Annotated in this window: 57 protein-coding genes and 1 pseudogene (2 of these 58 cut by a window edge); 20 read left to right on the top strand and 38 right to left on the bottom strand. The window is 69.3% G+C overall.

What is annotated here, in order from left to right:
• The 6 genes from AB0P11_RS02195 to AB0P11_RS02170 form a co-directional block, all read right to left on the bottom strand.
• On the bottom strand, positions 1-532 hold the 5' portion of the coding sequence (locus AB0P11_RS02195; RefSeq protein ID WP_056276496.1) for an amino acid ABC transporter ATP-binding protein. The gene continues 197 nt to the left of window position 1, outside the view; 532 of the gene's 729 nt are visible here — the first part of the coding sequence; its start codon is at positions 530-532; the stop codon falls past the left edge of the window.
• Positions 529-2,007 (bottom strand): amino acid ABC transporter substrate-binding protein/permease, encoded by a 1,479-nt coding sequence (locus AB0P11_RS02190; protein ID WP_072590633.1) that lies wholly within the window; start codon positions 2,005-2,007, stop codon positions 529-531. Before AB0P11_RS02190 ends, AB0P11_RS02195 begins: the two co-directional genes overlap by 4 nt.
• A gap of 119 nt (positions 2,008-2,126) precedes the next feature.
• The gene (locus AB0P11_RS02185) at positions 2,127-2,657 is read right to left on the bottom strand and encodes a GNAT family N-acetyltransferase (RefSeq protein ID WP_072590632.1); all 531 of its coding nucleotides are present in this window, start codon (positions 2,655-2,657) and stop codon (positions 2,127-2,129) included.
• A gap of 96 nt (positions 2,658-2,753) precedes the next feature.
• Positions 2,754-4,331 (bottom strand): DHA2 family efflux MFS transporter permease subunit, encoded by a 1,578-nt coding sequence (locus AB0P11_RS02180; protein ID WP_056276494.1) that lies wholly within the window; start codon positions 4,329-4,331, stop codon positions 2,754-2,756.
• Complete coding sequence (locus AB0P11_RS02175; protein ID WP_053098603.1) at positions 4,328-4,939, bottom strand: PadR family transcriptional regulator; 612 nt, start codon at positions 4,937-4,939, stop codon at positions 4,328-4,330. Before AB0P11_RS02175 ends, AB0P11_RS02180 begins: the two co-directional genes overlap by 4 nt.
• Positions 4,940-5,027: 88 nt before the next feature.
• Complete coding sequence (locus AB0P11_RS02170; RefSeq protein WP_072590630.1) at positions 5,028-5,243, bottom strand: DUF2945 domain-containing protein; 216 nt, start codon at positions 5,241-5,243, stop codon at positions 5,028-5,030.
• Between the two features lie 99 nt (positions 5,244-5,342).
• On the opposite strand from AB0P11_RS02170, the gene AB0P11_RS02165 reads away from it, so the two are divergent.
• Both AB0P11_RS02165 and AB0P11_RS02160 read left to right on the top strand, forming a co-directional pair.
• The gene (locus AB0P11_RS02165; protein ID WP_056276492.1) at positions 5,343-6,221 is read left to right on the top strand and encodes a phosphoribosylaminoimidazolesuccinocarboxamide synthase; all 879 of its coding nucleotides are present in this window, start codon (positions 5,343-5,345) and stop codon (positions 6,219-6,221) included.
• A 222-nt stretch (positions 6,222-6,443) separates the two neighbouring features.
• The gene (locus tag AB0P11_RS02160; protein ID WP_056276489.1) at positions 6,444-7,799 is read left to right on the top strand and encodes a solute carrier family 23 protein; all 1,356 of its coding nucleotides are present in this window, start codon (positions 6,444-6,446) and stop codon (positions 7,797-7,799) included.
• A gap of 81 nt (positions 7,800-7,880) precedes the next feature.
• On the opposite strand, the gene AB0P11_RS02155 is transcribed toward AB0P11_RS02160, so the two are convergent.
• Genes AB0P11_RS02155 through AB0P11_RS02135 form a run of 5 tightly spaced genes read right to left on the bottom strand, consistent with a single transcriptional unit; the run spans position 7,881 to position 14,027 of the window.
• Entirely contained in the window at positions 7,881-9,593 is a 1,713-nt protein-coding gene (locus tag AB0P11_RS02155) for a biotin carboxylase N-terminal domain-containing protein (RefSeq protein WP_363519358.1), read from the bottom strand.
• Positions 9,590-11,179: an urea amidolyase family protein gene (locus tag AB0P11_RS02150; RefSeq protein WP_363519355.1), complete on the bottom strand. Its 1,590-nt coding sequence runs from the start codon at positions 11,177-11,179 to the stop codon at positions 9,590-9,592. Before AB0P11_RS02150 ends, AB0P11_RS02155 begins: the two co-directional genes overlap by 4 nt.
• Positions 11,179-11,979, bottom strand: coding sequence for a putative hydro-lyase (locus tag AB0P11_RS02145; protein WP_363519352.1), 801 nt, complete (start codon positions 11,977-11,979; stop codon positions 11,179-11,181). The genes AB0P11_RS02150 and AB0P11_RS02145 overlap by 1 nt, the downstream gene beginning before the upstream one ends.
• 1 nt (position 11,980) lies before the next feature.
• The gene (locus AB0P11_RS02140; protein ID WP_053098596.1) at positions 11,981-12,745 is read right to left on the bottom strand and encodes a 5-oxoprolinase subunit PxpA; all 765 of its coding nucleotides are present in this window, start codon (positions 12,743-12,745) and stop codon (positions 11,981-11,983) included.
• A gap of 4 nt (positions 12,746-12,749) precedes the next feature.
• Positions 12,750-14,027 (bottom strand): NRAMP family divalent metal transporter, encoded by a 1,278-nt coding sequence (locus tag AB0P11_RS02135; RefSeq protein WP_053098595.1) that lies wholly within the window; start codon positions 14,025-14,027, stop codon positions 12,750-12,752.
• A 174-nt stretch (positions 14,028-14,201) separates the two neighbouring features.
• Between AB0P11_RS02135 and AB0P11_RS02130 the strand changes: the two genes are divergently transcribed.
• Complete coding sequence (locus AB0P11_RS02130; RefSeq protein ID WP_053098594.1) at positions 14,202-14,858, top strand: GntR family transcriptional regulator; 657 nt, start codon at positions 14,202-14,204, stop codon at positions 14,856-14,858.
• Positions 14,859-14,892: 34 nt separating this feature from the next.
• Here the strand turns inward: AB0P11_RS02130 and AB0P11_RS02125 are convergent, their stop codons facing one another.
• The gene (locus AB0P11_RS02125) at positions 14,893-15,558 is read right to left on the bottom strand and encodes a TetR/AcrR family transcriptional regulator (protein ID WP_363519347.1); all 666 of its coding nucleotides are present in this window, start codon (positions 15,556-15,558) and stop codon (positions 14,893-14,895) included.
• A gap of 116 nt (positions 15,559-15,674) precedes the next feature.
• Here AB0P11_RS02125 and AB0P11_RS02120 point away from each other — a divergent pair, with 116 nt between their 5' ends.
• Positions 15,675-16,478 (top strand): DUF1266 domain-containing protein, encoded by an 804-nt coding sequence (locus AB0P11_RS02120; protein WP_363519344.1) that lies wholly within the window; start codon positions 15,675-15,677, stop codon positions 16,476-16,478.
• A gap of 97 nt (positions 16,479-16,575) precedes the next feature.
• On the opposite strand, the gene AB0P11_RS02115 is transcribed toward AB0P11_RS02120, so the two are convergent.
• The 5 genes from AB0P11_RS02115 to AB0P11_RS02095 all read right to left on the bottom strand — a co-directional run bounded on the left by AB0P11_RS02115 (position 16,576) and on the right by AB0P11_RS02095 (position 22,483).
• A complete protein-coding gene (locus AB0P11_RS02115) occupies positions 16,576-17,571 on the bottom strand; it encodes a LacI family DNA-binding transcriptional regulator (RefSeq protein ID WP_056276469.1) in 996 nt (331 codons plus the stop codon).
• A 56-nt stretch (positions 17,572-17,627) separates the two neighbouring features.
• Positions 17,628-19,064 carry a GH1 family beta-glucosidase gene (locus tag AB0P11_RS02110; RefSeq protein ID WP_320489654.1) on the bottom strand — a complete coding sequence of 479 codons (1,437 nt, stop codon included), beginning with the start codon at positions 19,062-19,064 and terminating at the stop codon, positions 17,628-17,630.
• 5 nt (positions 19,065-19,069) lie between these two features.
• Positions 19,070-19,960, bottom strand: a complete 891-nt coding sequence (locus AB0P11_RS02105; protein ID WP_363519339.1) for a carbohydrate ABC transporter permease — start codon at positions 19,958-19,960, stop codon at positions 19,070-19,072.
• A complete protein-coding gene (locus tag AB0P11_RS02100) occupies positions 19,957-21,063 on the bottom strand; it encodes a sugar ABC transporter permease (RefSeq protein WP_053098589.1) in 1,107 nt (368 codons plus the stop codon). Before AB0P11_RS02100 ends, AB0P11_RS02105 begins: the two co-directional genes overlap by 4 nt.
• 112 nt (positions 21,064-21,175) lie before the next feature.
• A complete protein-coding gene (locus tag AB0P11_RS02095; protein WP_072590620.1) occupies positions 21,176-22,483 on the bottom strand; it encodes an ABC transporter substrate-binding protein in 1,308 nt (435 codons plus the stop codon).
• Between the two features lie 181 nt (positions 22,484-22,664).
• Between AB0P11_RS02095 and AB0P11_RS02090 the strand changes: the two genes are divergently transcribed.
• From AB0P11_RS02090 to purQ, 3 genes are all read left to right on the top strand, one after another.
• Positions 22,665-23,195 carry an adenine phosphoribosyltransferase gene (locus tag AB0P11_RS02090; protein WP_056276456.1) on the top strand — a complete coding sequence of 177 codons (531 nt, stop codon included), beginning with the start codon at positions 22,665-22,667 and terminating at the stop codon, positions 23,193-23,195.
• A gap of 80 nt (positions 23,196-23,275) precedes the next feature.
• Positions 23,276-23,524, top strand: a complete 249-nt coding sequence (gene purS / locus AB0P11_RS02085; RefSeq protein WP_053098586.1) for a phosphoribosylformylglycinamidine synthase subunit PurS — start codon at positions 23,276-23,278, stop codon at positions 23,522-23,524.
• Complete coding sequence (purQ, locus tag AB0P11_RS02080; RefSeq protein ID WP_053098585.1) at positions 23,521-24,228, top strand: phosphoribosylformylglycinamidine synthase subunit PurQ; 708 nt, start codon at positions 23,521-23,523, stop codon at positions 24,226-24,228. Before purS ends, purQ begins: the two co-directional genes overlap by 4 nt.
• A 522-nt stretch (positions 24,229-24,750) precedes the next feature.
• Here purQ and AB0P11_RS02075 read toward each other — a convergent pair.
• A complete protein-coding gene (locus AB0P11_RS02075) occupies positions 24,751-26,007 on the bottom strand; it encodes a hypothetical protein (RefSeq protein WP_363519334.1) in 1,257 nt (418 codons plus the stop codon).
• A gap of 155 nt (positions 26,008-26,162) precedes the next feature.
• Between AB0P11_RS02075 and AB0P11_RS02070 the strand changes: the two genes are divergently transcribed.
• Complete coding sequence (locus AB0P11_RS02070; RefSeq protein ID WP_056277679.1) at positions 26,163-26,612, top strand: VOC family protein; 450 nt, start codon at positions 26,163-26,165, stop codon at positions 26,610-26,612.
• Here AB0P11_RS02070 and AB0P11_RS02065 read toward each other — a convergent pair.
• Positions 26,609-27,037 (bottom strand): DUF1761 domain-containing protein, encoded by a 429-nt coding sequence (locus tag AB0P11_RS02065; RefSeq protein WP_053098583.1) that lies wholly within the window; start codon positions 27,035-27,037, stop codon positions 26,609-26,611. The two genes, AB0P11_RS02070 and AB0P11_RS02065, sit on opposite strands and share 4 nt — an antisense overlap.
• Positions 27,038-27,176: 139 nt before the next feature.
• Here AB0P11_RS02065 and AB0P11_RS02060 point away from each other — a divergent pair, with 139 nt between their 5' ends.
• From AB0P11_RS02060 to AB0P11_RS02050, 3 genes and pseudogenes are all read left to right on the top strand, one after another.
• Positions 27,177-28,838 (top strand): glycoside hydrolase family 13 protein, encoded by a 1,662-nt coding sequence (locus tag AB0P11_RS02060; protein ID WP_072590618.1) that lies wholly within the window; start codon positions 27,177-27,179, stop codon positions 28,836-28,838.
• A 91-nt stretch (positions 28,839-28,929) separates the two neighbouring features.
• Positions 28,930-29,940 carry a LacI family DNA-binding transcriptional regulator gene (locus tag AB0P11_RS02055; RefSeq protein WP_056276449.1) on the top strand — a complete coding sequence of 337 codons (1,011 nt, stop codon included), beginning with the start codon at positions 28,930-28,932 and terminating at the stop codon, positions 29,938-29,940.
• A gap of 75 nt (positions 29,941-30,015) precedes the next feature.
• A pseudogene (locus AB0P11_RS02050) lies at positions 30,016-30,294 on the top strand (SUMF1/EgtB/PvdO family nonheme iron enzyme); the annotation flags it as partial.
• A gap of 246 nt (positions 30,295-30,540) precedes the next feature.
• Here the strand turns inward: AB0P11_RS02050 and nhaA are convergent.
• The 3 genes from nhaA to AB0P11_RS02035 form a co-directional block, all read right to left on the bottom strand.
• Positions 30,541-31,821 carry a Na+/H+ antiporter NhaA gene (nhaA, locus tag AB0P11_RS02045; RefSeq protein ID WP_363519328.1) on the bottom strand — a complete coding sequence of 427 codons (1,281 nt, stop codon included), beginning with the start codon at positions 31,819-31,821 and terminating at the stop codon, positions 30,541-30,543.
• Between the two features lie 64 nt (positions 31,822-31,885).
• Entirely contained in the window at positions 31,886-32,059 is a 174-nt protein-coding gene (locus tag AB0P11_RS02040; protein WP_171821976.1) for a hypothetical protein, read from the bottom strand.
• A gap of 51 nt (positions 32,060-32,110) precedes the next feature.
• Positions 32,111-32,452: a metalloregulator ArsR/SmtB family transcription factor gene (locus AB0P11_RS02035; RefSeq protein WP_053098578.1), complete on the bottom strand. Its 342-nt coding sequence runs from the start codon at positions 32,450-32,452 to the stop codon at positions 32,111-32,113.
• 83 nt (positions 32,453-32,535) lie between these two features.
• On the opposite strand from AB0P11_RS02035, the gene AB0P11_RS02030 reads away from it, so the two are divergent.
• Positions 32,536-33,870 (top strand): NAD(P)-binding domain-containing protein, encoded by a 1,335-nt coding sequence (locus AB0P11_RS02030; protein WP_363519323.1) that lies wholly within the window; start codon positions 32,536-32,538, stop codon positions 33,868-33,870.
• Positions 33,867-34,271, top strand: a complete 405-nt coding sequence (locus AB0P11_RS02025) for an arsenate reductase ArsC (RefSeq protein ID WP_053098576.1) — start codon at positions 33,867-33,869, stop codon at positions 34,269-34,271. The genes AB0P11_RS02030 and AB0P11_RS02025 overlap by 4 nt, the downstream gene beginning before the upstream one ends.
• A 171-nt stretch (positions 34,272-34,442) precedes the next feature.
• Here the strand turns inward: AB0P11_RS02025 and AB0P11_RS02020 are convergent, their stop codons facing one another.
• Genes AB0P11_RS02020 through fdxA form a run of 3 tightly spaced genes read right to left on the bottom strand, consistent with a single transcriptional unit; the run spans position 34,443 to position 35,930 of the window.
• The gene (locus AB0P11_RS02020) at positions 34,443-35,072 is read right to left on the bottom strand and encodes a superoxide dismutase (protein ID WP_053098575.1); all 630 of its coding nucleotides are present in this window, start codon (positions 35,070-35,072) and stop codon (positions 34,443-34,445) included.
• A gap of 10 nt (positions 35,073-35,082) precedes the next feature.
• Positions 35,083-35,607, bottom strand: a complete 525-nt coding sequence (locus tag AB0P11_RS02015) for a flavin reductase family protein (RefSeq protein WP_053098574.1) — start codon at positions 35,605-35,607, stop codon at positions 35,083-35,085.
• The gene (gene fdxA / locus AB0P11_RS02010; RefSeq protein ID WP_053098573.1) at positions 35,604-35,930 is read right to left on the bottom strand and encodes a ferredoxin; all 327 of its coding nucleotides are present in this window, start codon (positions 35,928-35,930) and stop codon (positions 35,604-35,606) included. The genes AB0P11_RS02015 and fdxA overlap by 4 nt, the downstream gene beginning before the upstream one ends.
• Before the next feature lie 79 nt (positions 35,931-36,009).
• Here fdxA and soxR point away from each other — a divergent pair, with 79 nt between their 5' ends.
• Complete coding sequence (gene soxR, locus AB0P11_RS02005) at positions 36,010-36,486, top strand: redox-sensitive transcriptional activator SoxR (RefSeq protein ID WP_053098572.1); 477 nt, start codon at positions 36,010-36,012, stop codon at positions 36,484-36,486.
• A 17-nt stretch (positions 36,487-36,503) separates the two neighbouring features.
• Here the strand turns inward: soxR and AB0P11_RS02000 are convergent, their stop codons facing one another.
• The 6 genes from AB0P11_RS02000 to AB0P11_RS01975 all read right to left on the bottom strand — a co-directional run bounded on the left by AB0P11_RS02000 (position 36,504) and on the right by AB0P11_RS01975 (position 44,327).
• Positions 36,504-38,750 (bottom strand): glycoside hydrolase family 3 N-terminal domain-containing protein, encoded by a 2,247-nt coding sequence (locus AB0P11_RS02000; protein ID WP_363519320.1) that lies wholly within the window; start codon positions 38,748-38,750, stop codon positions 36,504-36,506.
• On the bottom strand, positions 38,750-39,874 hold the full coding sequence (locus AB0P11_RS01995) for an ABC transporter permease (RefSeq protein WP_285363795.1): 1,125 nt from the start codon (positions 39,872-39,874) through the stop codon (positions 38,750-38,752). Before AB0P11_RS01995 ends, AB0P11_RS02000 begins: the two co-directional genes overlap by 1 nt.
• Position 39,875: 1 nt before the next feature.
• Entirely contained in the window at positions 39,876-40,964 is a 1,089-nt protein-coding gene (locus tag AB0P11_RS01990) for an ABC transporter permease (RefSeq protein WP_053098570.1), read from the bottom strand.
• A complete protein-coding gene (locus tag AB0P11_RS01985) occupies positions 40,961-41,767 on the bottom strand; it encodes an ATP-binding cassette domain-containing protein (RefSeq protein ID WP_056276431.1) in 807 nt (268 codons plus the stop codon). The genes AB0P11_RS01990 and AB0P11_RS01985 overlap by 4 nt, the downstream gene beginning before the upstream one ends.
• On the bottom strand, positions 41,764-42,588 hold the full coding sequence (locus AB0P11_RS01980; protein ID WP_053098568.1) for an ABC transporter ATP-binding protein: 825 nt from the start codon (positions 42,586-42,588) through the stop codon (positions 41,764-41,766). The genes AB0P11_RS01985 and AB0P11_RS01980 overlap by 4 nt, the downstream gene beginning before the upstream one ends.
• A 71-nt stretch (positions 42,589-42,659) precedes the next feature.
• Entirely contained in the window at positions 42,660-44,327 is a 1,668-nt protein-coding gene (locus AB0P11_RS01975) for an ABC transporter substrate-binding protein (RefSeq protein WP_363519315.1), read from the bottom strand.
• 166 nt (positions 44,328-44,493) lie between these two features.
• Between AB0P11_RS01975 and AB0P11_RS01970 the strand changes: the two genes are divergently transcribed.
• Both AB0P11_RS01970 and AB0P11_RS01965 read left to right on the top strand, forming a co-directional pair.
• A complete protein-coding gene (locus tag AB0P11_RS01970) occupies positions 44,494-45,141 on the top strand; it encodes a TetR/AcrR family transcriptional regulator (RefSeq protein ID WP_053098566.1) in 648 nt (215 codons plus the stop codon).
• Positions 45,142-45,150: 9 nt separating this feature from the next.
• Positions 45,151-46,365, top strand: a complete 1,215-nt coding sequence (locus AB0P11_RS01965) for an amidohydrolase (protein ID WP_053098565.1) — start codon at positions 45,151-45,153, stop codon at positions 46,363-46,365.
• A 116-nt stretch (positions 46,366-46,481) separates the two neighbouring features.
• Here the strand turns inward: AB0P11_RS01965 and moaA are convergent, their stop codons facing one another.
• The 5 genes from moaA to AB0P11_RS01940 form a co-directional block, all read right to left on the bottom strand.
• Positions 46,482-47,567: a GTP 3',8-cyclase MoaA gene (gene moaA, locus AB0P11_RS01960; protein ID WP_363519311.1), complete on the bottom strand. Its 1,086-nt coding sequence runs from the start codon at positions 47,565-47,567 to the stop codon at positions 46,482-46,484.
• Between the two features lie 168 nt (positions 47,568-47,735).
• Complete coding sequence (locus AB0P11_RS01955; protein WP_363519308.1) at positions 47,736-48,815, bottom strand: ABC transporter ATP-binding protein; 1,080 nt, start codon at positions 48,813-48,815, stop codon at positions 47,736-47,738.
• Positions 48,812-49,600: a molybdate ABC transporter permease subunit gene (gene modB, locus AB0P11_RS01950; protein WP_053098563.1), complete on the bottom strand. Its 789-nt coding sequence runs from the start codon at positions 49,598-49,600 to the stop codon at positions 48,812-48,814. The genes AB0P11_RS01955 and modB overlap by 4 nt, the downstream gene beginning before the upstream one ends.
• On the bottom strand, positions 49,597-50,376 hold the full coding sequence (modA, locus tag AB0P11_RS01945; protein ID WP_363519305.1) for a molybdate ABC transporter substrate-binding protein: 780 nt from the start codon (positions 50,374-50,376) through the stop codon (positions 49,597-49,599). Before modA ends, modB begins: the two co-directional genes overlap by 4 nt.
• A 1-nt stretch (position 50,377) precedes the next feature.
• Complete coding sequence (locus AB0P11_RS01940; RefSeq protein ID WP_056276411.1) at positions 50,378-50,770, bottom strand: TOBE domain-containing protein; 393 nt, start codon at positions 50,768-50,770, stop codon at positions 50,378-50,380.
• Positions 50,771-50,920: 150 nt separating this feature from the next.
• On the opposite strand from AB0P11_RS01940, the gene AB0P11_RS01935 reads away from it, so the two are divergent.
• The 4 genes from AB0P11_RS01935 to AB0P11_RS01920 are packed head-to-tail and all read left to right on the top strand — an operon-like array spanning position 50,921 to position 53,644.
• Positions 50,921-51,691 carry a HesA/MoeB/ThiF family protein gene (locus tag AB0P11_RS01935; protein WP_363519302.1) on the top strand — a complete coding sequence of 257 codons (771 nt, stop codon included), beginning with the start codon at positions 50,921-50,923 and terminating at the stop codon, positions 51,689-51,691.
• Complete coding sequence (gene glp / locus AB0P11_RS01930; protein ID WP_363519299.1) at positions 51,688-52,935, top strand: gephyrin-like molybdotransferase Glp; 1,248 nt, start codon at positions 51,688-51,690, stop codon at positions 52,933-52,935. Before AB0P11_RS01935 ends, glp begins: the two co-directional genes overlap by 4 nt.
• Positions 52,932-53,411, top strand: a complete 480-nt coding sequence (gene moaC, locus AB0P11_RS01925) for a cyclic pyranopterin monophosphate synthase MoaC (RefSeq protein WP_363519296.1) — start codon at positions 52,932-52,934, stop codon at positions 53,409-53,411. Before glp ends, moaC begins: the two co-directional genes overlap by 4 nt.
• Complete coding sequence (locus tag AB0P11_RS01920; protein WP_056276399.1) at positions 53,408-53,644, top strand: MoaD/ThiS family protein; 237 nt, start codon at positions 53,408-53,410, stop codon at positions 53,642-53,644. The genes moaC and AB0P11_RS01920 overlap by 4 nt, the downstream gene beginning before the upstream one ends.
• A gap of 125 nt (positions 53,645-53,769) precedes the next feature.
• Here the strand turns inward: AB0P11_RS01920 and AB0P11_RS01915 are convergent, their stop codons facing one another.
• Together AB0P11_RS01915 and AB0P11_RS01910 are read right to left on the bottom strand one after the other, a co-directional pair.
• Complete coding sequence (locus AB0P11_RS01915) at positions 53,770-54,210, bottom strand: molybdenum cofactor biosynthesis protein MoaE (protein WP_072590597.1); 441 nt, start codon at positions 54,208-54,210, stop codon at positions 53,770-53,772.
• A protein-coding gene (locus tag AB0P11_RS01910; protein ID WP_363519291.1) for a MogA/MoaB family molybdenum cofactor biosynthesis protein crosses the window boundary here: on the bottom strand, positions 54,207-54,324 show its final stretch. The gene runs 371 nt beyond the window's last position; only the last 118 of its 489 coding nucleotides appear in the window; its start codon lies off the right edge, out of view; the stop codon is at positions 54,207-54,209. The genes AB0P11_RS01915 and AB0P11_RS01910 overlap by 4 nt, the downstream gene beginning before the upstream one ends.

The following is a 54,324-nucleotide window of genomic DNA, read 5'->3' as shown; positions in this document are numbered from 1 at the left end:
GCACCTCGCCCACCATCTCGGGGTCGAGGGCGCTGGTCGCCTCGTCGAACAGCATGATCTCGGGGTCCATCGCGAGCGCGCGGGCGATCGCCACGCGCTGCTTCTGACCGCCCGACAGGGATGCCGGCTTGGCGTCGGCCTTCTCGGCAAGGCCCACGCGGTCGAGCAGAGCCAGAGCGCGCTCCTTCGCCTGGGCCTTCGAGAGCTTGCCGAGCTCGACGGGAGCGAGGGTGATGTTCTCGAGCACCGTCATGTGCGGGAACAGGTTGAAGTGCTGGAACACCATGCCGATGCGCTGGCGCACCTCGTCGAGCTTGACGCTCTTGTCGGTCAGGTCGACGCCGTCGACGATGACATGGCCCGACGTGGGCTCCTCGAGCTTGTTGAGGCAGCGCAGCAGGGTCGACTTCCCCGACCCCGACGGGCCGATGACCGCGACGACTTCGCCGTCCTCGACCGTGAGGTCGATGCCCTTGAGCACGTGGTTGTCGCCGAAGGACTTGTGCAGGTCTCTGACCTCGATCTTGCTCATGCGGTGAACTTCCTCTCCAGGCGGTTCGCGAGCAGCGTCAGAAGCGTGATCACGACGAAGTAGATGATGGCGACGATCGTCAGCACCTGCGCCGACAAGTACGTCGAGGCGATGATCTGACGCGACACGAAGGTCAGCTCTGCGAGGCCGATGACGCTGATGAGCGACGTGTCCTTGAGGGTGATGATGCCCTGGTTGACGAACGAGGGGACCATGATGCGGAACGCCTGAGGCAGCACGACCTTCTGCATCGTCTTCCAGTGTCCGAGACCGAGCGAACGCGACGCTTCGGCCTGGCCCGGATCGACGGCCTGGATGCCACCGCGGATGATCTCCGTCATGTACGCGCCCGTGTTGAGCGAGAGCGTGATGGCTCCGGCGACGAAGGGGTTGAACGTGAGCCCGGGGAAGAGCTGCGGGATGGCGAAGAACACGAAGAACGCCTGCACGAGGATCGGTGTGCCGCGGAAGACGTAGACGTAGGCCGTGGCCACCCAGCGGAACGGCGCGAAGGCCGAGACGCGGCCGAAGCCGAAGATGAGGCCGAGGATGAACGCGGCCACGATCGCGACGAGCGTCGCGAGGATCGTGAGCCAGAGGCCCTCCATGAGAGCGGGCCAGTACTTCACGGCGACGGAGAAGATGTCGGTCGCCTGCGTGGTCTCCTCGCCGCCGGCGAGGTAGCTGTCGACGATCTCGTCGTACTCTCCGGAGGCCTGGAGATTCGCGAGACCCTCGTTGAACATCTCGATCAGCTCGGGGTTCTGCCCCTTGTTGACGGCGAACCCGTACTCGCCGCCGAGCTCCGGCTCACCGATCAGGCGGAAGCCCGACCCCTGCTGGATCCCGTAGGCGAGCACCGGGAAGTCCTCGAAGTAGCCGACGGCCTGGCCTGCCTTGACAGCGTCGACCATGTCGGTCGTGTCCTGGTAGGGCGTGATGCGGAAGCCGTACTCGTCCTGGTTCTCCTCCGCGAAGGTCTGGCCCTGCGTGCCGGTCTTGACCGCCACGGCCTCGCCGTCGAGGTCGTCGAGCGACTGGATGTCGCTCGACTCGAGCACTCCGAGCTGGATGCCGCTGGTGAAGTACGGCTCGCTGAAGTCGAACGTCTCCTGGCGCTCCTCGGTGATCGACATCCCGGCCATGACCGCGTCGACCTGGTTCGCCTGCAAGGCCTGCACGGCGGCGTCGAATCCGAGCTGACGGATCTCGACCTCGAAGCCCTGGTCCTTCGCGATCGCACGCAGCAGGTCCATGTCGATGCCGACGAGCTCACCGTCGGGAGAGGTGAACTCGAACGGCGCGAACGTGGTGTCCGTGCCGATGACGTAGGTCTCGGAGTCATCGGCCGCAGTCGCGGCGGAGGCTCCGCCGAGCAGGGCTCCGACGGCGACGAACGCCGTGAGCGCCATCGCCCCGGCGGTGCGTCCGAGCGCGCGCAGGCGCGCGGAAGCAGAGGTGGGATTTCGTATCACGACGGATGCTCCTCAGAGGGGACGGGCGGCAGGATGCTGCCACCGGGATGGTCGTCGACCATCAACCCTAACCGGCGACGACCGGCACCCCTGTCCCGGAGGCGCTTCGCGGATCGGCGTCAGAGCGTGATCCAGTAGCGCCGGAGCATGGCGTGTCCACGCTCCGACTGGTCGCTGACGTCCTGCAGCACGCCACCGGCGCCCTCGATCGTTCGGTAGGAGCCGACGTTGTCGTCGTCGCACGTGACCAGCACGCGCTCGAGTCCGATCTCGCGGGCACGCTCGAGTCCGAGCCGCAGCGCGGCCGATGCGTAGCCCTGGCGACGACGGGAGGCGCGCACCGAGTAGCCGATGTGACCACCCGCCTCACGCAGCCATTCGTTGAGCTCGTGCCGGAAGGACAGGAACCCGACGACCTCGCCGTCATCCACGATCCAGTACAGATCGTTGTGCACGGCATCCTCGGGCAGCTGCGCGGAGGTGTCGGAGAGAACCGCCGACTTCTCGATCAGCGCGTCCAGCGTCGCCCGATCCGGGGTGACCGGCGCCTGCAGACCCGACCCGTCGACGTGCCCGTCACCGAACTCGGCGACCGCAGCCGCCCAGGAGTCGAACAGGTCGGTGGTGGGCCTCGTGAGCTCGATCGTCATCGCCCGATGAGATCACATCCGCGGTCACGGCCGCAAACCGGGAGAGCCGGGCCCGCTGCACGATCGCGCAGTCGACCCGGCTCGCCGACGGACCGGTCACGCTGCGGGGGCGGGCGCCTCCGCGGGGGCGGATGCCGCGGCATCCGCCTTGTCGTAGCGACCGAGGAAGAGCGACGCCACGAGAGCGATGACCATCACGCACGCCGGCAGCAGGATCGCCTGCGACATGCCGGCGGCGAATCCCTCGGCGACCTGCGGAGGAAGCGATCCTCCGCCTTCGATCCCCGCGGGTGCGTCGGCGAGACCCGGCAGGTTCGCTTCGAGACGCGACTGCATGAACGCGGCGATGGATGCCGAGCCGATGACCGATCCGATGGTGCGGGTCGTGTTGTAGATGCCCGCGCCGGCACCGGCCTGGCGGGGAGGCAGCTTGCGCGTCGCGGTGGTGGCGAGCGGTCCCCACATTCCGGCGTTGCCGACGCCCATGAGCGCCGAGGGCAGCAGGAACATCCAGATCTCGGTATCCATGTTGATCAGGGCCGAGTACCAGACGAGCGCGACGACCACGCAGAGCAGACCGGGGATGAGGATGATCCGCGGGTCGATGCGGTCGAGCAGCTTGCCGGCGAACGGGGCGAGCACGCCCGACAGCACGGCCATCGGGATCAGCAGCAGCGCGGCCTGCGTCGGGGTGAGCCCTCGCGCCGTCTGCAGGAAGAACATCATCGGCAGCGACATGCTCGTCACGGTGAAGCCGACCGCGGCGATCGCGACGTTCGCCCCCGAGAAGTTGCGGTCGCGGAACAGTGCGAGAGGCACCAGGGCCTCGCTGCGCGTGCGCGCCTGCTGCACGATGAAGAGCGCGAGCACGACGAGGCCGGTGATGATGATGCTCCACACCGAGATCGGTCCCCAGATCACGCCCCAGTCGAACTTCTCGCCCTCCTGGAGTCCGAAGACGATGAGGAACAGCGCCACCGCGCTGAGGATGACGCCCAGGATGTCGAACCGGTGCGCACTGGTCTGCAGCTTCGGGACGAGCCTCCACGCGAGCACGAAGGCGACGATCCCGACGGGGATGTTCACGAAGAAGATCCACTCCCAGCCGAAGCCATCGACGAGCAGGCCCCCGACGAGCGGTCCCACGAGGGTCGCGACGCCGGCCGTCGCACCCCACAGCCCCATGGCGGCGCCGCGGCGCTCGGGCGGGAACGTGCGGGTGATCACGGCCATGGTCTGCGGCGTCATGAAGGCGGCGCCGAGCCCCTGCACGGCGCGAGCGGCGATCAGCATCTCGAGCGAGTTCGACAGCCCGCACCAGAGCGAGGCGAGCGTGAAGATCGCGAGGCCGATGAGGTAGATGTTCTTCGGGCCGAACCGATCGCCGAGACGGCCCGTGATCAGCAGCGGCACCGCGTAGGCGAGCAGGTAGGCGCTGGTGACCCACACGACGTTGTCGAGGTTGTTGGTGGTCGGGTCGAGCGCCGCCTTGATCGCGGGGTTCGCGACCGAGACGATCGTCGTGTCGACGAGGATCATGAAGAAGCCGATGACGAGCGCCCAGAGCGCGGGCCAGGGGCTCGCGGGTCGATGCCCGGCGGCGAAGGTGCCGGTCGAGGGACCGGATGACCCGGATGCCGTGGGCCGGCCTCCGGTCGAAGGGGAATCGGTCATTGCTGTGCAGCCTTTCGCTGAGCGAGGTAGCGGTCGGTGTTCTCGAAAGCCGTGGGCCCCCAGGGGAACTCCTCGGCCTCGAGACGATCGAGGAGCGAGTCGAGCCAGCGCAGCTCGGCGTCGAGCAGCACCTCCTGGCGCTCGAACTCGACGAGCACCTGCTCGGGGGCGCCCCTTCTGCGAGCGCCGACCAGCCCGTCACGGTGCAGCGCGTGGCCTTCGGCGAGCGCGGAGCGACGCTCGCGGAGGCGGTCGATGACGTCGGGACGCTCGAGATTGTGAGCCTCGGCGAGTGCGATGCGGAACTCGGCCGGGCGCTCGATGATCGACAGCTCGCGACGCAGCCAGGCGATCAGCGCGTCCCGTCCAGCATCCGTGAGCGTGTAGGTGGTGCGCTCGGGGCGGTTGCCCTCTCGGTCGATGCCCACCTCGTCGATGAGACCGGCCCGCTGGAGTCGGCCGACCGTGTGATAGAGCGTCCCGTTCGTGACGGCGAGCAGCCGTTCGTCGCGGCGCACGCGCATCAGGCGCACCATCTCGTAGGGGTGCATGTCGCCTTCGCGCAGCAGCGCCAGCACCATGACGCCCATCGGGGTCAATCGCTGCATCGGCCCCTCCCCAGATGGTTCCGCTTGAAATAGTCCATGTGGACTATACGCCTGGCACGCGTCATCGACAAGACGGCGCCCGCGAGCGTCAGCTGCTCAGCTTGCGCAGAGCCGATCCCTTGTGCGCCGCAGTGTCGCCGCTCTTCTCCGACTTCACGATGTAGGCGGGATCGTCGTCGGAGGCGGTGAAGCTCTGCCCGGCGAACCGGAAGTCCTTCGTCCGCTTCTCCTCGACGGTGCCGTGCGTGCGCCCCTGCGACGTGTTCCAGCTCACCCGGTCCCCCGTGGAGAGATCCTTCGTCATGACTCCTCCGTTCGTCTTCCGTCGAGCCTCGCCGATGCATCGGAGGTCGCACCAGGGCTTGACACGACACCGGCGACGTCGACCCGGGATAATGGGCGGGTGAGCACACCTTCGGACAGCAACGCGCAGACCATCCCCGGCTGGCGCCACATCTACTCGGGCAAGGTCCGTGACCTGTACGCCTCGGACGACGCCGCCGACACCCGCATCCTCGTCGTCGCGTCCGATCGCGTGAGCGCGTTCGACTTCGTGCTCTCGCCCGGCATCCCCGAGAAGGGCGCGCTGCTCACGCGTCTCAGCCGCTGGTGGTTCAGCGAGCTCGACGATGTGCCCAACCACCTCGCCGAGGGTGAGATCCCCGCGAGCGTCGCCGACCGCGCCATGCTCGCGCAGTCGCTGGAGATGCTTCCGGTCGAATGCGTCGTGCGCGGCTACATCACCGGATCCGGATGGGCGGAGTACACCGAGAGCGGCACCGTCTGCGGCATCCCGCTGCCCGCCGGCCTGCAGAACGGCGACCGCCTGCCCGAACCGCTGTTCACCCCGGCCTACAAGGCGCCCATGGGCGAGCACGACGAGAACATCACCTTCGAGCAGACCGTCGAGCTCGTCGGAGCAGAGCGTGCGGCCGAGCTGCGCGACGTCTCGATCTCGCTCTACACACGTGCCGCCGCGATCGCCGAGGAGAAGGGCCTGATCCTCGCCGACACCAAGTTCGAGTTCGGGACGGATGCCGACGGCGTCCTGCACCTGGCCGACGAGGTGCTCACGAGCGACTCGTCCCGGTACTGGGATGCCGAGGCCTGGCGCACCGGAACCACGCCGAGCGAGCGCATGGCGAGCTTCGACAAGCAGATCGTGCGCGACTGGCTGGCCGCGAACTGGGACAAGCAGGGTGAACCGCCCGTGCTGCCCGACGACATCGTCGAGCGCACCGCCGCCCGGTATCGCGAGCTCATCGAGCGCCTCGGGGCCTGAGGCCCGGTACCGCCCCCGTCCCTCACTCCGTTTCCCACTCGCTGCTAAGGAGATCTCACCCAGCGAAGGGGCGATCTGCGGATGCGGCCGTTCACTGCGCGAGTTCTCCTTCGTAGCGCGCGGCGACCCCGCCGCTCCTCCGTCCCCGCGCACCCAGCCAACACTCAGGAATCGGTAGTGTTGCTCCAGCACTCCCACTCCCCCCGATCCTGAGGAGCCCGCATGCCCCTGTGGAAGACCCACGGAAACGGACGCACCGTCGAACCCGGTGCCGTCGTCAAGCCCGAAGAGCGCCTGAACTGGCCGGCCACGATCGCGATCGGTGCCCAGCACGTCGTCGCCATGTTCGGAGCCACGTTCCTGGTGCCGACGCTGACCGGCTTCCCGGTCTCGACGACGCTGCTGTTCAGCGGCCTCGGCACCCTGATCTTCCTGCTGATCACGAAGAACCAGCTGCCCAGCTACCTCGGCTCGTCGTTCGCGTTCATCGCGCCGATCACCGCCGCGGTCGCAGCCGGCGGCACCGGATCCGCCCTCGCGGGCGTGGTCGCGGTCGGCATCCTGCTCACGGTCGTCGGCCTGGTCGTGCAGTTCGCCGGCCTCCGCTGGGTCGACGCTCTGATGCCCCCGGTGGTCGCCGGCGCGATCGTCGCCCTGATCGGCTTCAACCTCGCCCCCACCGCGTGGAACAACTTCCGGATCGACCCCGTGACCGCGACCATCACGCTCGTCGCGATCATCCTGTTCGCGGTGCTGTTCCGCGGATTCCTCGGACGCATCTCGATCTTCCTCGGCGTCGCCGTCGGCTTCATCTACGCCGCCTTCACGGGCTCGTTCGAGGTCCCCAACGCGCTGCGCGGAGGCAAGACGCCGGCGGAGCTCATCGCCGACGCCCCCTGGGTCGGTCTGCCCGAGTTCCAGCTTCCCGACTTCGTCGCTCCCGGCACCTGGTCGACTATCGCGATGTTCCTGCCGGTCGTCCTGGTGCTCGTCGCTGAGAACGTCGGGCACGTGCGCGGCGTCGCGACGATGACCGAAGACCCCGCGATCAACAAGCACACCGGTCGCGCGCTGATCGCCGACGGGGTCGCCACGACCATCGCCGGTGGTTTCGGCGGATCGGGCACGACGACATACGGCGAGAACATCGGCGTCATGGCCGCGACCCGCGTCTACTCGACCGCCGTCTACTGGGTCGCCGGTCTCTTCGCCATCCTGCTGGCGTTCTCCCCGAAGGTCGGCGAGGTCTTCAACTCGATCCCCGCCGGTGTGCTCGGCGGTGCGACCACCGCGCTCTACGGTCTCATCGGCATCATCGGCATCAAGATCTGGGTCGACAGCAAGGTCGACTTCTCACGACCGGTCAACCAGTACACCGCGGCCGTCTCGCTCGTGATCGGCGTCGCCGGCTTCTCGATGCAGCTCGGCGACTTCGCCTTCGGCGGCATCGTGCTCGGCACGGTCGCGGCTCTGCTGATCTACCACGTGGGCAACCTCATCGCCCGCGCCCGCAAGACCGGCGCCGACGACCCTCGCCCCCTCGAGGCCGTGGGGCCGCTGGGCGGAGACCCCGCGTAATCACACTCGACTCGCGAACGCGAAGATCCCGGATGCCGCTGAGGCGGCATCCGGGATCTCTGTGTCAGGGCGCGGTAGCTCTCAGGCGATGACGGCGATCACCGCATCGGGCGCGACCGAGGCCGAGAGCTCCACGCGGTGCGACAGCGTGCCGGCACGATGGGCGGTGACCGTGGTCTCCATCTTCATGGCGTCGAGCACCGCGATCGGGTCGCCCTCGGCGACGCTCGCCCCGTCGTCTGCGAGCCACCGCACGAGCGTTCCCGGTGCCGGAGCACGCAGCTCGGTCGGATCGGATGCGGCGGGCGCACCTCCGGAATCCGCCAGGCCGCCGAGCCCCGCGAGCAGCGCCATCGGGAGCCCGAGCACGACACGGCGCCCGTCGATCTCGACGGGGAAGCGCTGGAGAGCGGCATCCGGTGCGGGGGCGGGACGCAGTTGCGGCTCGAGGCGCGGCAGCAGGGTGCTCTCGATCCACTGGGTGTGCACCGCGTAGGTCTCGGTGGCGAACGCCTCGTCGTCGAGCGCGAGCATATCGAACGGGATGACCGTGGCCGGCCCCTCGACGACCAGCTCGCGCAGCGCCCGACGCGCCCGCACGAGGGCCGCGTCGCGGTCGTCGGCATGCACGACGAGCTTCGCGATCATCGAGTCGAAGGCGGGCTGAACGACGTCGCCCGCCTCGATGCCGCTGTCCCAGCGCACACCGGGTCCGCCGGGGATCCGCAGGGACTCGACACGACCGGGGCTGGGCAGGAATCCGCGACCCGGGTCTTCGGCGTTGATCCGGAACTCGAAGGCGTGCCCGGTCGGCATGGGCGTCTCGGTGAACGAGATCCCCTCGCCGAAGGCGATGCGGAACTGCTCGCGCACGAGATCCGTGCCGGTGACCTCCTCGGTGACGGGGTGCTCCACCTGGAGTCGGGTGTTCACCTCGAGGAAGGAGATCGTGCCGTCGGCCGCGAGGAGGAACTCGACGGTTCCTGCGCCGCGGTACTGCACCTCGGCGCAGATCGCCCTGGCCGCGTCGTGGAACCGCGTGCGCTGATCCCTCGACAGGCCCGGCGCGGGTGCCTCTTCGATGAGCTTCTGGTTGCGTCGCTGCATCGAGCAGTCTCGATCGCCGACGACCACGACGCCGCCGAGTCCGTCACCGAGCACCTGGACCTCGATGTGGCGCGGGCTCTCGAGGAAGCGCTCGACGAAGCACTCCCCCCGCCCGAAGGCGGCGATGGCCTCGCGCGTCGCGGCCTCGAAGGCATCCGCGACCTCCGACAGCTCATGCACCACCTTCAGCCCCCGGCCGCCTCCGCCGAACGCCGCCTTGATCGCGATCGGAAGCCCGTGCTCCTCGGCGAAGGCCACGGCCTCCTCGGGGCCGGCGAGCGGCTGATCGGTGCCGGCGGCCAGGGGGGCCCCGACGCGCTGCGCGATCCGGCGCGCGGTCATCTTGTCGCCGAGCGCATCGATGCTGTCGGGCGACGGGCCGATCCAGATGAGGCCCGCACCCTCGACGGCCCGCGCGAACTCCGCGCTCTCCGAGAGGAATCCGTAGCCCGGGTGCACGGCATCCGCTCCGCTCGTGCGGGCGGCGTCCAGCAGCGCATCGATCGAGAGATAGGTCGTCGCAGCAGTGTCTCCCCCCAGTCCGACGGCCTCATCGGCGAGCCGCACGTGCAGAGCATCGGCATCCTGGTCGGCGTAGACCGCGATCGACGTGTACCCGGCTTCGGCGCAGGCGCGGATGACGCGCACGGCGATCTCTCCGCGATTCGCGATCAGCACCTTGGTCATGAGGTCTCCTTGACGATGAAACGGATGCGCACGCCGGGCGGCAGCTGCGCGGCGAGGTCGAGACTGCGATCGGTGAGGGCGCCGATGATCGGATACCCGCCGGTGAGCGGGTGATCCGGGAGGAACAGCACGGGCTGACCGTCAGGCGGCACCTGGATCGCCCCGGTGACCGCCCCTTCGCTGGGCAGCTCGCCTCCGACGGAGCGTGCGAGGGGCCTGTCGCCCTCGAGCCGGATGCCGACGCGGTCGGACCGCGGGGTCACGGTCCACTCCTGGCCGGCGAGCGTCGAGAGCGCTGCGGAGGTGAACCAGTCGTCCCGAGGGCCGAGGGTGATCTCGAGGTCGACGACGTCACCGGATGCCGGCAGCGTCCGCGGGGTGACATCCGGCTCGACGGGATGCCGTGCGGAATCGCCGACGCGCAGTACGTCTCCTGCTGCCAGCGGAGCAGGTCCGAGCCCGGCGAGGGTGTCGCTCGCGCGGCTGTCGAGCGCCGTGTCGACGGCCACTCCGCCACGGACCGCGATGACGTAGCGCAGCCCGCTGGTCGGATGCCCCAGCGTGAGCTCGTCGCCCTCGACGGTGGCGAAGGGCGCGCCATGGGCGATGCGACGCGCCACACCGTCCGCGTCGATCAGGTCGAGCGTCCCGACAGCGCCCGTGACAGCGGCGACCCCGGCGCCCCGGAATCGCAGCACGGCACCGCCGACGCTCTCGAGCACCGCCGCGCCGCTCGCATTGCCCACTGCGCGGTTCGCCTCGCGCATGGCGCGGCGATCGGCGACACCGGACGCCGAGACGCCGAGCGCCGCGAATCCCGGACGACCGGCATCCTGCACCAGCAGCTGCATCGACGGACGCACGACCTCGACGGCCGGGGACGCCGGAGAATCCGGGTCCGTCGCGCTCGCCGCGGCGTCTCGCTCGGTGACGCGCCGCGCGTCGGCACGATCGTCTGCGTTGTCCGACATCACGGCCTGCGCCCGCACCTGCTCGAACCGCACCGTCGTGCCGGGCGACAGCAGCGCAGGTGGGTCGCGATCGATGTCCCACATCAGGGCATCCGTGCGTCCGATGAGCTGCCATCCGCCGGGGCTCTCGCGCGGGTACACGCCGGTGAACTGGCCGGCCAGGGCCACGGATCCGGCCGGCACACGGGTGCGGGGCGACGAGCGGCGGGGCACATCGAACAGCGGATCACTGCTCACCACATACCCGAAGCCGGGGGCGAAGCCGGAGAAGGCGACCGTCCACTCGGCGGCGAGGTGGCGGTTCACGAGCTCGGATGCCGAGACGCCCAGCAGGGATGCCGCCTCGTCGAGGTCTTCCCCGTCGTACCGCACCGGAACAGTGACCTCGCCGGTGGCCGGCAGATGAGCGGTGTCGATCTCGGTCGCGGCGAGCGCGCGGGCGAGATCGGCGGCCGACACCGCCAGCGGATCGAACCGCACGAGCACCGTGCGAGCGCCGGGGATGCGCTCGACCACGCCGTGCACGCCGTCCCACGCGAGGTTCAGACGCATCGCCTCGTCGAGGTCGGCCGCCTCGACGAGAAGCGCGTGGTCGGATGCCGTGAGGATGCGCATCAGACCAGGTACTCCGCATCGGGGACATCGGTGATGAACATGTAGCCGGGCGCGTGGGTGATGGCGAACGGCGGCTTCGAGGCCATGATGGCGGCCTGCGGCGTGACGCCGCACGCCCAGAACACCGGCACCTCGCCCTCGCGCACCTCAGGGGCATCGCCGAAGTCCGGGCGGGCGAGGTCTGCGATGCCGAGCGATACGGGGTCGCCGATGTGCACCGGGGCTCCGTGCACGGCGGGGGTGCGGCCGGAGATCTGCACGGCATCGGCCACGCGGTCCGCGGGGATCGGTCGCATCGACACGACCATCTCGCCGCTCAGCCTGCCCGCGGGGGTGCAGGGCACTGCGGTGCGGTACATCGGAACGTTGCGTCCGAGTTCCTGATGGCGGATCGGGATGCCCGCCTGCACGAGCCCGGACTCGAACGTGAAGCTGCATCCGATCAGGAACGAGACGAGGTCGGGTTGCTCCTCCCACGCCTCGGTCGCATCGGAGACCTCGTCGACCAGTTCGCCATCGCGCCAGACGCGGTACCGGCCGATGTCCGTGCGGATGTCGCTGCCCGGGGCGAGCCGCGATTCCACCTCGCCCTGTTCGATGACCTCGAGCACGGGGCACGGTTTCGGGTTGCGCTGCGCGAAGAGCAGCGTCTCGAAGGCCCAGTCCGCGGGCACCGAGATGAGGTTCGCCTGCGTCAGTCCGACGGCGACGCCGCTGGTCGGCGCGGCGTGCCCCGCCCGGATGGCGGCTCGCGCTGCCCGCGCGGCGGCGAGCTGGTCGGGGGTGGCGAGAACGGTCATCTCAGACTCCCGCGAACGGTGCGATCGTGATGCCGGCGTCCTGCAGCATCCGCTTGGTCTCGGCGGCCATGGCCACCGAGCCGGGGCTGTCGCCGTGCACGCAGATCGACTGCGCGCTGACGGGCACGTCGGTGCCGTCGATCGCGCGGATCACTCCTTCGCCGGCGAGGCGCACCATGCGCTCGGCGACCGCGACGGGGTCGTGCAGCACCGAGCCCGCCTCGGTTCGTGAGACGAGCTGGCCGTCGGGCTGATACGCCCGATCGGCGAAGGCCTCGGCCGCGATCTGCAGGCCCGCACGCTCGGCGACGTCGAGCACGACGCCTCCGGCCAGACCCAGCAGCACGAGGTTCGGGTCGATCGCGCGGATCGCCGCCACCACGTCCTTCGACTGCCGCTCGTCGCGGGCGATCGTGTTGTAGAGCGCTCCGTGCGGCTTGACGTAGGCGACCGTGCCACCGACGGCTGCGGCAAGACCGATCAGGGCACCGAGCTGGTACTCGACGTGCGCCTGCAGGGTGGCCGAGTCGATCTCGACCTTCGTGCGGCCGAAGTTCTCGTAGTCGCGGTAGCCGGGGTGCGCGCCGATCACGACGCCTCCGGCCACGGCGCTCTCGAGAGTCGATCGGATGCCCTCGGGGCTGCCCGCGTGGAACCCGCACGCCACGTTCGCGCTCGTCACGAGGCGCAGCATGCTCTCGTCGTCGCTGACCACCCGGTCGGGGACGTTCTCGCCGAGGTCGGAGTTCAGGTCGATCGATGTCATGGGGTCACGCTCCGATTCCGAGGAAGGCGAAGATGGGGCCGACCGAGACGATGCCCATGTACCAGGTCAGCAGCGTCACGAGCGTGCCGGCGATGAGCAGCCACAGCGGGTACTTCTTCGAGCCGAGCAGGTCACGGCGGAACCAGCCGATGTACATGAACACCGTGAGGCCGATGGGGAGGATGAGCCCGTTGAAGCCGCCGACGAAGACGAGGATCGCGGCCGGCGCCGTGCCGATCGAGAGGTAGACGATCAGCGACACGACGATGAAGGCGACGGTGGCCAGCTGCAGCGGCCACCCGCCCCGGAGCTTCTTCGTGAAGGTCGAGAGGAAGGTCGCTGACGTGTATGCCGCGCCGATCACCGAGCTGATCGCGGCGGCCCAGAAGATCGCGCCGAAGATGCGGAGTCCCGCGTCGCCGAGCACGGCGCCGAAGGCCTGTCCCGCGGGGTTCGCGGCCTGGCTCGACAGGTCGAGCGAGACGCCCGAGGCGACCACGCCGAGGATCGCGAGGAACAGCACGTAGCGCATGATGCCGGTGACGAGGATGCCGTTCGCCGCGGCGCGCATCACAGGACCCGCCTGCTCGGGACCGGTGTGACCCGAGTCGAGGTAGCGGTGGGCACCCGAGTAGGTGATGTATCCGCCGACCGTTCCGCCGACGATCGTGGTGATCGTGGCGAAGTTGAGCTCGTCCGGCGCGAACGTCTGGCGCAGCGCCTCGCCGATGGGCGGTTGGGCGATCACCGCGACGATCACGGTCATCACGATCATGCCGATGCCGAGCACGACGAGCACGATGTCCATCACCGGACCGGCCTTCTTGATGAGGAAGATGATGATCGCGAGGGCGGCGGTCAGCGCTCCGCCGAGCTTGGGATCGATGCCGAGCAGCGCGTTCATGCCCAGGCCGCCACCCGCGATGTTGCCGATGTTGAACGCGAGGCCGCCGATGACGACGAGCACGGCGATCACGTGCCCGGAGAACGGGATGGCCCTGTTGGCGAGTTCCCCGGCGCGCATGCCGGAGGAGGTGATCATGCGCCACACGTTCAGCTGCACGGCGATGTCGACGAGGATCGAGACGAGGATCGCGAACGCGAAGGCCGCCCCCATCGTCGCGGTGAAGGTGGCCGTCTGGGTGATGAACCCGGGACCGATGGCGCTGGTGGCCATCAGGAAGATGGCGCCGATCACGGCGCTGCGGCCGGCGCGTCTCTTGGCGGCGGAGAGCCGGACTTCGTCTTCGGCGGACAGCGGGGCTGCGGTGTTCTCTGACATTGCGGGGGGATTCCCATCGTCGTTGGTGGGTGTCGAGTGACACCCAGTGTAGAACGGATCGAGCAATATTGTTCAACAACTTTGTTTCCGCTGCGCTACGGCGGAGTTGCATTCGCGTGATGGCGGAGACGCTTCCTCGAACGATCCGCCCCGGCCGCCGCCTACGATGAAGGCATGAACCAGCAGGGCATGCTCGCCGATGCGCTCCGACAGCAGATCATCGACGGCGCGTTCGCACCCGGTTCCCGACTGTCGGAATCGGCCATCGCGGAGCACTTCGGCGTGGCACGCAACACGCTGCGCGAGGCGTTCCGCGCCCTCTCCGAGCAGGGTCTGCTCGAGCACGTGCCGCACCGGGGCGTCTCCGTCGCCTCGCCGTCGATCGCCGACGTGATCGACATCTATCGCGCACGTCGCATCATCGAGTGCACCGCGCTCCTGCACTCCGAGCCGGAGCATCCGGCGGTCCAGCAGATGCAGGAGGCCGTGCTCGCCGCCGAGGCCGCGGCGCACGACGCACTCCTCGACGACGCCGAGACGTGGCGCGCGGTGGGCAGCGCCAACATGGCGTTCCATGTCGCCCTGGTGTCGCTCGCGGACAGCCCCCGTCTGGCCCGCACCTACCGTGACCTCGCGGCAGAGCTGAGACTCGCGTTCCTGAAGATCGACGATCCTCGCTCGCTGCACGAGCCGTTCGTGCGCAAGAACCGCGCGGTGCTCGACACCTTCCTCGCCCGCGGTGCGGCGGCCGGTGCGGCCGAGCTCGAGCGCTACCTCGTGCAGTCCGAGCGCGTGGTGCTCGGGGCCTTCGCCCGGATGCAGCTGGGCTGACGCCGTCCGCGATGGAGGGTCGGCCGCAGCTCGGTCACTCCTCGTCCCGCAGAGCCCCCGCCGCCCTGGTCCTCGCGTCCGGATCCCGGGGCGCGAGATGCAGCGGAAGCGGCGCCTCGGGCTCGGGCAGGCCGTAGAGACGCCGCACCCAGCGTCGTGCGTCTTCGAGCGGGTAGGTGTCGCCGTAGACGGCGTACTTCATGAAGACGCCCTCGAGGGTGGTGCGCAGCATGATCTCCTCGAGCGGAGGATCGGCGGCACCCCTCTCGCGGAAGATCTCGCGGACGGCGTTCTCCGATGCGATCGCCTGCTCGGCGAACCGGGTCTCGGCCTCGGCGAACATGCGGTGGGTGCTGGGCTGCTGCTGCATCGCGAACACCGCTCGCTGCACCGGGAGGGCGAAACCGGTGGCGGCGAGAGCACCGTCGATGATCCCGGCGAGCCGGACGTCGGCGGGCCCCTCGACCTGCGGGATCGCGAAGAGCGCCTCGTACCAGCGGTCGATCACGGCGGCCACGAGCTGGTCCTTGCCGCCGAAGTGGTAGCTCACGAGTCCCTGCGCGACCCCGGCGCGGCGGGTGATCTCGGCGATGCTCGCGCCGGAGACGCCTCGTTCGGCGAACAGGATGATGGCCGATTCGAGAATGGCTTCGCGGGCGCGCTCCCGCGCGGCCCGGTTGTGTTCGTCTGAACGTGCCATCGGTGTCCCGCTCCCCAGCATCGGACGACTTCGGATTTCCCCCCGGAGGCTATATATTAGCGACTGAATAGCTGTTCAAGCTATGAGCGGCCCCAGGCCCCACCCTCAGGAGTGTGATGAGCCCGACATCATGGTTCACGCGTCCCCAGAGGCTCGCGCCATCCGAGCGGTTCTCCACCACCCACACCGAGGCGAACGAGATCGCGCTGGGCCTGCTGCAGATCAGCTCCCTCCCGTCCGGGCCCTGGAACGACCCGACGGCCCCCTCTCTGGGACCTGACGACAGGGCGCTCGTCGCCGAGACGTGGGGCATCCGCTCCCGTGACGACTGGCTCGGCATGATCGACCATCTCAGCACCGTGCGACGTCGACGTCAGGCCTGGATGCTCCGTCTGGCTGTCCGCAACGACCTGGACACCGCCCTCGGGCGTGTGCCGACCACGCGGGAGTGGCTCGCGGGGATCGTCGCCGAAGGCGGAGACGCGCGCGACGCGTTGCCGTTCGTGGCCGGCATCGAGCGCATCGAGCGCGAGGTGCGCAGACGAGTCGGAAAAGATGTCGTGACGCCCGATGTGTATGTGCGCACACTCGACGCGTATGCGCTCGGTCTGGCCGTGGCGATGACGACGTGGGGTGTCGCGCTCGGATACGCCGACGTCGCAGAGGCCCGCCGCATCATCCACCGGATCAACGTCGACACCCGCCCGTCGTTCGTGTCATGGGTCGATTTCGGCCTGAGCTACATCGCCGGGCGGGTCATGCACTGGAGCGACGGGAACCTCGACGCGGAGTCGTTCGAGAAGTACGGCGAGGTGTGGACGGATTTCGCGACGGCAGTGACGCCCAAGCGCAACGGCCCGTGGGCGACGCTGTCATGGCCCGCGACGATCGATCAGCGGTCACGGGACCGGATCGGCTGATCGCCCGAAGACCCACGGATGCGGACCGACCTGGAGGGGCGTATGGTCCGCATCCGTGTTCTTCGGTCGCACCCGTTCGATCCCGGCCCGCGCGAGGTCACGACGAGGCGCGCACCACGAGTTCGGTCGGCAGGATCGTCGTGTGCGCCGGGTCGCGTCCGGCCAGGCGCGAGAGCAGCACTCCGGCCATGGCCTCGCCCTGCGCGTACATGGGCTGCCGCATGGTGGTCAGCGGCGGGTCGGTGCTCAGCGCGACCGACGAGTCGTCGAACCCGACGAGCGCCACGTCCTCGGGAACACGGATGCCGGCCGAGCGCAGCGCCGTGAGCGCGCCACGGGCCATGAGGTCGCTGGCGACGAAGATCGCATCCGGACGCCCCGCCGCGAGGATGCGGCGCGCGGCATCCGCTCCGCTGGCTTCGCTGTAGTCACCGGCCTCCTCGGCGAACGGCGAGAGCCCCGCGTCGGCCAGTGCCCCGCGGAAGCCCTGCACGCGGTCGACGGACGAGACCATCGTGATGGGCCCCGAGATCGTGGCGATCCGCGTGCGACCGGTCTCGATCAGGTGCTGGGTGGCGGTGCGGGCGCCGGCGACGTTGTCGACGTCGACCACGTAGTCGCCCTCGCGGATGCGCACCGGCCTGCCGCCCCAGACCACGGGCACGGCATCGGCGACCCGGTCGATGAACGCGTCGCTCGTGTGGTGCGAGACGATGAGCGCGCCGTCCACACCGCCGTTGCGCACGAAGCTCGTCATCTTGTCGCCGGGGTCGTCGCTCGCGATCAGCAGGTTGAGCAGGTAGTCCGAGCCCCGGAGCGCCCCCGTGATGCCCGCGACGATCGCCGCGAAGAAGGGATCTCCGAAGAACCGCGTGGTGTCCTCGGGGACGATCAGGGCGATCGCGTGGGTCTGTCGGGACGCGAGTGAGCGAGCCGCGCGGTTGGGCACGTAGCTGAGCTCCTCGATGGCCCGCTTCACCGACTCGAGGGCTTCAGGACTCACCGCCGTCGACCCGTTGACGACGCGTGACACCGTCGACCGTGAGACTCCGGCGGCCGATGCCACCTCTTCGATGGTCGCTCGTGACGACACGACTCTCCCTCCGTCCGGCGGCGAGGCCGGATGCTCCCTGGTGACGCCGCCCGGCGTCAGAGAGCGCGAGCGGCGATGATGCGAGCGTACTCCCGACCGGAGTCCTTCAGACTCCGCTCCTGGGTGTCGTAGTCGACGCGCACGATGCCGAACCGCTTGTCGTAGCCCCAGGCCCACTCGAAGTTGTCGAACATCGACCAGTAGAAGTAGCCGCGCACGTCGACGCCGGCATCCGCCGCATCGAGCACGGCGGCCAGGTGCAGGCGCAGGAACTCGGTGCGGTCCTCGTCGTGCACGCGGGTCTCACCGTCTTCGACGACCGCGACGTCGTCATAGGCGGCACCGTTCTCGGTCATGTACAGCACGGTTCCGGCGGGCTCGGCGTACTCGGTCCACACGCGCTGCAGCAGACGGGTGAGCCCCTCGGGCTGCACCTCCCAGTTCTGCGCCGTGCGGGGCAGTCCGCGTTCGACGGGGTGGATGCCCTCGCTCGACGGATACGGGCTTCGACCGACCCGGTCGGTCGCGGGGCCGCCGCTGAGCGGGGTCCGCTCAGGGGCGGGAGCCGTGCCCGAGACGAAGTCGCCGTGGTAGTAGTTGACGCCCTGCGTGTCGATGCGCTGAGAGATGACGTCGAGGTCGCCGTCGTGCACGGCATCCGTGAAGCGGGCGACGGCATCGGCATCCACCGACCGGATGTCCCGGATGATGTCGTCCGGGTACACGCCCCGGTAGATCGGGTCGAGGAACCAGCGGTTGAACTGGCCGTCGACGCGACGCGCGGCGTCGATGTCTGCGGGGTTGGTCGGATCGGCGGGGTCTGCGACCGTGTGGTTCAGCGTGATGCCGAGATTCAGGCTCGCATCCCGGCCACGCAGCTCGCGGACCGTCTCGCCGTGGGCGAGCAGCAGGTGGTGCGCCGAGAGCAGACCCTCGGCGACGCTCGTGTGACCCGGAGCGTGCTCGCCGCCGGTATAAGAGAGGAACGACGAGCACCACGGCTCGTTCAGGGTCGTCCACACGTTCACCCGATCGCCCAGGGCGTCGTGCATCGTGCCGGCGTACTCGAGGAAGCGGGCGACGGTGTCACGGTTGGTCCACCCGCCGGTCTCCTGCAGCGCCTGCGGCATGTCCCAGTGATAGAGCGTCAGCCAGGGAAGGATGTCGTTCGCGAGCAGCTCGTCGACCAGGCGCTCGTAGAAGTCGACGCCCTTCGCGTTGACCGCGCCGCCGTCGGGCCGGACGCGCGACCACGAGGTCGAGAAGCGGTAGGTCTGCAGCCCGAGCTCCTTCATGAGAGCGACGTCCTGCGGATAGCGGTGGTAGTGGTCGCACGCCACATCGCCGTTGTCGCCGCCGATCACGGCGCCGGGCTCCCTGCTGAAGGCATCCCAGATCGACGCGGTGCGCCCGTCTTCGAAAGCCGCCCCTTCGATCTGGTACGCCGCTGTCGCGGCGCCGAACAGGAAGTTCTCGGGAAAGGCACGGGTCATAGGGGTCATCCTTTCACCGCGCCCGCCATGATGCCACTGACCAGCTGCCGGCCCGCCACGACGAACAGGACGAGGAGCGGAAGGGTCGCGAGCACCGCACCGGCGAGCACGATGGAGTAGTCGATGTAATAGCCGGACTGCAGCTGGCTGAGGGCCGTCTGCAGTGTCGGGTTCTGCGGGGAGAGCACGATCAGCGGCCAGAGGTAGTCGGTCCACGCAGTCATGAACGTGAAGAGGCCGAGGATCGCCATGGCAGGGCGAGCGGCCGGGATGCCGACGGTGAGGAACGTGCGGAACTGGTTCGCGCCGTCCATCCGCGCCGCCTCGATCAGCTCGTCCGGGATCACGTCGACCAGGTACTGCCGCATGAAGAAGACGCCGAAGGCGGTGACCAGTGTCGGCACGATGACCGCGCCGATCGATCCGGTCCAGCCGAGCTCCCGCATCAGCATGAACAGCGGGATGATGCCGAGCTGCGTCGGGATCGCCATGGTCGCGATCACGAAGATCATCAGTCCGTCGCGGCCCTGGAAGCGCAGCTTGGCGAAGGCATAGCCGGCCAGCGTCGAGAACGTGACGACCGAGACCGTGATGATCGCCGAGATGAGGAACGAGTTGCCCAGAGCGAGCCAGAACGGGATCGCGTCGAACACCTTGGCGGCGTTGGTGAAGAAGTTGCCGCCGGGGATCAGCGGCAGGGTTTCGCCACGCGTGGCGTTCGTGCCGCTCGCCACGACGACCGACCACCACAGCGGGTAGACGCTGCCGATGATGAACGCGGCGAGCAGGCCGTAGGTGAGGAAGCCGGGGCGGCTGCCGATCCCGGCGTTGCCGCCCACGGCGCCTCGACGGCGGCGGATCTTCTCGGGGACGCTCAGCGCCTGGGTGGCGGTCATCGCGCATTCTCCTCGGTCGTGGTGGCGATCGTCGTGCCGGCGGCGGCCGTCGCGGCTGCGGCGGCAGCGGCGGTGCGGGCTCGTCGGCGCGCGGCGCGGCTCTTCGGAGCATCCCCGGTCGAGATGCGTCGGGAGATCAGGAAGTTGATGACGCCGATGCCGACGATGAGCAGGAACAGCAGGATGGCGACGGCGGATGCTTCGCCGAGGTCCCGGCGGAAGAAGGCGAGCTCCCACAGGAACAGCACGGTCGTCTGGAACTGCCGGTCGCTGCCGCCGATGCCGCCCGCCGTCGAGACGTCGAACAGCCGGGGCTCGGCGAAGATCTGCAGACCGCCGATCGTCGCCGTGATGATCACGAAGATCAGCGTCGGGCGGATCGTGGGGATCGTGATCGAGAAGAACCGGCGAGCAGCGCCGGCTCCGTCGAGGGCTGCCGACTCGTAGAGATCGCGCGGCACCGCCTGCATGGCGGCGAGGAGGATGAGGGCGTTGTAGCCGGTCCAGCGGAAGTTCACCATCACGGCGATCGCGAGGTGCGACAGGGCCGTGTTGTGCTTCCACTCCTGGTCGGCGATGCCGATCAGATTGAGCAGGTTGTTGGCGAGGCCGTCGGCCTCGTTGAAGATGCTCGAGAAGATGATGGCGACGGCGACGGGGGTGACGACGAACGGGATGAGAACGCTCATGCGCCAGAACGTCGGGGCACGCAGGCCGCGGTCGAGGAGGTAGGCGATCACCAGGGCGACCGCGAGCTGCGGGATCGCCGACAGCAGGAAGATGCTCAGGGTGTTGAAGATCGAGTTCCAGAACATCGGGTCGCCGAGGATCTCGACGAAGTTCCCGGCGCCGATGAACTCGCCCTGCCCCTTGAGCAGGTCCCACTCGTGCACGGCCACCCACACCGTGTAGAGCAGCGGGAAGAGTCCGACCAGCCCGAAGAGCAGGAAGAACGGCGAGATGTAGAAGTACGGGGAGGCGTTCTGGTCGAACCGCGAGATGCGGTGCCGCCAGGGACGCCGAGCCGCGGCATCCGTCTTCGGGCTCTTCGCGTCGTTCGACGACGCGGATGCCGTCTCCGAGCGCTCATGCGTGAGGGTCATGACTCTTCCTTGGTCCTGTTCCGGGCTTCCGTGGTGCTCCGGTCGCAGCCCGTGCCGCCCCGGTGAAGGCGGCGCGGCACGAACTGCGACCGGAACGGATGCGGTGGCTGGGTCAGTCGACCAGCTCGTTCAGGAGCTCGACCGCGGCATCCCAGGCGCCCTGGGTGTCGGTCTCGCCACGGTCGAGGCCGCTGAGGGCCGGACCGAAGACGTTCTCCTGGATCACCGAGTCATCGGCGCCCTTGAACTGGGCGACGACGCCCTTGGCGCGCTCGGCGAGGATGGCACCGGTGGGTGCGTCGTTGAAGAACGCGTTCGGAGTCGCCTCGGACGAGAGGGTCTCCTGCGCCTTGATCGTCGACGGGAAGTTGCCCGCGGCGGCGGACTGCTTGACCTGCTGCTCGGGCTGCGTCAGCCAGTCGGCGAGGTCGGCCGCGGCCTCCTTGTGCTGCGAGCTCTCGGGGATCGACAGGAACGCGCCGCCCCAGTTGGCTGCGCCGCCGGGGAAGACGTCGGCGAAGTCCCAGCCGGTGGAGGCGTCGCCGCCGCCGGCCTCGACCTGGCCCTGCACGACGCCGAGCATCCAGCCCGGGCAGACGAACGTGGCGAAGGTGCCGTCGACGAACGACTTGCCGCCGTTCCAGTCCCACGCGGTCTGCGCAGCGGACTGACCGCCTTCGGTCGCGGCTCCGAGCAGCTCGAAGCGCTCCTTCAGCTCGGCGTTGTCCTCGACGTTCAGCTCGCCGTCAGAGGTGTAGTACCCCTCGTCGAGCTGGTTCACCATGGCGTTCCAGACGAAGCCCGAGTGGTCGTACCAGGCCTTGCCGGTCTTGGCCGTGTACTCGGCGCCGACCGCGAAGTAGTTCTCCCAGTCGCCGTTCAGCAGCTCGGCGACGGACTCGCGGTCGCTGGGCAGGCCGGCTGCCTCGAAGGCGGCGCCGTTGTAGCAGATGCCGCTCGGGCCGATGTCGGTGCCGTAGCCGATCACGCGGCCCTCGGCGTCGGTCGCCTGTCCGTACTTCCAGTCGACCCAGTCGGACTTGCGGTCTTCGATGCCGTAGTCGCGCAGGTCGACGAAGGTGTCGGAGACGTCCATGATCGCGCCGAGCCACCCCTCCTCGATCGCGACGACGTCGCTGAGACCCGAGCCGGCTGCGATCTTCGTGAACGCGTCGGTGCGGGCGTTGCCGCCGGTGTCGATGTTGGTCGCCTCGATCGTGACGTTCGGGTTCGCCTTCTCGTACTCGTCGTAGAGGTCGTCGTATCCGAAGGTGCCGAAGGTGGTGACGGTCAGTGTGACCTTCTCGTCACCGGAAGCGCTGTCGCCGGCATCGGCGGAGGCGCAGCCGGCGAGGGCCAGGGCGGAGACGGATGCGACGGCTGCTGTCGTCAGGATCCGCTTGCGGGCACGTGTGTTCACAGTTCACTCCTTTGTGGTGGGTCGTGCAGTGGTGGTGCGGGTGGTGCTCGGGGTCGTGCGTGGGCTTCCCGTGATGGCTTCCCGCGAGGATTCCTGTGGGAGCGCTCCCATGCACTGTCCAGTGACTCTATGGGAGCGCTCCCACGGTGTCAAGCCCGAGCCTTTCGCGTAGCCTTGACCGGTGCCCGACACCGATCTCTCCCCCGCCCTCGTCCGCGCCGAATCCCTGATCCGCAGCATCCCCGACTATCCCGAGGCGGGGATCATCTTCCGCGACATCACCCCGCTGCTCGCCGACGCCGAGGCCCTGCAGGCGACCACCGACGCGATCATCGCGCCGTTCGCCGGACAGTTCGACGTCGTGGCGGGCATCGAGGCACGCGGCTTCATCCTCGCCGGAGCGGCCGCGATCGCCGCAGGCGTCGGCCTCATCCCGATCCGCAAGGCCGGCAAGCTGCCCCGCCCCGCGGCATCCGTCGACTACGCCCTCGAATACGGCACCGCGACGATCGAGATGCACGACGATCTGCCCGTCGGGTCCCGCGTGCTGCTCATCGACGACGTGCTCGCCACCGGGGGCACGCTCGCCGCCGGACGCGAACTGGTCGAGCGCCTGGGCAGCCACGTCGTCGGCATCTCCGTGCTGTTCGAGATCGACGGCCTCGGCGGCCGCGAGGCGATCGGCGACCTGCACACCGTCTTCCACGCCTGAGCCCCGGCACCCGGGAATCGGGCGAGTCCCGAGCCGGTAGACTGGACACGCCCGTCCGCCCGCGACTTCCGGAGCCGTTCATGCCCACCATCGTCGTCGACGTCATGCCCAAGCCCGAACTGCTCGACCCGCAGGGGAAAGCCGTGTCCGGCGCATTCTCCCGTCTGGGCGTCGAGGGCTTCTCCGATGTCCGCATCGGCAAGCGCTTCGAGCTCACCGTCGAAGGCGAGGTCACCGACGAGATCCTCGCCGAGGCCCGCCGCATCGCCGATGAGGTGCTCTCCAACTCCGTGATCGAGGACGTCGTCGGCATCGAGGTCGCCGAGTGACCACGCGCATCGGCGTCATCACCTTCCCGGGCTCGCTCGACGACCGCGACGCCCAGCGCGCCGTGCGCATCGCCGGCGCCGAGCCGGTGGCCCTCTGGCACGGTTCGCACGACCTCGAGGGCGTCGACGCCCTCGTGCTGCCCGGCGGCTTCAGCTACGGCGACTACCTGCGCGCCGGTGCGATCGCCGCGCTCTCGCCGATCATGGCGGAGGTCAAGGACGCCGCGGCCAAGGGCATGCCGATCCTCGGCATCTGCAACGGCTTCCAGATGCTGGTCGAGGCGCACCTGCTGCCCGGCGGCCTGATCCGCAACGATCACCAGCACTTCGTGCGGCGCGATCAGAAGCTGATCGTCGAGAACTCCGACACCGCGTGGACAAACCGCTTCCGCACGGGCCAGGAGATCACGATCCCGCTGAAGAACGCCGACGGCGGGTACATCGCCGACGAGGAGACGCTCGACCGTCTCGAGGGCGAGAACCTCGTGGCATTCCGCTATGCGGGCGTGAACCCGAACGGCTCGCTGCGCGACATCGCCGGACTCACCAACGAGGCCGGCAACGTCGTCGGTCTCATGCCGCACCCCGAGCACGCGACCGAGGCCGGCTTCGGCCCCGACACCTCGGCCGCCATGCGCTCGGGCATCGACGGCGTCGACTTCTTCACCAGCGCGATCGCCGCCGTCGCCCGCGTCGCCGCGTAAGCGGTAGGCGCGCGCAGCCGCGGCCAGTTCCGCACCCGCGCCCGCAGCCGGGGCCAGTTCTGACCCACGCGCACAGCCGGGGCCAGTTCTGCACCCGCGCGCACAGCCGGGGCCAGTTCTGCACCCGAATCGCCGGTTTCGGATGCGTTATTGGCCCCGCATCAGCGGAGGATGCGCTTTTGGCCCCGCACCGGGGCGATGACGCCGGCCCCAGCACCGAGGGGGTCGGTTCCGCACCCGCTCGCGCAGCCGGGGCCAGTTCCGATCCCGCTCGCGCAGCCGGGGCCAGTTCCGATCCCGCTCGCGCAGCCGGGGCCAGTTCCGCATCCGCGCGCGCAGCCGGGGCCAGTTCCGCACCGCGCCCGCAGCCGGGGCCAGTTCCGCATCCGAATCACCCGAATCCGGTGCAATAGTGACCACGCACCGCGTCGGAGGTGCACTAGTGACCACGCACCGCGCCGGAGGTGCACTAGTGACCCCGCACCGCGCCCGACGTGGCGGCAGGCGTCAGAGCGCGACGGGTCAGTCGACGGGCAGCGCGAAGGGATTGTCGCCCGCGGCGGCGAGCAGGTACCAGGCCGTCGCACCGGTGTGCAGGCTGGCGTAGTAGAGGTCGCCGAAGCCCGAGTCGAGGCCGTCGGTCGACGTCGCCACGATCCCCTTGCCGTCGCCGTTGGCCGCATCGCGCTGACCGAGGCGGATGCTGCTCAGCAGCGACTCCACGCGCTCGGCGTCACCGGGCGCATCGCGCAGCGTGAGAGCGAGCGCCAGGTGGCCGGATCCCTCGAACCACACCTTCGACACGTCGGCGTCGCTGATCGACGCGCCCTGATACTGCCCGTCCGTCGCGATGAGGTGGGTCAACGTCCAGTCCAGCGAGGTGTCGTAGCGGGGGTCGCGCGTGGCGAGCGAGCTCCAGGTCTGCGCGTCGAGGGGAATGGGGCGGGTGTTGACCGTCGACCCGTCCAGCAGGGTGCCCGTGTCGACATGGCCGTCGGCGCTCTGCATCGCGGCCACGAAGGCCGACGCGACGCCCGCCCGATCGGCCCAGACGGAGTCGCCGGTGAGCTGTGCGAGCTGCGTGAAGAAGCCGGCGATATCGCTGTTGTGCTCGGTGGACTTCCACTCCAGCGACGAGCCGTTCTCGAGCTGACCGCCGGTGTATCCGAAGGGCGCTCGCACCATGTCGGCGGTGTTGTTCTGGATCCATTCGGCGATCTGCACCGCCCCGGCGAGGTACTTCGAGTCACCGGTCGCGTGGAAGAGACGCGCGAGCGCCATACCGGTCCAGGCCTGGTTGCCGGTGAACGTGCCGGGGCCGGTGATCTCGACCCTCCCCTGACGGATGCCGTGCGGCTCGTACGAGGTGCGCACTCGGCCGTCGCCGATCGGGTCGTTCGCCTGCACGAAGAGCAGGGTGTCGCCGATGGTCCGCGCCCGACGGATGTCGTCGGGGAGCCCGCGTGCCGTGTATGCGATCACGACGAGGGCGTCGTCGTAGACGAACGACGGGGTGAAGTCCCAGGTCGGCAGGTCGGTGAAGAAGCCTCCCTGATAGCTGCGGGGAAGGCAGTGCCCCGCGCCGTCGCAGAACTCGTCGACGCGCGCATCGAGGAACTCGTAGGCGAGGGCGACCGACAGAGTCGGATCCGGTGCGGCGGTCGGGTCGTCGGCGGGGGCATCACCGGAGGCCGCGGTGGTCACGCCCGCGACCATCGCGGCGGCGATGAGTGCGGCGGCGATCATCCATGGCGCTGAACGGCGCGATGAACCCGACATGAAGACCCCCTCGGTCTGAACCGCAGTCGGCGACCGCAGGCGACCAGGAGGTCACGTGCAAAATGCTGGCATACCAGGAAGTCTCGGCGGAAGTGGCGAAGGTCTAGTCTTTCGAGGCGCCCGGCGTGTCGCGCCCCGCGAGTAGCATGCGAGCCATGCCCATCACACTGGAGAACGTCGGCATCGCCGTGCGCGACCTCGAGGCGACGATCGCCTTCTTCACCGATCTCGGCCTCACCGTGCTCGGTCGGGACGAGGTCAGCGGCGAATGGGCCGACACCGCCGTCGGCCTCGACGGCAACCACGCGAAGATCGCCGTGCTGCAGACACCCGACGGCCACGGTCAGCTCGAGCTGTTCGAATACATCCATCCCGACGCGATCGAGACCGAGCCGACCCTGCCGAACGAGATCGGGATGCACCGGGTGGCGTTCTCCGTCGACGACATCGACGAGTCCCTGGCCATCGCTGCCCGGCACGGATATCACCCGCTGCGAGGAGTCGCGAACTACCAGGGCGTCTACCGGCTCACCTATCTGCGCGGCCCGAGCGGGATCCTCGTCATGTTCGCGCAGGACCTCACGACGGATGCCGCGGCGAGCTAGCCGAGAGCCGGCGGCCAGACGCCGATGATCACGGCCATGACCACGATCGTGACGATCTCATGTGCGATGTTCATGGTGGTCAACGCCGTCGGGCGGCCCTCGAAGGCGTCGTGCGTGATGAACCGCGCGGCCGTGAACCCGGCCCACAGCAGCACGCCGGTGACGACGGCGGCCCAGAAGAACGATCCGTCGTAGAAGTGCCAGGCGATCGCGGATGCTCCGGCGAGCACCCACGCCGTCGCGAAGCTCACGATCACGGTGGTGATGATCGCCATCGTCGCGCTCGCCCCCGGACGGTCCATGTCGACGTTCGCGAGCTTCGACCAGCGGGTGCCGAACACCTTCGGCGCGTACCAGATCGAGCCGACGATCATGCTCGAGGCGGTCGCGAGCAGAACGGCCCAGTAGTTGATCTCGGGAACCATGACAGCCTCCTGTGGTCGGATGCCCGAAGCATACTCCCGGGCCTGCAAGCGGCTGCGGACCGGCGCAGAATATCGGCTCCCCGAATCGATTCGATGCTCGCTCTGGCAATCATGTAAGCGTTTGCACTAATCTGTTGCCATGGCACAGCTTGAGCAGATCGCAGCCCCCGGTTCCGAGTGGTGGCGCAGCGCGGTCATCTACCAGATCTACCCCCGTTCGTTCGCCGACGCCTCGGGCGACGGCATCGGCGACCTGCCCGGCATCACCAGCCGGCTCGACTCGCTGAAGGAGCTCGGCGTCGACGCGATCTGGCTGAGCCCGTTCATGACGAGCCCGCAGCGGGACGCCGGCTACGACGTCGCCGACTACCGCGACGTCGACCCGCTGTTCGGCACCCTCGACGACTTCGACACGATGCTGAACGAGGCGCACGCCCGCGGCATCCGCGTCGTCGTCGACCTGGTCCCCAACCACTCGTCGGCCCAGCACGCCTGGTTCCAGGAGGCCCTCAAGGCTGCTCCCGGCAGCCCCGAGCGCGCGCGGTACATCTTCCGCGACGGCAAGGGCAAGAACGGCGAGCTGCCCCCGAACAACTGGGAGTCCGTCTTCGGCGGCGGCATGTGGGAGCGCGTGACCGAGGCCGACGGCACGCCGGGCCAGTGGTACCTGCACATCTTCGACCCGACGCAGCCCGACTTCGACTGGAACAACGAAGAGGTGCGCGAGGAGTTCCGCTCGATCCTGCGCTTCTGGCTCGACCGCGGCGTCGACGGCTTCCGGGTCGACGTGGCCCACGGCATGATCAAGGCCGACGGCCTGCCCGACTACACGCCCCCGGCAGACGCCGACTCGATGGGCGGCGGCGAGGCGAACGTGCCGTACTGGGGCCAGGACGGCGTGCACGATATCTACCGCGACTGGCACAAGGTGCTGGCCGAGTACGACGGCGACCGCGCGCTGTGCGGTGAGGCCTGGATGCCGACGCTCAAGCAGACCGCCCTGTGGGTGCGCCCCGACGAGATGCACCAGACCTTCAACTTCCCCTACCTCATGACCGAGTGGGACGCGAAGGCTCTGGGGTCTGTCATCCGCGAATCCCTCGATGCGTTCGGCGAGGTCGGCGCACCCAGCACCTGGGTGCTGTCGAACCACGACGTCGTGCGCCACGCGTCGCGACTCGCGCTCACGGCCGAGAACCCGCAGGGCGAGGGCATCGGCCCGAACACCCCGCACAAGCCCGACACCGCCATCGGACTCGCCCGCGCTCGCGCGGCGACGACCGTGATGCTCGCGCTTCCGGGTTCGGCATACCTCTACCAGGGCGAGGAGCTGGGCCTGCCCGAGGCGATGGAGATCCCCGACGCCTTCCGTCAGGACCCGACGTGGTTCCGCACCAACGGCGAGCGCTACGGTCGCGACGGATGCCGTGTGCCGCTGCCGTGGGAGGCGGATGCTCCGGCGTTCGGCTTCAACGAGACCGGTGCGTCGTGGCTGCCCCAGCCCGCCGACTGGGCGTCGTACTCGCGCGACGTCGAAGAGGTCGACCCCGCCTCGACGCTGGCGCTCTACAAGCGCCTGCTCGCCGGACGGCGTGAGCACGGCTTCGGCAGCGGATCGCTCGTCTGGGAAGACGCCGGCGCAGATGCGGTGGCGTTCCGCCGCGGCGACGTGCACGTGCTCGCGAACCTCGGCACCGAGCCGCTGCCGCTGCCGACCGACGCGTTCGTGATCCTGCAGAGCCAGCCGTTCGACGGTGGCGCCGTGCCGGTCGACACCGCGGTCTGGTACACCAAGGCGTAACGTCGCATCATGTTCCGGTCGCAGTTCGCGCCGCCCACGGCACCGCCCGACGGCACGAACGGCGACCGGAACGGCTCAGAGAGGATCCCCCATGGCGAGCATCGATGAGGTCGCCCGGCTCGCCGGCGTCTCGACCGCGACGGTCTCGCGCGCGCTGAGCGGCCGAGGCCATGTGTCGGAGTCGGCCCGCCTGCGCGTGCAGGAGGCGGCATCGGCGCTCGGCTACGTCGTGTCCTCCCGCGCATCGAGCCTGGCATCGGGCCGCACCCGCAACATCGGGGTCGTGGTTCCCTTCCTCGACCGATGGTTCTTCAGCACCGTGCTGTCGGGGGTATCGTCCGCGCTGATGCGCGAGGGCTACGACATCACCCTCTACAACATCACCGCCGACAAGGACGTGCGCCGCCACGTGTTCGACACCTTCCTGCGACGGCAGCGAGTGGATGCCGTGATCGCGGTGTCGATCGAGCTCGACGACGACGAGACGCAGTACCTGCTCGACCTCGGCCTGCCGGTGATCGCGATCGGCGGGCCGAACCCCAAGCTCGACACCCTCACCGTCGACGACGTCGCCGTGGCCCAGCTGGCGACCGAGCACCTGATCGGTCTCGGACACCGCGACATCGCCCACATCGGCGCGAACCCCGAGTTCGACATCGACTTCCACATCCCGACGAATCGTCGCCTGGGCTTCGAGAAGGCACTGGCGAAGGCCGGCATCCCTCTGAATCCGGCCTTCCTCGAGCCCGCCGACTTCACGGTCGAGGGCGGATACCGCGCGGCGAAGCAGCTGCTCGGACGCCCCGGCCCGCGACCCACCGCCGTGTTCGCGGCATCCGACGAGATGGCGATCGGGGCGATCCTCGCCGCCCGCGACCTCGGATTCGCCGTGCCGGATGACCTCTCGATCGTCGGCATCGACGGTCACGAGCTCGGCGAGTTCTTCCGACTCAGCACCGTCGACCAGTTCCCCCTCGGGCAGGGCGAGCGTGCGGCGGATGCCGTGCTCGCGAAGCTCGCCGACGGCGAAGCCGCGGGAATACCGGCCGAGCTCCCCTACGAGCTGAACGTCCGAGGCACCACCGCGCGCCTGGTCGGCTAGCCCCACGCGGGCGAGCATCCTGCCCCGCGCGACGACCCGGACGCTACGCTGACGCGGGTGACGAACATTCGCGACATGGTGCTGATCCCCGGCGGAACCTTCCGGATGGGGTCCGAGGACTTCTACCCCGACGAGCGCCCGGTGCACGAGCGCGAGGTCGCCTCGTTCGAGATCGGCCGCTACGAGGTGACCAACGCGCAGTGCGCGGAATTCGTCGATGCCACGGGATATATCACCGTGGCCGAGCGGCCTCTCGACCCGGCTGCCTTTCCGGATGCGGATCCGAAGGACCTCGTGCCCGGTTCCATGGTCTTCACGCCGACCCCCGGCCCGACCGACCTGCGCAACTGGCGCAAGCTGCGGTTCCCGAAGCTCTTCAATCTGCGCACCGATCCGTTCGAGCGCGCCGACATCACCTCGAACACCTACTGGGACTGGGTGCTCGACCACATCTTCCTGTTCATCCCGGCCCAGGCGTATGTGGCGAACATGCTGCACACCCTTGCCGAGTTCCCCGCTCGCCAGGAATCGGCATCGTTCACGATCACCCAGGTGATAGCGAAGCTGCAGTCGACGGTCGGCAGCTCCTGACCGTCGCTCTCAGGCGTCGAGCGGCGATCGGCGGGCGAGAGCGTTGCGCCTCGCGAGCATCAGCCCGCCGATCACCGCGGCGATCAGGGAGCCGAGGAGCACGCCGATCTTGACGTGCTCGTCGGCGACCGAACTCGACCCGTAGGCGAGCTCGCCGACGAGCAGGGAGACGGTGAATCCGATTCCCGCGAGGAACGCCATGCCGGCGAGGTCGGGCCAGCGCAGCGATTCGTCGAGACGCAGAGCGGGCACCCGGCTGAGCAGGAACGTGGTCGCGAGGATCCCGATCGGCTTGCCCAGGACGAGGCCGACGATGATGCCGATCGCGATCGGATCGGTCAGCGCCGACGCGAGCCCCGCGAGTCCGCCGATCGTGACGCCCGCCGCGAAGAAGGCGAACACGGGCACGGCGAACAGCGTCGCCACGACACCCCAACGGTCGGCGAAGTGCGGGGCGAGGCCGTCGTAGAGGGGCTCGCCGTCGGCATCCGTCCCTCGCGGCACCCGAGCGCGCTCGGTCGGGATGACAGGAACGACGAAACCGAGGAGGACTCCGGCGACGGTCGCGTGGATGCCGGCAGCATGGATGCAGACCCACACGGCGATCGCGAGAGGCATCAGGATCCACCACGCCCGCACGCCCTTCTGCACGAGCAGCGCGAATCCTGCGAGGGGCAGCAGCGCGAGAGTCAGCCAGGGGAAGCTGATCGAATCGGTGTAGAAGGTAGCGATGATCGTGATGGCGATCAGGTCGTCGATGATCGCGAGTGTGAGCAGGAAGACACGGAGCGCCGGTGGGAGGAACTTCCCGACCACGGCGATCACGGCGACCGCGAACGCGATGTCCGTGGCGGTCGGGATGGCCCAGCCGCGCAGGGCGTCGCCGTCGCCCGCGTTGATCAGGGCGAAGATGATCGCCGGCACGATCACCCCGCCGACGGCTGCGGCGATCGGCAGCGCCGCCTGACGCGGATCGCGCAGTCGGCCGGTGACGAACTCCTCCTTCAGCTCGAGACCCACGACGAAGAAGAAGATCGCGAGCAGGCCGTCCGCGGCCCAGGCCCCGATGCTCAGATCGAGATACAGCTCGGGGATGCCGAACGTGAAGTCGCGCACCGACTCGTACCACGACACGGCGGGGGTGTTGGCGAGGATCAGCGCGGCGACGGTGGCGGCGAGCAGCAGCGAACCACCGAGCACCTCGCTGCGGGCGTTGTTGCGGATGCCTCGCCACAACTCGTGCGGAGCGAGGCGCAGACGGGCACGGGGACGGACAGGAGAAGCGGACATGACGAGACCTCACGCGAGAGAAGGGGTGAACGACGCGGAAGACCGCACCCCACAGAGGCGCGGTCTAGTCGCGTGGCGGCGGGCAGCCCGCGATCTCGCCGTGCGAGAGAGTGCCCCAGACGCTGGTCCACCCGTTCGTGCCCGGGTGGAGCACGACGCGCATCCATTCCTTCATCGGAGTCGCCGAGCGCAGCTCATGCGGAGCGCGCGCCGAACCGGCGATCGAGAGGAGGGCCATGGAATCAGCCTATCGGGATGACCGCCCGCCGACCTGAGGAGCGCAGCAGGATCAGACGGCTCGCAGCGCGTCGCCGGCGGCGTCGAGAGCGCCCTCGGCGAGGGAGAAGTACGCCCACTTGCCGCGCTGCTCACGCGTGACGAGTCCGGCGTCCGCCAGCAGCTTCATGTGATGCGAGACCGTGCCCTGCGACAGACCGACCGGATCGGTGAGGTCGCAGATGCAGGCTTCGCCACCCGCGGCCGACGAGATCAGCGAGAGCAGGCGGATGCGCGTCGGGTCGCCGAGCGCCTTGAACAGGCGGGCGATCCGTTCAGCCTCGGCGAGCGGAAGAGCGGATGCCGCGCGCGGCGTGCAGCAGCCCGTCTGCTCGATCGTCACCGGAAGCGTCATGCGCTCATCCTCTCACGTATTGACAATGTTCGATACGTGGGCGACGCTTCTCATATTGAAGTCTTTCGATCTGAGGAGATGTCGTGTCCGAGCTTCCCATCGTCGTCATCGGCGCGGGGCCGCAGGGTCTCGCAGCGGCGGCGCATCTCGTCGAACGCCGCGAAGACGTCGTCGTCCTCGAACGAGGGCGCGGCCCTGCCGCCGCGGTCTCCGAATGGGGCCACGTGCGCCTGTTCTCGGCGTGGCCCGAGCTGACGGATGCCGCCGCGCGTCGCCTGCTCGAGCCGACCGGGTGGACCGCACCGACCGCAGGCTGTCCGACCGGGGCGGAATGGGTGAGCGACTACCTGGCGCCTCTCGCGGGCGCACTCGGTGAGCGGATCCGGTACGGCACCGCCGTCACGGGCGTCGCTCGCCAGGGTCGCGACAAGGTCGTCGAGTCCGGACGCAGGAACCAGCCGTTCGTCGTGCACACCCTCGACGCGGACGGCACCGAGTCGCGGATCCGCGCCCGGGCGGTCATCGACGCGAGCGGCACCTGGGACCTCCCCCACCCTGCGGGCGCAGACGGCTTCCCCGCCGTGGGCGAGGCCGCGGCATCCGATCTGATCTCCTATCGCATCCCCGACGACGTGTCCGAGCTCGCGGGTTCGCATGTGGTCGTCGTCGGAGCGGGACACTCCGCCACGCACGCCGTGCTGCGCCTGAGCGAACTGGCCCGCCGGTCGCCGGGAACCCGCGTCACCTGGCTGCTCCGCCGAGGGAGCGCCGCGAACGTTCTCGGGGGCGGCGCCGGAGATCAGCTGCCCGAACGCGCAGCGCTCGGCTCTCGGGTGTCGAAGGTGGTCCATGACGGTGTCGTCGAGGTGGTGACAGGATTCCGAGTCGCCGAGTTCCGGCGGGACGGGAGGGGCCTGGTGATCGTCGCCGAAGACGGACGCGAGATGGCGGAGATCGCGCACGTGTTCGCGCTCACCGGATTCCGGCCGGACACCGGCATCCTGCGCGAACTCCGAATCGATCTCGACCCCGCTCTCGATGCGGTCGCCGGCATCGCCTCCGAGATCGACCCCAACATCCACTCCTGCGGTTCGGTGGGCGCGACCGGTGCCCGACAGCTCACGCAGCCGGAGGAGGGCCTCTTCATCGTCGGCGCGAAGTCCTACGGTCGAGCTCCGACCTTCCTCGCCCTCACCGGTTACGAGCAGGTGCGCAGCGTCGCGGCCCACCTCGCCGGCGATCACGAGGGCGCGGCCCGCAACGAACTCACCCTGCCCGCGACCGGGGTATGCGGCGGATCCGGCGACTTCGATGACAACGCGGGCAGCTGCTGCGCCGCGCCGGCCGTGCTGCAGATCGGCAGGACGCCGTTGACGACCCTCGACCCCGCACGCTCGCTTACCCTGGAGACATCATGACCACCACCAAGCCCTCCGTCCTCTTCGTGTGCGTGCACAACGCCGGACGGTCGCAGATGGCCGCAGGCTTTCTGCGCGAGGTCGCCGGGGACCGCATCGAGGTGCGCTCCGCCGGATCCATGCCCGCCGACCAGATCAACCCGATCGCGGTCGAGGCCATGAGCGAACTCGGCATCGACATCACCGCCGAGCAGCCCAAGGTGCTCACGACCGAGGCCGTGCAGGCATCCGATGTCGTGATCACGATGGGATGCGGCGACGCCTGCCCGTTCTTCCCCGGCAAGCGCTACGAGGACTGGGAGCTCGACGACCCGGCCGGGCAGGGCATCGACTCCGTGCGCCCGATCCGCGACGACATCCGCCGTCGCATCGAGGCGCTCGCGGGCGAACTGCTCGCCTGACGCTCGCTCAATCGGGAGGAGATCTGCGGACGGGAGGGCGGATGCCGCGGCATCCTCCTCCGGATCGCGGATCTCCTCCCGATGCGGCGCGTTGGCCGCAACGCGGCGGGCTGGCGGCAATGCGGCGCGAATCTCCTCCCGACGCGCTGGCGCCGGGAGAAGACGTGAGATTCAGCGGGCGACGATGAGGCCCGCGGTCTTCTCCTGCACGGCCTGGAACCGGCGCTGCACGTCGGACCAGTTGACGAGCTCCCAGAACGCCTTGACGTAGTCGGCGCGCACGTTGAGGTAGTCGAGGTAGTAGGCGTGCTCCCAGACGTCGAGCTGCAGCAGCGGCGTGACGCCGAGCGGGGCATTGCCCTGCTGGTCGAACAGCTGGAAGATGACCGGACGCGCACCGACACTGTCCCACGCGAGCACAGCCCAGCCCGAACCCTGCACACCGAGCGCGGTGGCGGTGAAGTGCGCGCGGAAGGCGTCGATCGAACCGAACGCGTCGGTCAGCGCGGCCTCCAGCTCGCCCTCGGGGTTGCCGCCGCCGTCGGGCGACAGGTTCTCCCAGAACACCGAGTGGTTGATGTGACCGCCGAGGTTGAACGCGAGGTCCTTCTCGAGCTTGTTCACGGCGGCGAAGTCGCCGGACTCGCGGGCCGCGCCGAGCTGCTCGAGCGCCGTGTTGGCACCGGTGACGTAGGCCTGGTGGTGCTTCGAGTGGTGCAGCTCCATGATCTTGCCGGAGATGTGCGGGGCGAGCGCCGAGTAGTCGTACGGCAGCTCGGGAAGGGTGTACGGAGTGGGCATGCTGTTCCTTTCAGTCGTTCTGATCGGTGGGGAGTGAGTGGAATCGGCGGTCGAGGTAGACGAGCGGTCGGCCCGCCCGCCCGAGCAGCACCTCGTCGATCTCGGCGACCACGACGGTCGATGAGCCGACCGCGACCGTCGACATCGTGTGACCGCGCATCGCGGCGCGCGCCTCGGCGAGGTACGGCTCACCGGTCGGAAGGGTGCCCCACCCCTGCTCGGGGGTGAAGCGGTCGGCGCCGCTCACCGCGAAGCTCTGCGCCAGGGCCGAGTGCTCGTCGTCGATCAGGTGCACGACGAACGACTCGGCGTTGAGGATCGAGCCCGCGCTGCCGGTGGCCCTGGTGACCGAGAACACGATCGCCGCGGGGTCGACCGCGACGGATGCGACGCTCGACGCCGTGAGACCGACGGGACCGGCGGGGGTCATCGCCGTGATGATCGCGACCCCCGCCGGATGCGCGCGGAACGCGGCCTTGAGCCCTTCACCGACCTCGGACGGAACCGGCGCGGCGGGGTGCTGCTGACTGCTCATTCGGGTGCCTCCTGGGGCGGAAGTGCGGCGATGATCGGGTGGTCGCGCTCGATGATGCCGAGCTTCGCGGCGCCACCGGGCGACCCGAGCTCATCGAAGAACTCCACGTTGGCCTTGTAGTAGTCCTGCCACTCGTCGGGCAGGTCGTCTTCGTAGTAGATCGCCTCGACGGGGCAGACGGGTTCGCACGCGCCGCAGTCGACGCATTCGTCGGGGTGAATGTACAGCGAGCGTTCGCCCTCATAGATGCAGTCAACAGGGCATTCGTCGATGCACGCACGGTCCTTGACATCGACGCAGGGCAGGGCGATCACGTAGGTCATCGGGTGGCGGTCTCCGTTCGGGTCACGGTTGCCACCGTATGACCTCAAGTACACTTGAGGTCAAATCGAGGAGGCCGCGATGAGCACCGATCCGGACCGGATTGCGCACGGACCCGACGAGCCGCTGACGATCGGCGAGATGAGCAGGCGCACCGGCGTCGCCCCGTCCGCCCTGCATTTCTACGAGAGCCTCGGTCTCATCGCGTCGACGCGCACCGCCGGCAATCAGCGCCGCTACGCCCGACACATGCTGCGCCGGGTCTCGCTCATCACCGTGGCGAAGCGCCTCGGCATCCCGCTGTCGGATGTGCAGGACGCGTTCGCCGACGTCCCGCTCACGCAGACCCCGAGTCACGCCGACTGGCAGCGGGCGTCACGGCGCTGGAAGCGCGAACTCGAGAAGCGCCGCGAGGGCATCGAGCGACTCGAACGAGAGCTGACGGGATGCATCGGCTGCGGATGCCTGTCGATGAAGGCGTGCGGTCTGCTCAACCCCGACGATGCCCTGGGAAGTCAGGGCGCGGGGCCGCAGCGCCTCCGCGACGAGGACGCCTGAGCGCCCTCGTCGCAGACTCATGCCACGGTGAACGCAGCGCTCCGCAGGGCTTCTTCGCGCGAACTCGGACCGACCAGCAGTTCGAACGCGCCGGATTCGACACGACGGTTGCCGGCCGCATCCACGATCGAGCACTCGGCGACCGGCACCTCGAGCCGCACGCGCGCCGACTCTCCGGGCGCGACGTCGACCTGGCGGTAGGTCTTGAGCTCCTTGTCGGCCCAGCTCACGCTCGTGACGGAGTCGCGGACGTAGACCTGAACCGTCTCGCGCACCGGGCGCGAACCGGTGTTCGTCACCGTCACCTCGGCGACGATCGTGTCGGCGAGACCGAGCCGGTCGGTGTCGAGCGAGAGCTCGCCGTACGAGACCGTCGAGTACGACAGCCCCTCGCCGAACGCCCACGCGGGAGACTGCGTGAGGTCCGCGTAACGGTCGCCGTGCTGGCCGCGGATCTGGTTGTAGTACGTCGGCTGCTGCCCGACGTGGCGCGCGAACGAGATCGGCAGGCGCCCCGACGGCTCGACCGCACCAGAGATGATCTCGGCGAGCGCGCGGCCGCCCTGCATGCCGGGGTTCGCCGCCCAGATCACGGCGGCGGCCTTCGATGCGGATGCCGGCAGCACGAGCGGCTTCGAGGCCAGGAGCACCACGACGACGGGCTTCCCCGTCGCGATGAGCGCGTCGAGCAGCGCGTTCTGTCCGCCGATCAGCTCGAGCGTCGCCGTCGAGCGGCCCTCGCCCACGAGCTCGATACGGTCGCCGACGACGGCGACCACGACATCGGACGCCTCGGCCGCAGCGACGGCCTCGGCGATCATCGTGTCGTCGGGTGCGCTCGGGACGACGACCGAGGGGCGGGGCTGTCCGTCGGGGAACTTCGTGCCCCGCGGATCGTCGTCGAGCGTGAGGATCTCGGCGCCGCGCGTGTGCGTCACCGACCATCCGTCGATACCGGCGAGACCGTCGAGGACGGTGGTGATCATCTCGCGCGGCTGTCCGTCGAGCCATCCGGCCTGACCCGATCCGCCGGCCCAGTCGCCGAGCTGCGTCTGGGCGTCGTCGGCGAGGGGCCCGACGACCGCGACCGTCAGCGGCGCGGACGCGTCGAGCGGCAGCACGCCGTCGTTCTCGAGCAGCACGATCGAACGGCGGGCCGTCTCGAGGTTGAGCTCGGCGTGGGCGGCGCTGCCGACCACGGCATCCAGATCCGCCTGCGGAAGTCGCGGGTCTTCGAACAGCCCCAGCTCGAACTTGAGCGTGAGGATGCGCGCCACGGCGTCATCGAAGGCGTCCTCCTCGAGCAGGCCGTTCGACACCGCCTCGAGAGCTCCGGCGAAGAAGCCCGGAGTGTTCATCACCATGTCGTTGCCCGCGCTCACCGCGGCGGCCGAGGCGTGCGCGTAGTCGGGCTGCACATGCTGCTCCCAGACCATGCGTCCGACGTTGTCCCAGTCGGTGATGAGCGTGCCGGTGTAGCCCCACTCGCCGCGCAGCACATCGCTGAGCAGCCAGTCGTTCACCGTGATCGGCACCCCGTCGGTGGTCTGGTAGCCGAGCATGAACGTGCGGCATCCTTCACGGGCCACCCGCTCGAACGGCGGCAGGAACCACGACCGCAGCTTGCGCCGCGAGATGTCGGCCTCGCTGGCGTCGCGCCCGCCCTGCGTCTCGGAGTAGCCGGCGAAGTGCTTCGCCGTCGCGAGGATCGCGGTGGGGTCGTCGAGGCCCTCGCCCTGGTATCCGCGCACCATGGCGGAGGCGAGCTCGCCGATGAGGAACGGGTCTTCGCCGAACGTCTCGTCGATGCGGCCCCAGCGCAGGTCGCGTGCGATGCAGAGCACCGGGGAGAAGGTCCAGTGGATGCCGGTCGCCGCGACCTCGACCGCGGTGGCCCTCGCCACCTTCTCGACCAGCTCGGCGTCCCACGTGGCGGCCATGCCGAGCTGCGTCGGATAGATCGTCGCTCCCGGCCAGAAGGAGTGGCCGTGGATGCAGTCCTCGGCGACGAGCAGCGGGATGCGCAGTCGCGTCTGGGCGGTCAGCTCGTTCGCCCGGATGATGCGCTCGGGCGAGGTGTGCAGGATCGAGCCGACGTGCTTGCCCAGCACGTGATCGTCGAGGTCGTCGCGAGCGTCGAGCTGCAGCATCTGCCCGATCTTCTCCTCGACCGTCATGCGGTCGAGGAGGTCGGCGACGCGCGCGGCGATCGGCAGTTCTGGGTCGAGGTAGGGCAGGGATTCGGTCAGGGTCTGAGAGGTCATCACTCGGCGTTCTGTGTCTTCTTGTCGGTCTTCGTATGGGTCGTCGTCGCTGTCGCCGCGCTCTGCACGGTACCCGAGTCGGTCGTCGGCGCGCTGCGCACCGCCGTCACCGGATCGTTCACGTCGAGCCCCTTCTTCTTCATCGCGCGGGCACGCTCACCGGCCGACCGCAGCCTCGGGTTGACGTATTCGTCGATGCCGAAGTTGATGAGCGACAGGGCGACGCCGATGATCGCGATGCAGAGTCCTGCGGGCACGTACCACCACCACAGCCTCGGGAAGGCGCCGTTCTGCTGCGCCCAGAACAGGATGGTGCCCCAGTTGAGGTTGCTCACCGGGATCACCCCGATGAAGGCGAGGGTCGTCAGACCGAGGATGGCGGCGGTGACGGTGCCGACGAAGCTCGACGCGATCAGCGCCATGAGGTTCGGCAGCATCTCGACGGTGATGATGCGGTGCAGCGGTTCGCCGTTGGCGCGCGCCGCCTGGATGAAGTCGCGGTTGCGCAGTGACATGGTCTGCGCGCGCAGCACGCGCGCGCCCCATGCCCAGCCCGTGAGACCGAGCACCGCGGCGATCACGATCAGCGGCGGGTTCTCGAACTGCGACGCCACGATGATGATCAGCGGGATGCCGGGGATCACCAGGAAGACGTTCGTGAGCGCCGACAGGGACTCGCTCTTCCACCCGCGCACGTACCCGGCGATGACGCCGATCGTGATCGCGATGACGGTGGCGATGATCGCCGACAGGAATCCGACCACGACGACACCGCGCGTGCCGAAGATGAGCTGGCTGAGCACGTCTTCGCCCATGTGGGTGGTGCCGAGCCAGTGGTCGAACGAGGGCGGCTGACGCAGAGCCGTGCGGTCCTTCTGCGTGGCCCCGTAGGGCGCGAGAAGCGGGGCGAAGATCGCGATCAGCACGAACACCCCGAGGATGATCAGGCCGGCGATCGACTTCGGGTTGCGGAACATCGCGAACGAGTGCGCGAGCTGCGACCAGAACGTCTTGCGGGTCGGCTGGTCGCCGTGGGCCGTGCGGAACGTGGCAGTCTCCGGCATCCCGGTGGGGATCGTGCTGCCGTCGGGCGCGGTCGTGTCGGTCGAGGTGGGAACGCTCATGTCAGGCCTCCGTCTGGCGCGTGCGCGGGTCGAGGTATGCGTAGACGATGTCCGCCAGGATGTTGGCGACCAGCACCGACAGCGTGATCACGAGGAACACGCCCTGCATGAGGGCGAAGTCCTTCGCGTTCGTGGCGTCGAGCAGCAGCTTGCCGACGCCCGGGTAACTGAAGACCATCTCCATGACGATCGTGCCGCCGACGATGAACCCGATCGAGAGGGCGAAGCTCTGGATCTGCGGCAGCACCGCGTTGCGAGCGGCATACGCCCACAGCACCCGCCTGTTCGGCATGCCCTTGGCCTGGGCGACGGTGATGTAGTCCTCGTCGAGCACCGTGAGCATCATGTTGCGCATGCCCAGCATCCATCCGCCGAGCGAGGCGATGATGATCGTGACCGCCGGCAGGGTGCCGTGCACGATGACCTGGCCGATGAAGTCGAGGCTCCATTCGGGTGACTGCCCCTTGTCATAGGCGTGTGACGACGGGAACCACTTGAGGGTCGACGAGAAGATCGCGATCGCGATGAGACCGAGCCAGAAGTACGGGATCGTGTTGAAGAACGTCGTGATCGGGATGAGGGCGTCGAGCCTGCTGCCGCGCTTCCAGCCGACGATCGCGCCGCCGACCGTGCCGAGCGCGAACGAGATGATCGTGGCGAGACCGACGAGGCCGAGCGTCCACGGGAGAGCGGATGCCAGCACCTCGCTCACCGGACGCAGGCCGTGCAGTGTCGAGATGCCGAGGTCGCCGCGGAACAGCATCGCCCAGTACTCGATGTACTGCTGCCACATCGACTTGTCGGTGTCGATGCCGAGCAGCGCCCGCAGCGAGTCCGCCGCCTCGGGACTGATGTTGCGGTTGCGCGCGAGGTACGAGCTGACCGCGTCGCCCTTCATGAACCGCGGGAGGAAGAAGTTGATCGTGATGGCCGCCCACAGCGTGAACAGGTAGAAGCCGGCCCGACCGGCGAAGAACCGCCAGGGCACGACGGCTCGCCCCTTCTGCGCGACGGTCGCGGTGGTGCCGACCTCGAGCGCGTCGCGGTTCTCCTGGTCGATCTGACCCAGATCGGGGGATGCGGTGGTCACAGTGCACCTCCGTGCGAGCCTGTCGTCGCGAAGTGCTTGTCGGGGTCGGGCGACGCCGCCCGCAGCTCGCGCGTGTAGGGGTCCTGCGGGGTGAGGATCACGTCGTCGGCGTCGCCGTACTCGACGACCCGACCCTGGTTCAGCACCATGATCTTGTCGCTGAAGTGACGGGCGGTGGCGAGATCGTGGGTGATGTAGAGCACGCCGAGGCCCTCCTCGCGCTGGAGATCGGCGAGCAGGTTCAGCACTCCGAGACGGATCGACACGTCGAGCATCGACACCGGCTCATCGGCGACGAGCAGCGACGGCCGCGAGGCGAGCGCACGGGCGATGGCGACGCGCTGACGCTGGCCGCCCGACAGCTCATGAGGGCGGCGGTCGATCACGGCATCCGCGTCGAGGCGCACGCGCTCGAGCAGTCGGCGCACCTCTGCCTCGGTGTCCTTCTTGGGGACGACGTCGTCGAGACGGATCGGGCGCTCGAGGTGATAGCGGATCGAGTGGTACGGGTTGAGCGAGGCGAACGGGTCCTGGAACACCATCCGCAGCTGCTGGCGGTACTTCCGCAGTCCCCTGCCGTGCCGCGGGATGGGTGCGCCGTCGAGCCGCACCTCGCCGGACGTGGGCGTCTCGAGCTGGGTGAGGATCTTCGCGATGGTCGACTTGCCGCTGCCCGACTGGCCGACGAGACCGATGGTCTGGCCGGAGTTCAGGGTGAAGCTGATGTCGTCGAGCGCCTTGAGCTGGCCGGCTCCGCGGACGTTGTAGATCTTGCTGACGTGGGCGAACTCGAGAGTGGTCATCGGGTCAGCACTCCTCTCGCACCGGTGAGTCGGGGGAACGACGACAGCAGGGTCTTCGTGTAGTCGTTCTGCGGGTCGGTCCAGATCTGCTCGGCGGAGGCCAGCTCGACGATCTCGCCCTCGCGCATGATGGCGATGCGGTCGCTGATCTCGAGCAGCAGCGGAAGGTCGTGGGTGATGAAGATCACCGAGAAGCCGAACTCGTGCCGCAGCTGCGAGATCTGCTTGAGGATCTCCCGCTGCACGAGCACGTCGAGCGCCGTGGTCGGCTCGTCCATGACCATCAGCTGCGGGCGCAGCGCCAGGGCCATCGCGATCATGACACGCTGGCGCATGCCGCCGGAGAGCTCGTGCGGGAACGACCGGGTGCGCTGACGCCCGACCTTGACGATCTCGAGCAGCTCCTCGGCCTCGGCCCTGCGCTGCCGTCGCGTCATGTCAGGGCGGTGGATCTCGAACACGTCCTCGAGCTGCGAGCCGATCGTCGCCACCGGATTCAGTGCGTTCATCGCGCCCTGGAACACCATCGAGACCTTGTCCCAGCGGAACTTCTGCATCGCCTCGACGTCGAGCGCGTTGATGTCGACGTCGACACCGGATGCATCGTGGAAGGTCACGCTGCCGCCCGCGATCACCGCAGGGGCCCGGAGCAGACGCTGCACGCCGTAGGCGAGCGTGGTCTTGCCGCATCCACTCTCCCCGGCGAGACCGAGGATCTCGCCTCTCTGCAGTTCGAGCGTGACGTTCTTCACCGCCTCGACGGGAGGGTCGACGTCGTACACGACCGAGAAGTCGCGCACGCTGAGCAGTGGTTCTGACATGAAGGGTCCTTCGTCGGTCGGGAGGTCGGTGGGAGGGGCGGATGCTGCTGCATCCGCCCCTCCGGGACTGCTTACTCGGCCGGCTTCAGCTTCGTGAGGATCTGCACGATGTTCTGCTGCGTCGGGTCGCCCGAGGCGTACGGGTCGTCCTCCGAGGGCCACCCGACGTAGTTGCGGGTGTTGTACTCGCCGAGAAGCGGGTGCGCGCCCAGCGGGATCGCCGGGACCTGCTCGACGAAGATCTGCTCGAGCGTGGTGATCGCCGCAGTGCGCTCCTCATCGGACGACGCGTTCGCGTAGGTGTTGAGCGCCTCGGTGGCCGTGGGGTCTTCGAAGCGTCCGAAGTTGAACCCGGCGATGCCCTCGGGCGAGATCCAGCGCGGGTCCATCGTCGACGTGTACAGGCCGTAGGCCGTGCCGCTGTCTTCCAGCCAGTGGATGATGGCCGAGAACGAGCCGTCGTCCCGGGGGCCTGCCCAGCCGCCCCAGTCGGGCATGTCGATCTTGACCTCGGCGCCGATGGCCTCGGTGACGTCTTCGGCGATGAGCTCCTGCGCGGTGTTCCAGTCGCTCCAGCCCGAGGGCACCGAGAGCGTGAACGAGACGGGCGTGCCGTCGGGGTCGATCAGCGCGTCGTCCTTCCACGTGTATCCGGCGCTCTCGAGCAGGTCGCGCGCCTTCTCGGCGTCGACCGAGTACTCCTCGCCCTGGAACTCGGGCTGGATCTCGTCCTCGAGGATCGACGACAGACCGGTCACCGACCAGACCGGCTCGCTCGCGCCCTCACGGGCGATGTCGACGTAGGCGTCGCGGTCGATGACCCAGGCGAGCGCCTGGCGGAACGCCACATCGTCGAACGGCTTCTGCTGCAGGTTCATGAACAGCGTCGCCGAACCCGTGGTCGGCGCGACGAAGAACTTGTTGTGCTCGGGGTCGGCGTCGAGGAACTGCTCCTGGATCTGCGGGATGAACGCCTGCGCCCAGTCGGCCTCGCCCTGCGCGAGAGCCGTCGTCAGAGCGGTGTTGTCGCCGTACGAGACGTAGTGCAGCTCGGGAACCGCGAGATCGCCGCCCCAGTAGTCGTCGCGGGCCTCGAGCGTGACCGACTCGGTCGACCAGTTGGACAGGGCGTAGGGGCCGGTGCCGACCAGGTCGTCGCCCTTGACGGGGTCGGTGGCCGGCTCGTCGAGGTTCTCCCAGATGTGCTTCGGCACGATCGGCACGTGCAGGACGCGCGCCTGGTTCACGTACTTCGATTCGCCGAAGTTCAGGGTGACGGCGTCGCCCTCGACGGTCGCCCCCTCGAACTTGAGGCCGGCGGTGTCGAGCTCGGGGGTCGACACGAGCTCGTAGGTGAAGACGATGTCGTCGGCGGTGAACGGCTCGCCGTCGCTCCAGGTGACGTCCTTGCGGGGCACGACGGTGAGGGCCGTGTAGTCGTCGTTCCACTCGATGCTCTCGGCGAGCCAGGGGGTGACCTCGCGGTCGCCGGTCTGGTTGACGAGACCGAGGGTCTCGAAGATGACCTTGCCGTAGCCGTACTTCGACGCCGACGAGTCGCCGACGTAGGGGTTGTTCGACTCGGTGGTGATCGCACCGTCGGGCTTGGCGATCGTCAGTGCTGCGCCGCCGGATCCGGCGTCACCGTCGTTCGATCCGCCGGCTGCGCAGCCGGCGAGGGCCGAGACGCCGAGGGCGGAGATCGCCGCGACGGCGATCATGGACTTTCTGAGCTTCATTGCTTCTCCTTGGGCACGGGTCGTTGTGCTGTGTGGCTGTCGGTGCCCGGGCATCCGACTGCATTCGCTTACTGGCGAGAAAGTAAGCTGGTGCGAGGTTACTCGTTGGTAAGTAGAGTTGGCAAGTACGATCCAGTGCAGGATTCCGTGCAGAAGAGGATGGACCATGTCGAAGGATGCTGTCGCCCACACGTCCGTCCGGCCTGCCACCCGCGAGAAGCGCGAGCAGATCCTCAAAGCCGCCGTCGAGATCTTCGGCAACAAGGGATCGACCAACGGCACCCTCGCCGATGTCGCCGAGCAGGTGGGCATCACCCACGCCGGCGTGCTGCACCATTTCGGGTCGAAGCAGAAGCTGCTGCTCGAGGTGCTCGCCTACCGCGACCAGGCCGACGTCGCCGAGCTCGCCGAGAAGCACATCCCCGGCGGACCCGAGCTCTTCCTGCACCTCGTGCGCACCGCCATCGCCAACGAGCGGCGCCCCGGGATCGTGCAGGCGTACACCGTGCTCTCATCGGAGTCCGTGACCGACAACCACCCCGGCCGCGAGTACTTCGAAGAGCGCTACACGACGCTGCGACGCGAGGTGACGGATGCCTTCCACGCCCTGTGCGCGCAGGAGGGAGTGACCGAGCCCTCGACGATCACGACGGCCGCCGCCAGCATCCTCGCCGTGATGGACGGCCTGCAGCTGCAATGGCTGCTGCATCGCGACGTGTTCGACCTCGGCGAGGCGAGCGAGTTCGCGATCCGGTCGATCGTCAACGGCGTACTGCATCCAGGACCGGCACTGGAGTCGTACCGCCGCGACTAGGCTCGGGCCATGACGATCGACCTCGAAGCGCTCTACACCGACCTGCACCAGCATCCCGAGCTCTCGTTCCAGGAGACGCGCACCGCCGGCATCGCCGCGGGCCACCTGCGGGATCTCGGCCTCGAGGTGCACGAGGGAATCGGCGTCACCGGCGTGGTCGGCATCCTGCGCAACGGCGACGGCCCGGTCGTGTGGGCGCGCGCCGACATGGACGCGCTGCCCGTCGGCGAGGAGACCGGGCTGGCGTACGCGAGCACCGCGACCGGCATCGATCCGGCCGGCAACACCGTGCCCGTCATGCACGCCTGCGGCCACGACATGCACGTCACGGCGATGATCGGCGCCGTCGAGAAGCTCGTCGCCGAGAAGGCCGACTGGTCGGGAACCGTGGTCGTGCTCATCCAGCCCGCCGAGGAGTACGGCGCCGGGTCCCGTGCCATGCTCGACGCCGGACTGCGCGATCTCGTGCCGCACCCCGACGTCGTGCTCGGCCAGCACGTCACTCCCCTGCCCGCCGGAACCATCGGCGTGCGCCCCGGCACGCAGATGGCGGCATCCGACGGACTCACCGTCGTGCTGCACGGACGCGGCGGACACGGCTCACGCCCGCACTCCACGATCGACCCGGTCGTCATGGCCGCGGCGACCGTCATGCGGCTGCAGACCATCGCATCGCGCGAGGTCGACCCGCGCGATGTCGCGGTGGTGACGGTCGGCTCGATCCATGCGGGCCTCAAGAACAACATCATCCCGGCCGAGGCCAAGCTCGAGCTCAGCCTGCGCTATCCGAACGACGAGATGCGCGACAAGGTGCTCGCGAGCGTCGAGCGCATCGTGCGGGCCGAGGCGGCGGCATCCGGAGCCGAGCGCGAGCCCGAGATCCGCACCGACCACACCCTGCCGCCGACGATCAACGACGCCGATGCCACCGCGCGCGTCACCTCCGCCCTGCAGCGCGCGCTCGGCGAGGCGTCGGTCGTCGACCCCGGGATGTTCACCGGCAGCGAGGACGTGTCGTGGTTCGCCCGCGACACCGGCGCGCCGCTGGTCTTCTGGTTCTGGGGCGGCATCGATGCGGCGAAGTTCGCGGCATCCGCCGCCGCCGGCACGCTCGACAAGGACATCCCGACCAACCACTCGCCGTTCTTCGCGCCCGAGATCCACCCGACGATCGAGGTCGGCGTCACCGCACTGTCGGCCGCCGCGCGGGAGTTCCTCGACTGACGCGCGTTCTCGCCGTTCACAATTCAGCATGAGCGGTCGGGATCGGGCCGGATTCAGGCCCTGAGCACGCGGAACGCACGTTCTCTGCTGAATTGTGAACGCGAAGCGGGGCTGACTCAGCCGCCGATGGCGTTCATGCCACGGGCGGGCTGCAGGAATGACGGGTCGTTGATCGCGTGCCCCGGCAGCTTGCCGTGCACGCAGGAACGCAGCATGGCGCCGATCGCATCGGCTCGCTGAGCGGGAGCAGCCTGCGCGTCCGGCCGCAGCACGCCGATCAGGTCGTACTCGGCATTCGAGAAGAGGCAGTTTCGCAGTTGTCCGTCGGCGGTCAGTCGAAGTCGGTCGCACGCGCCGCAGAAGGGTGCGGTGACCGAGGCGATGACGCCGACCTCGTGCGGTCCGCCGTCGATGCGCCACTTCTCCGCCGGCGCACCGCCGCGGCCGGGAACCGGCTCCAGCTCCCACCGCGCGCTGAGCTTCTCGAGGATCTCCTCGCGCGTGACCATCGAGGCGCGATCCCAGGTGTGCCCGGCGTCGAGCGGCATCTGCTCGATGAAGCGCAGCTGCGCACCGACCTCCATCGCGAACGCGACCAGGTCGGGCAACTCGTCGTCGTTCACGCCGCGCATCGCGACCGTGTTGAGTTTGAGCGGGCGCAGTTCGGATGCCGCCGCTGCCGCGATGCCCTCGAACACGTCGTCGATGCGGTCTCGACGCGTGAGGTCGGCGAAGCGCTGACGATCGACCGTGTCGATGCTGATGTTCAGTCGCGTGAGGCCGGCGTCGATCAGGTCGGGCAGGTGCTTCGCGAGCGTGATGCCGTTCGTCGTCATGGCGACCTCGACAGGGCCTTCGTCCCCCTCGATCGCCGAGACACGGCGCACGACGTCGACGATGTCGGCACGCAGCAGCGGCTCACCGCCGGTGAGCCGGAAGGTGCGGATGCCGAGCGATGCGGCGACCTGCGCCACTTCGACGATCTCGTCGGTCGACAGGATGCTGGTGCGCGCGAGCCATTCGTTTCCCTGCTCGGGCATGCAGTAGGTGCAGCGCAGCGAGCAGCGGTCGGTCAGCGAGATGCGCAGGTCGCGGTGCACGCGACCGTGGGTGTCGATGAGTCCCTGCGACGCGGGCGCGGGGTCTGTGGCGACCACGGGATGCGGCGAGCGCACACCGATCACGACCGGCACGGCCGTCATCGCAGTTTCCCTCTCCCCGACATGTTCCGAGACTACCCGCGCCCCGCGTCGTGCGGCCCATGCGGGCGCGACGACCGGCATATTGCCAGGTCCTCTCGGGACGCGCGGCGCTCGTCCAGGCCACCTGGCTGGAGATTCACCCGGGAGTTCACCAGTCATCGGGCGAGCTCAGCGCACGGCTGCAGCTCGAGGAACTGCGACGAACCGCACCAGCGCCGGATCCACACGCAGACGGATCAGATCGCCGACCGCCACGCCTCCGGCAGCATCCAGCGACAGGTCGATCGCGCCTGCATCGGTGTGCACGCACACGCCTCCCAGCGTGGGCTCGATGCGCCTCACCGCAGCCGGCCACGACTCCGGTCCCGCCTCGGCGATCCGCACATCGCCCGGGCGGAAGACCGCGGCGAGTGCCGCGCCGTCGGTCGCCGCGAGAGCACGCGATGCAGGATGGGCGCTGGTCAACCGCGCGTCGCCGCTGCGCCATGCTCCCCCACTCGCGACCCCGACCAGGCGGTTGACCCCGGCGATCGACGCGACGAAACCGGATGCCGGGGCGGCGAGCACCTCGCGCACCGGGCCCTCCTGCGTCACGCGACCAGCCTCGACGACGATCAGCCGGTCGGCGAGCGCGACGGCATCCGCGGCATCGTGCGTGACCGCGACGGTCGTGGTCGAGATGAGCTGGTCGCGCAGCATCCGCCGGATGTCGCCGGCCGTCTCGGGGTCGAGGGCGACGAGTGGCTCGTCGAGCAGTACGACGCGAGGGGATGCGGCGAGCGCGCGAGCGACCGCGACCCGTTGCTGCTCGCCGCCGGACAGCTCGTGCGGCATCCGCTCTCCGGAGCCGGGGAGTCCGACCCGTGCGAGCCAATCGTCGGCCCCCGCCCGCGCCGCGCGTGCGTCAGTGCCCGCGGCACGGGGCCCGAACGCCACGTTCTCGCGCGCCGACAGATGCGGGAACAGCCGGGGCTTCTGCCCGAGCAGCACGACCCCGCGGCGCATCGGCTCGGTCCTCATCCGAGGCTTCGCGACCCGGTCGACGACCCGGCCCTCGACGGCGATCTCGCCCCCGCCCAGTGGCTCGAGTCCGGCGAGCGCCTGCAGCAGCGTCGACTTGCCCGCTCCGCTGGGTCCCATCACGGCGACCGTCTCGCCGGTCTCGACCTGCAGCGAGACATCGACGGTGAAGTGCTCTCGCGGCACGACCACGCGGGCGCGCAGCCCGGCGACAGTAGGCGCGCTCATCGAGCGGCACCCGGCCGCCAGCCGCGCACGAGCAGCAGCACGAGGATCGCCGTGGCGAGCAGCAGCAGCGCGAGGGCGACCGCGGCCCCCTGGGTGACGCCTGCGCCGTTGAAGGCCGTGTAGATCGCCAGGGGCATGGTCTGCGTGACGCCGGGTCGGTTGCCCGCGAAGAGTGCCGTCGCGCCGAACTCGCCGATGGCCCGGGCGAAGCACAGCACCACGCCCGCGACGATCCCGGGCGCCGCGAGCGGCAGCGTTATGCGGCGCAGGATCGTCCAGCGGCCGGCTCCGAGCGCGGCGGCGGTCCGCTCGTACTCGACGCCGGAGGTGCGCACAGCCCCTTCGACCGCCAGCACGAGGAACGGCAGCGCCACAAAGGTCTGCGCGAGCACGACGGCCGGCGTACTGAAGGAGATCCCGAGACCGCCGAACCACCCCGCCCGCCCGAACAGGTAGAGCAGGGCGACACCGCCGACCATCGGCGGCAGCACGAGCGGCACCGTGACAGCGGCCCGCAGCACGGCGGCCAGGCGGGGCCCGGAGCGGGCGATCGTCAACGCCAGCGGCACACCGATCACGATGCACAGAAGAGTGGCGACGAGGCCGGTGCCGAGCGACAGGAGCAGAGCCGAGCGCGCGGCCTCCGACGTCACGTCGGCGATGAAGGTCGACCACTCGACACGGGCGACGAGCGCCGCGAGCGGGAGGATGAGGAACGCGAGACCGATCAGGGCCGGGATGGCCAGGGCACGCGGCGCGTATCCGTGTGAAGCGGCCGCAGTCACGGCGCTCCGAAGCCGAAGTCGGCCAGGATGCTCTGGCCATCATCCGACAGCACGAACGCGACGAACGCGTCGGCGGCCGCAGAGTTCGATGCCTCTGACAACGTCGCGATCGGATAGTGGTTGACGACCTCGTCGGCACCGTCGGGCACGATCACCTCGACATCGTCGCGACCGACGACGTCGGTGGCGTAGACGAGGCCCGCATCCGCCTCACCGGCTGCGACCTTGGTGAGCACGGCGGTGACGTTCTGTTCGAGGCTCGCGGCGTCGACCGCGACGCCGGCGTTCGAGAGCAGCGTCGCCGAGGCGGCGCCGCACGGCACCTCGGGGGCGCACAGCACGGTGGTGACGTCGGCCAGATCGGCGAGGGTCTCGACGCCACCCGGATTGCCCGTGGGAACGGCGATCACGAGCGTGTTGGAGGCGAACAGGGTCGGGTCGACCGCGGCATCCTCGAGCTTGTCCATGTTCGCCTCGTCGGCCGAGGCGAAGACGTCGGCCGGAGCGCCCTCGCGCAGCTGGGTGACCAGCGTCGACGATCCGTCGTAGACGCCGCTGAACGTCACATCGGGGTTCTCGTCGGTGAAGGCCGCACCGATCTCGTCGAAGGCGCCCGACAGCGATGCGGCGGCGTACACCGTGAGCTCGCCGCTGACGGCACCCTCCGGTGCATCTCCCGAGCTGGCAGGGGCCGGGGCTTCGGCGGTGCACCCTGTGAGGGCGAGAGCGGCGGCGGCCAGGACGACCGCGACGGTGCGACGCAGGGCGCGATTCATGTCAGCCCTTCGGCACTTCGACGACGACGTTGGTCGCCTTGACGGATGCGGTGGCGAGCGAGCCGACCTCCAGGTTCAGCTCGCGGGCGGCCTCGGCCGACATGAGCGAGACGACGCGGTGGGGTCCGGACTGCAGATCGACCTGTGCCATCACTCCGTCGATCTGCACGCGCGTCACGATGCCGACGAAGCGGTTGCGGGCGCTCGAGAGAGCATGATCCGACGCCTGCGCCTCCTCGGCGAGCTCCACAGCGCGGGCGGCGAGAGCGTCACCGGGGATCTCGGCAGGGACGGCATCCGTCGTCGGCAGCAGGCCCTGATCGATCCAGCGCCGCACCGTGTCATCGCTCACTCCGAGCAGCTGTGCTGCGCGGGCGATCCGAAAGCTCTGCATGGGTGCACACTACCGCAGACGCGGATGCTGACACAGTAAATCACCGCATTCGCGGAAGCAACGCGCTCGCGCGGCATCCGTCCGCGGCGAACTCCGGACGAATACCCTCGCGCCCGCCGCAATCGCTCACCCCGGGCATAGCCTGGTGCCATGCAGCCGCTCGTCGCTCCCGCGCCCGCCCTCGACCCGGCCGAACTCGTCCGCACCGCCAGGCACGCGGTGCTCACGGGCATCGGAGAGGAGGGGCAGCGCCGTCTCGCCGCGGCCCACGTCACCGTGGTCGGCGCCGGCGGCATCGGCTCCCCCGTGCTCCTCGCACTGGCCGCGGCAGGAATCGGCAGCATCACGGTGATCGACGACGACATCGTGGAGCTGACCAATCTGCAGCGCCAGCTCGCCCACCGTGTCGAGGACATCGGCCGCCCCAAGACCATTTCGGCGGCGCGCGCGATCAGCGCACTGTCACCGGGTGCGGAGGTCATGACGGCCTCCGAGCGACTCGACTCCGAGAACGCCGAGCGCCTGTTCGCCGGGGCCGACATCGTGGTCGACACGAGCGACTCCTTCGCGACCCGCCGCGACGTCGCCGCTGCGACCGAGACCCTCGGCATCCCGCTCGTGTGGGGTGCCGTGCAGGAGTGGCACGCGCAGGCCACCGTGTTCTGGTCGAATCCCCCCGAAGGCCACACGCCCGTGGTGCTCACCGATCTCTTCCCGCTCGGCACCGAGGGCGAGCCGCCCAGCTGCGCGCAGGTCGGCGTGCTCGGGGCCCTGTGCGTGCAGGTGGGCGGGATGCTGGCGGGCGAGGTCGTGAAGCTCATCACCGGGGCGGGCGAGCCGCTGCTCGGCCGGCTCGCGATGATCGACTCCCTCACCTCGAGACAGCACGAGATCGCTATCCGTTCGGCGGTGTCGGCATGAGCGCCGCGGACGGCGGCCGCCGATCCGTCGAGGATCAGCTCGCGCGGGTGCTGGATGCCGTACGCGCACTGCCCGCCGAGACACGGGCGATCCGGGACGCGGCCCAGCGCACGCTCGCAGAGCCTGCGACGGCGGCGCACGACATCCCGCTCTTCGACAACTCCGCGATGGACGGCTTCGCCGTGCGAGCGGCGGATGTCGCCTCGGCATCCGACGAGAACCCTGTCGTGCTCCGCGTCGTCGCAGATCTGCCCGCCGGGGTGTCGGACGACCCGGCACTCGGAGCCGGCGAGGCGGCACGCATCATGACCGGCTCACCCGCCCCGACGGCGGCGGACGCGATCGTGCCTTTCGAGGACACCGTCGGCGGTCTCGCCGATTCGCTCGGCGAGGTGCGGGTGCTGCGCGCACCGTCGACCGCAGGAGCGTTCATCCGCCGTCGCGGCGCCGACCTGCGCGCCGGTGACGCAGTGGTGCTCGCCGGCGAGCGCCTCGGAGCGTTCCAGCTGTCCGCCGCCGTCGCCGCCGGGGTCGAGAGCGTGACGGTGACACGCGCACCCCGGGTGGCCGTCGTATCCACCGGCAGCGAGCTGCTCGAGCCGGGCGAGCCCGCAGCGCGCGGCCGCATCCCCGATTCCAACGGTCCGCTGCTCGAGCTCCTCGTCGCCGATGCCGACGCCGAGGTCGTGCTCGTCGCCCGAGTCGCGGACGACGCCGATGCCGTGCGCACCGTCACGGCGACCGCCGTAGAACGCGGCGCTGACGTGATCGTGTTCACCGGCGGCGTGAGCGCCGGTGCGTACGAGCCCGTGCGCGGCGCGTTCGACGGACAGGGCGAGGTCGAGTTCGCGAGCGTCGCGATGCAGCCGGGCAAGCCGCAGGCGTTCGGTGTGCTCGACGCCGGCACTCTGGTGTTCGGTCTTCCCGGAAACCCCGTGAGCGTGGCGGTGTCGTTCGAGGTGTTCGTGCGCCCCGCACTGCTGGCGCTGCAGGGTCGCTCCGAGATCCACCGCCCGCGCGCATCCTTCACCGCGGATGCCGCGTGGACCACCCCGCCGGGACGCCGTCAGTACCTGCCCGCCGTCGTCGACCTCGTGAACAGGACCGTGCGCCCGGCGACCTCGGGCGGCTCGGGATCGCACCTGGCCGGCGGACTCGCCCGCGCCCACGCGTTCGCCGTCGTGCCCGCTGAGGTCGAGGCCGTCGCCGTGGGCGATGCGATCGATGTCATGCTGGTCGGATGAGCTTCACGCATCTCGATTCGGCCGGCCACGCCCACATGGTCGATGTGACCGGCAAGCAGCCGACGGTCCGCACCGCCACCGCGCGCGGATTCGTGCGCTGCGGCACCGAAGTCATCGCGGCCCTGCGCGACGGCACCGCACCCAAGGGCGACGTGCTCGCGGTCGCCCGCATCGCCGGCATCCAGGCCGCCAAGTCGACACCCGCTCTGCTGCCCCTCGCCCACGTGATCGGCGTGCACCGCGCGTCGGTCGAACTCGACATCGTCGACGACGGCGTGCACGTCGAGGCGACCGTCGGCACTGCCGACCGCACCGGCGTCGAGATGGAGGCCCTCACAGCGGTCTCGGTGAGCGCCCTCGCGATCGTCGACATGATCAAGGGCCTCGACCGCTCGGTCGTGATCGAAGACGTGCGCATCGTCGCGAAGTCGGGCGGGCGCTCGGGCGACTGGGTGCGCGAGGGAGAGACGCTGTGACCACCCGCGTCCGCTATTTCGCTGCGGCCGCCGAGGCCGCGGGCACCGACGCCGAGGACCGCGGCGAGCACTCGCTCGAGCAGCTGCGCGCCGCCGTCGTCGCCGACCATCCGGCGCTCGCCGACATCCTTCCGCGGTGCGCGGTCATGGTCGACGGTGTGCGCAGCGATGACGACCGTCCGCTCGACGACGCCCAGCTGATCGACGTGCTTCCCCCGTTCGCCGGGGGATAGGCCGCAGGCGAAGCGATGCCCGCGGGGCGTGCGCTTCGTGCGGCGATCTGCGCGTCAGAAGGACGCGGATGCCGAAAACGGCCTTCAGAAGCGCGAATGGCCGCGTGAAGCAGCCGCAACTCGACTCAGCCGCCGATGCCCTTCCACGAGGTCGAGCCGTCCGACTCGACCTGGCGCTTCCACACCGGCAGCGACGTCTTGATGTCCTCGATGACCGCGCGGCACACCTCGAAGGCCTCAGCACGATGCTCTGCCGCGACCGCGATGACCACAGCCGCATCCCCGACGTCGAGGCGACCGATGCGGTGGCTCACGGCGACCACGACCCTGGCGTCGCCGACGGCATCCGCTGCCGCCTCCTCGGCGATGCGTCGCAGCGTCGGCTCCGCATCGGGGTGCGAGCTGTATTCGAGCCCGACCACCGGGGTCGTCGCATCGGGGTCGTTGTCGCGCACGCGCCCGATGAAGGTCGTGACCCCGCCCAGGGCCGGGTCGTCCACCGCAGCGAGATGCGCGTCGACGTCGAGCTTCTCCTCCGAGATCGCTGCGATCCGCACCTCGTTCACGAGTGATCACCGCCCTCGACCTGGTCGACGACGTGTCTGGCGACGGTGAGCACGACGGGAACACCGGATGCCACGGCCCGGGGCGACCCGGGAAGATTCACCACGAGCGATCCG

It is taken from the genome of Microbacterium sp. NPDC079176, from assembly GCF_040686675.1.
GTDB lineage: Bacteria > Actinomycetota > Actinomycetes > Actinomycetales > Microbacteriaceae > Microbacterium.
Note: the sequence above shows the minus strand (reverse complement) of the source record. Positions and strands in the feature narration are given on the sequence as shown.

Coding starts and splice junctions, on each gene's coding strand:
- AB0P11_RS02185 (WP_072590632.1), bottom strand. CDS start 2,657: ATGACGATCGAGCTCACGAGGCCCACCACCGACCTGTTCGACTCCTGG.
- AB0P11_RS02180 (WP_056276494.1), bottom strand. CDS start 4,331: ATGACCGATTCCCCTTCGACCGGAGGCCGGCCCACGGCATCCGGGTCA.
- AB0P11_RS02175 (WP_053098603.1), bottom strand. CDS start 4,939: ATGCAGCGATTGACCCCGATGGGCGTCATGGTGCTGGCGCTGCTGCGC.
- AB0P11_RS02170 (WP_072590630.1), bottom strand. CDS start 5,243: ATGACGAAGGATCTCTCCACGGGGGACCGGGTGAGCTGGAACACGTCG.
- AB0P11_RS02160 (WP_056276489.1), top strand. CDS start 6,444: ATGCCCCTGTGGAAGACCCACGGAAACGGACGCACCGTCGAACCCGGT.
- AB0P11_RS02155 (WP_363519358.1), bottom strand. CDS start 9,593: ATGACCAAGGTGCTGATCGCGAATCGCGGAGAGATCGCCGTGCGCGTC.
- AB0P11_RS02150 (WP_363519355.1), bottom strand. CDS start 11,179: ATGCGCATCCTCACGGCATCCGACCACGCGCTTCTCGTCGAGGCGGCC.
- AB0P11_RS02145 (WP_363519352.1), bottom strand. CDS start 11,979: ATGACCGTTCTCGCCACCCCCGACCAGCTCGCCGCCGCGCGGGCAGCG.
- AB0P11_RS02140 (WP_053098596.1), bottom strand. CDS start 12,745: ATGACATCGATCGACCTGAACTCCGACCTCGGCGAGAACGTCCCCGAC.
- AB0P11_RS02135 (WP_053098595.1), bottom strand. CDS start 14,027: ATGTCAGAGAACACCGCAGCCCCGCTGTCCGCCGAAGACGAAGTCCGG.
- AB0P11_RS02130 (WP_053098594.1), top strand. CDS start 14,202: ATGAACCAGCAGGGCATGCTCGCCGATGCGCTCCGACAGCAGATCATC.
- AB0P11_RS02125 (WP_363519347.1), bottom strand. CDS start 15,558: ATGGCACGTTCAGACGAACACAACCGGGCCGCGCGGGAGCGCGCCCGC.
- AB0P11_RS02120 (WP_363519344.1), top strand. CDS start 15,675: ATGAGCCCGACATCATGGTTCACGCGTCCCCAGAGGCTCGCGCCATCC.
- AB0P11_RS02110 (WP_320489654.1), bottom strand. CDS start 19,064: ATGACCCGTGCCTTTCCCGAGAACTTCCTGTTCGGCGCCGCGACAGCG.
- AB0P11_RS02105 (WP_363519339.1), bottom strand. CDS start 19,960: ATGACCGCCACCCAGGCGCTGAGCGTCCCCGAGAAGATCCGCCGCCGT.
- AB0P11_RS02100 (WP_053098589.1), bottom strand. CDS start 21,063: ATGACCCTCACGCATGAGCGCTCGGAGACGGCATCCGCGTCGTCGAAC.
- purS (WP_053098586.1), top strand. CDS start 23,276: ATGCCCACCATCGTCGTCGACGTCATGCCCAAGCCCGAACTGCTCGAC.
- AB0P11_RS02075 (WP_363519334.1), bottom strand. CDS start 26,007: ATGTCGGGTTCATCGCGCCGTTCAGCGCCATGGATGATCGCCGCCGCA.
- AB0P11_RS02070 (WP_056277679.1), top strand. CDS start 26,163: ATGCCCATCACACTGGAGAACGTCGGCATCGCCGTGCGCGACCTCGAG.
- AB0P11_RS02065 (WP_053098583.1), bottom strand. CDS start 27,037: ATGGTTCCCGAGATCAACTACTGGGCCGTTCTGCTCGCGACCGCCTCG.
- AB0P11_RS02060 (WP_072590618.1), top strand. CDS start 27,177: ATGGCACAGCTTGAGCAGATCGCAGCCCCCGGTTCCGAGTGGTGGCGC.
- AB0P11_RS02055 (WP_056276449.1), top strand. CDS start 28,930: ATGGCGAGCATCGATGAGGTCGCCCGGCTCGCCGGCGTCTCGACCGCG.
- nhaA (WP_363519328.1), bottom strand. CDS start 31,821: ATGTCCGCTTCTCCTGTCCGTCCCCGTGCCCGTCTGCGCCTCGCTCCG.
- AB0P11_RS02040 (WP_171821976.1), bottom strand. CDS start 32,059: ATGGCCCTCCTCTCGATCGCCGGTTCGGCGCGCGCTCCGCATGAGCTG.
- AB0P11_RS02035 (WP_053098578.1), bottom strand. CDS start 32,452: ATGACGCTTCCGGTGACGATCGAGCAGACGGGCTGCTGCACGCCGCGC.
- AB0P11_RS02025 (WP_053098576.1), top strand. CDS start 33,867: ATGACCACCACCAAGCCCTCCGTCCTCTTCGTGTGCGTGCACAACGCC.
- AB0P11_RS02020 (WP_053098575.1), bottom strand. CDS start 35,072: ATGCCCACTCCGTACACCCTTCCCGAGCTGCCGTACGACTACTCGGCG.
- AB0P11_RS02015 (WP_053098574.1), bottom strand. CDS start 35,607: ATGAGCAGTCAGCAGCACCCCGCCGCGCCGGTTCCGTCCGAGGTCGGT.
- fdxA (WP_053098573.1), bottom strand. CDS start 35,930: ATGACCTACGTGATCGCCCTGCCCTGCGTCGATGTCAAGGACCGTGCG.
- soxR (WP_053098572.1), top strand. CDS start 36,010: ATGAGCACCGATCCGGACCGGATTGCGCACGGACCCGACGAGCCGCTG.
- AB0P11_RS02000 (WP_363519320.1), bottom strand. CDS start 38,750: ATGACCTCTCAGACCCTGACCGAATCCCTGCCCTACCTCGACCCAGAA.
- AB0P11_RS01995 (WP_285363795.1), bottom strand. CDS start 39,874: ATGAGCGTTCCCACCTCGACCGACACGACCGCGCCCGACGGCAGCACG.
- AB0P11_RS01985 (WP_056276431.1), bottom strand. CDS start 41,767: ATGACCACTCTCGAGTTCGCCCACGTCAGCAAGATCTACAACGTCCGC.
- AB0P11_RS01980 (WP_053098568.1), bottom strand. CDS start 42,588: ATGTCAGAACCACTGCTCAGCGTGCGCGACTTCTCGGTCGTGTACGAC.
- AB0P11_RS01975 (WP_363519315.1), bottom strand. CDS start 44,327: ATGAAGCTCAGAAAGTCCATGATCGCCGTCGCGGCGATCTCCGCCCTC.
- AB0P11_RS01970 (WP_053098566.1), top strand. CDS start 44,494: ATGTCGAAGGATGCTGTCGCCCACACGTCCGTCCGGCCTGCCACCCGC.
- AB0P11_RS01965 (WP_053098565.1), top strand. CDS start 45,151: ATGACGATCGACCTCGAAGCGCTCTACACCGACCTGCACCAGCATCCC.
- moaA (WP_363519311.1), bottom strand. CDS start 47,567: ATGACGGCCGTGCCGGTCGTGATCGGTGTGCGCTCGCCGCATCCCGTG.
- AB0P11_RS01955 (WP_363519308.1), bottom strand. CDS start 48,815: ATGAGCGCGCCTACTGTCGCCGGGCTGCGCGCCCGCGTGGTCGTGCCG.
- modA (WP_363519305.1), bottom strand. CDS start 50,376: ATGAATCGCGCCCTGCGTCGCACCGTCGCGGTCGTCCTGGCCGCCGCC.
- AB0P11_RS01940 (WP_056276411.1), bottom strand. CDS start 50,770: ATGCAGAGCTTTCGGATCGCCCGCGCAGCACAGCTGCTCGGAGTGAGC.
- AB0P11_RS01935 (WP_363519302.1), top strand. CDS start 50,921: ATGCAGCCGCTCGTCGCTCCCGCGCCCGCCCTCGACCCGGCCGAACTC.
- glp (WP_363519299.1), top strand. CDS start 51,688: ATGAGCGCCGCGGACGGCGGCCGCCGATCCGTCGAGGATCAGCTCGCG.
- moaC (WP_363519296.1), top strand. CDS start 52,932: ATGAGCTTCACGCATCTCGATTCGGCCGGCCACGCCCACATGGTCGAT.